General features: G+C 42.6%; 31 protein-coding genes, 3 tRNA genes and 1 pseudogene. 34 read left to right on the top strand and 1 reads right to left on the bottom strand.

What is annotated here, in order from left to right:
* Position 1: 1 nt before the first annotated feature.
* The 20 genes from P7J58_RS06985 (at position 2) to P7J58_RS06890 (ending at position 25425) form a co-directional block, all read left to right on the top strand.
* A tRNA-Phe gene (locus tag P7J58_RS06985) sits at positions 2 to 68 on the top strand.
* Between the two features lie 31 nt (positions 69 to 99).
* Positions 100 to 173, top strand: a tRNA-Ile gene (locus P7J58_RS06980).
* Between the two features lie 12 nt (positions 174 to 185).
* Positions 186 to 273: transfer RNA gene (locus P7J58_RS06975), tRNA-Ser, on the top strand.
* A gap of 59 nt (positions 274 to 332) precedes the next feature.
* Positions 333 to 1169, top strand: a complete 837-nt coding sequence (mreC, locus tag P7J58_RS06970) for a rod shape-determining protein MreC (protein ID WP_408551801.1) — start codon at positions 333 to 335, stop codon at positions 1167 to 1169.
* Entirely contained in the window at positions 1159 to 1674 is a 516-nt protein-coding gene (gene mreD / locus P7J58_RS06965) for a rod shape-determining protein MreD (RefSeq protein WP_029186667.1), read from the top strand. The genes mreC and mreD overlap by 11 nt, the downstream gene beginning before the upstream one ends.
* An 84-nt stretch (positions 1675 to 1758) precedes the next feature.
* Positions 1759 to 3000: a peptidoglycan hydrolase PcsB gene (gene pcsB, locus P7J58_RS06960; RefSeq protein ID WP_408555976.1), complete on the top strand. Its 1242-nt coding sequence runs from the start codon at positions 1759 to 1761 to the stop codon at positions 2998 to 3000.
* Between the two features lie 102 nt (positions 3001 to 3102).
* Positions 3103 to 4071 (top strand): ribose-phosphate diphosphokinase, encoded by a 969-nt coding sequence (locus P7J58_RS06955; RefSeq protein WP_002935337.1) that lies wholly within the window; start codon positions 3103 to 3105, stop codon positions 4069 to 4071.
* An 86-nt stretch (positions 4072 to 4157) separates the two neighbouring features.
* A complete protein-coding gene (locus tag P7J58_RS06950) occupies positions 4158 to 5336 on the top strand; it encodes a pyridoxal phosphate-dependent aminotransferase (protein WP_029943138.1) in 1179 nt (392 codons plus the stop codon).
* Positions 5323 to 6105 (top strand): DNA repair protein RecO, encoded by a 783-nt coding sequence (gene recO / locus P7J58_RS06945; protein WP_029943139.1) that lies wholly within the window; start codon positions 5323 to 5325, stop codon positions 6103 to 6105. Before P7J58_RS06950 ends, recO begins: the two co-directional genes overlap by 14 nt.
* Complete coding sequence (gene plsX, locus P7J58_RS06940; RefSeq protein WP_408555975.1) at positions 6102 to 7109, top strand: phosphate acyltransferase PlsX; 1008 nt, start codon at positions 6102 to 6104, stop codon at positions 7107 to 7109. Before recO ends, plsX begins: the two co-directional genes overlap by 4 nt.
* Positions 7102 to 7350: a phosphopantetheine-binding protein gene (locus P7J58_RS06935; protein ID WP_029186656.1), complete on the top strand. Its 249-nt coding sequence runs from the start codon at positions 7102 to 7104 to the stop codon at positions 7348 to 7350. The genes plsX and P7J58_RS06935 overlap by 8 nt, the downstream gene beginning before the upstream one ends.
* Positions 7351 to 7467: 117 nt before the next feature.
* Positions 7468 to 8175: a phosphoribosylaminoimidazolesuccinocarboxamide synthase gene (gene purC, locus P7J58_RS06930; protein WP_277942490.1), complete on the top strand. Its 708-nt coding sequence runs from the start codon at positions 7468 to 7470 to the stop codon at positions 8173 to 8175.
* Between the two features lie 11 nt (positions 8176 to 8186).
* Positions 8187 to 11906 (top strand): phosphoribosylformylglycinamidine synthase, encoded by a 3720-nt coding sequence (locus P7J58_RS06925; RefSeq protein WP_408555974.1) that lies wholly within the window; start codon positions 8187 to 8189, stop codon positions 11904 to 11906.
* Between the two features lie 2 nt (positions 11907 to 11908).
* Positions 11909 to 13363 carry an amidophosphoribosyltransferase gene (gene purF, locus P7J58_RS06920; RefSeq protein ID WP_408555973.1) on the top strand — a complete coding sequence of 485 codons (1455 nt, stop codon included), beginning with the start codon at positions 11909 to 11911 and terminating at the stop codon, positions 13361 to 13363.
* Between the two features lie 56 nt (positions 13364 to 13419).
* Positions 13420 to 14442 carry a phosphoribosylformylglycinamidine cyclo-ligase gene (gene purM, locus P7J58_RS06915; RefSeq protein WP_408555972.1) on the top strand — a complete coding sequence of 341 codons (1023 nt, stop codon included), beginning with the start codon at positions 13420 to 13422 and terminating at the stop codon, positions 14440 to 14442.
* Positions 14439 to 14990 (top strand): phosphoribosylglycinamide formyltransferase, encoded by a 552-nt coding sequence (gene purN, locus P7J58_RS06910; RefSeq protein WP_408555971.1) that lies wholly within the window; start codon positions 14439 to 14441, stop codon positions 14988 to 14990. Before purM ends, purN begins: the two co-directional genes overlap by 4 nt.
* 9 nt (positions 14991 to 14999) lie before the next feature.
* Entirely contained in the window at positions 15000 to 16547 is a 1548-nt protein-coding gene (purH, locus tag P7J58_RS06905) for a bifunctional phosphoribosylaminoimidazolecarboxamide formyltransferase/IMP cyclohydrolase (RefSeq protein ID WP_408555970.1), read from the top strand.
* Between the two features lie 337 nt (positions 16548 to 16884).
* Positions 16885 to 17661, top strand: a complete 777-nt coding sequence (locus tag P7J58_RS06900; protein WP_099833044.1) for an ABC-2 family transporter protein — start codon at positions 16885 to 16887, stop codon at positions 17659 to 17661.
* A gap of 35 nt (positions 17662 to 17696) precedes the next feature.
* Positions 17697 to 18449 carry an ABC transporter permease gene (locus tag P7J58_RS06895; RefSeq protein WP_206597754.1) on the top strand — a complete coding sequence of 251 codons (753 nt, stop codon included), beginning with the start codon at positions 17697 to 17699 and terminating at the stop codon, positions 18447 to 18449.
* 775 nt (positions 18450 to 19224) lie between these two features.
* The gene (locus tag P7J58_RS06890) at positions 19225 to 25425 is read left to right on the top strand and encodes a ZmpA/ZmpB/ZmpC family metallo-endopeptidase (RefSeq protein WP_408555969.1); all 6201 of its coding nucleotides are present in this window, start codon (positions 19225 to 19227) and stop codon (positions 25423 to 25425) included.
* A gap of 728 nt (positions 25426 to 26153) precedes the next feature.
* On the opposite strand, the pseudogene P7J58_RS06885 reads toward P7J58_RS06890, so the two are convergent.
* Positions 26154 to 26501 (bottom strand): annotated as a pseudogene (locus P7J58_RS06885) (IS110 family transposase); the annotation flags it as partial.
* A 310-nt stretch (positions 26502 to 26811) separates the two neighbouring features.
* Here P7J58_RS06885 and purD point away from each other — a divergent pair.
* The 14 genes from purD to P7J58_RS06815 all read left to right on the top strand — a co-directional run bounded on the left by purD (position 26812) and on the right by P7J58_RS06815 (position 41839).
* Entirely contained in the window at positions 26812 to 28074 is a 1263-nt protein-coding gene (purD, locus tag P7J58_RS06880; RefSeq protein WP_408555968.1) for a phosphoribosylamine--glycine ligase, read from the top strand.
* 25 nt (positions 28075 to 28099) lie between these two features.
* Positions 28100 to 28588, top strand: coding sequence for a 5-(carboxyamino)imidazole ribonucleotide mutase (gene purE, locus P7J58_RS06875; protein WP_029172079.1), 489 nt, complete (start codon positions 28100 to 28102; stop codon positions 28586 to 28588).
* Positions 28575 to 29648, top strand: coding sequence for a 5-(carboxyamino)imidazole ribonucleotide synthase (purK, locus tag P7J58_RS06870; RefSeq protein ID WP_408555967.1), 1074 nt, complete (start codon positions 28575 to 28577; stop codon positions 29646 to 29648). The genes purE and purK overlap by 14 nt, the downstream gene beginning before the upstream one ends.
* Positions 29649 to 29757: 109 nt before the next feature.
* Positions 29758 to 30621 carry a hypothetical protein gene (locus P7J58_RS06865; protein WP_125064870.1) on the top strand — a complete coding sequence of 288 codons (864 nt, stop codon included), beginning with the start codon at positions 29758 to 29760 and terminating at the stop codon, positions 30619 to 30621.
* Between the two features lie 279 nt (positions 30622 to 30900).
* Positions 30901 to 32193, top strand: coding sequence for an adenylosuccinate lyase (purB, locus tag P7J58_RS06860; RefSeq protein ID WP_024377044.1), 1293 nt, complete (start codon positions 30901 to 30903; stop codon positions 32191 to 32193).
* 1036 nt (positions 32194 to 33229) lie between these two features.
* Entirely contained in the window at positions 33230 to 33958 is a 729-nt protein-coding gene (locus P7J58_RS06855; RefSeq protein WP_408540516.1) for an amino acid transporter, read from the top strand.
* A gap of 9 nt (positions 33959 to 33967) precedes the next feature.
* Positions 33968 to 34546, top strand: a complete 579-nt coding sequence (locus tag P7J58_RS06850) for a CPBP family intramembrane glutamic endopeptidase (protein ID WP_330549162.1) — start codon at positions 33968 to 33970, stop codon at positions 34544 to 34546.
* A gap of 14 nt (positions 34547 to 34560) precedes the next feature.
* Positions 34561 to 34989, top strand: a complete 429-nt coding sequence (locus P7J58_RS06845; protein ID WP_408555977.1) for an Msa family membrane protein — start codon at positions 34561 to 34563, stop codon at positions 34987 to 34989.
* Positions 34982 to 35854 (top strand): ABC transporter ATP-binding protein, encoded by an 873-nt coding sequence (locus P7J58_RS06840; RefSeq protein ID WP_332439814.1) that lies wholly within the window; start codon positions 34982 to 34984, stop codon positions 35852 to 35854. The genes P7J58_RS06845 and P7J58_RS06840 overlap by 8 nt, the downstream gene beginning before the upstream one ends.
* 5 nt (positions 35855 to 35859) lie before the next feature.
* Positions 35860 to 36633, top strand: coding sequence for a hypothetical protein (locus P7J58_RS06835; protein WP_408540507.1), 774 nt, complete (start codon positions 35860 to 35862; stop codon positions 36631 to 36633).
* 2 nt (positions 36634 to 36635) lie between these two features.
* Positions 36636 to 38348, top strand: a complete 1713-nt coding sequence (locus tag P7J58_RS06830; RefSeq protein ID WP_099776353.1) for an ABC transporter ATP-binding protein — start codon at positions 36636 to 36638, stop codon at positions 38346 to 38348.
* Positions 38349 to 38675: 327 nt separating this feature from the next.
* Complete coding sequence (locus P7J58_RS06825) at positions 38676 to 39944, top strand: MerR family transcriptional regulator (RefSeq protein WP_408555966.1); 1269 nt, start codon at positions 38676 to 38678, stop codon at positions 39942 to 39944.
* Between the two features lie 193 nt (positions 39945 to 40137).
* Positions 40138 to 41136: a Holliday junction branch migration DNA helicase RuvB gene (ruvB, locus tag P7J58_RS06820; protein ID WP_024388009.1), complete on the top strand. Its 999-nt coding sequence runs from the start codon at positions 40138 to 40140 to the stop codon at positions 41134 to 41136.
* A 67-nt stretch (positions 41137 to 41203) separates the two neighbouring features.
* Positions 41204 to 41839, top strand: a complete 636-nt coding sequence (locus P7J58_RS06815) for an HAD-IA family hydrolase (protein ID WP_105146359.1) — start codon at positions 41204 to 41206, stop codon at positions 41837 to 41839.
* The last annotated feature ends 81 nt before the right edge of the window (positions 41840 to 41920 follow it).

Raw genomic sequence — 41920 nt, 5'->3', positions numbered from 1 at the left:
GGTAGCTCAGTTGGTAGAGCAATGGATTGAAGCTCCATGTGTCGGCGGTTCGATTCCGTCTCGCGCCATTAATTTAACTTTGTCCAAGTTTATTATCTTGGGCGCGTAGCTCAGATGGTTAGAGCGCACGCCTGATAAGCGTGAGGTCGGTGGTTCGATTCCACTCGTGCCCATATTATATTGATGGAGAATTACTCAAGAGGCTGAAGAGGACGGTTTGCTAAATCGTTAGGTCGGGTAACTGGCGCAAGGGTTCGAATCCCTTATTCTCCGTAGTGAACGAGATTATCGCTTGATATTCTCGTTTTATTGTATCTTGGTGAGGGTCTATTATGAATAAATTTTCAAAATTAGTAGTAGTTGTTTCTATCTTTTTATTACTGTCATTTTCTCTTTTGTTTGTGACTTTCTCTAAGGAGTTACAGGTACCATATTTAAATAATATCGTTAGTGTTGTTGTAACGCCAATTCAATCGGTTATTTCAGTACCTACTAGATTTTTTTCTGAGCATAAAGATGTCTTGACAGATTTGATGAACGCTTACGAGGAAAATAAACAGTTAAAGGAAGCTATTATGAGCCTTGAAGGGATGGCTGCTGAAAATACTAGCTTGAAAGAAGAGAATGCATCGCTTCGTAGCAGTTTAGGTATGGTGTCTGATTTTCCAGAAAAACAACTTATTCCAGGATCAGTTTTAGTGAGGACTCCTTCATCGTGGTCGGAGCATATTTCAATTAATATTGGTGAGACTAGTGGTGTGACATCTAATGCACTTGTGGTTGCTAATGGTGGATTAGTTGGTATCGTGAGTTCATTGAGTTCAGATTCGGCGGTTGTTACCTTATTTACGAATTCGGATGAATTCACGAAGTTGCCTGTGAAAATTTCTGTTGATTCTAAAGAAATTTATGGTATTTTATCGGGCTATGATGCAGATACAAATAGTTTTATCATTAATCAGTTGAACTCAGCTGATGAAATTGCAGTGGGTAGCAATGTTGTAACGAGTGATTTGGCTGGTGCGACTCCGGCAAATGTCCAAATTGGTAAAGTTTTATCGGTTAAATCAAATAGTAACAGTTTAAATAGAGAAGTATATGTTGAGCCGACAGCTAGTTTTTCAAACATTTATTCGGTTTTAGTGGTAGGTCAAACAAATGCGCAATAAAATGATAGAAATATTTATGTTTCCCATCTTGTTCTTTATTTTATTACTTGATGGACAGATTTCAACGTTGGTAACAAATTGGTTGGTTGGATTATTTACTATTTCAAGTCATTTGGTACTTATGTTAGCTATTTTTTATGCTAACTATGTGTCTCTTGGTTTTTCATTATTCATATTTACTTTGCTAGGTTTGGTATATGATATTAGTTATCTTAATCTGATTGGTATTGCTACTACAACCCTTCCTTTAGTTTTGTATTGCATTTATTTCTTCTTCCAAAGTGCAGTCAGCAAGCGAGGAATCAATATTCTGATTTTACTAGTAGCTATTTTTCAATTTGAATTTATTAGTTATTCATTTGCTCGTATTTTTCATATAACAAACTTGTCTGTGTTTATCTTTGTTTTTAATAAATTACTTCCAAGTTTACTATTCAATTTGGCCTTATTTTTCGTACTACAGCCGTTATTTGAGCGTTTATTTGGAATAACAAACAAGACATAGAAATGTAATAATCGCGTAATATACTTTCGCGATTTTTTTGATAAAATGGTATAGTCAGAAAGAATAGAGGAGTTAGTTTAGCTTATGAAGAAGAAAATCTTAGCTACATTGTTGTTAAGTACAGTCGCTTTATCAAATGTACAATATATGACTGTAATTAACGCGAATGATGTAGATAGTCAGATTGCAGCAAAAAATCAACAGATTAGTGAATTGACAGCACAACAAGCTGAAGCTCAACAACAAGTTGATGCTATTCAAGGACAAGTTGATGCAATTGTTAGTGAACAGGCGAAATTAACAGAAGAAAATACTCGTTTGGAAGCAGAATCGCAGACATTGGCGGCAGATATTGAGCGTTTGTCAGCTGATATTGTGTCACGTGATGGTGCTTTAAAGGAGCAGGCGCGTAGTGCTCAAGTTGATGGCTCTGCTTCAAGCTATATTAATACAATTTTAGATTCAAAATCAATCGTTGATGCTGTTTCTCGTGTTAATGCAATGCGTGAGATTGTTTCAGCTAATAACCGTATGTTGGAACAACAAAAAGCTGATAAGGAAGCAATTGCTGAAAAACAAAAGGCAAACCAAGAGGCAATCACTACTTTGGCAGCTAATCGCCAAAAATTGGAAGATGACGCCCAAGTATTGCAAGTGCGTCAGGCTGAATTGGAAGCTGCTAAGTTAAATTTGGCTGTGCAGAAAGCTACTGCTGAAGATGAGAAAAATTCATTGTTGGCGCAAAAGGCAGCTGCAGAAGAAGCAGCTCGTCAAGCGGCGGCTCGTCAAGCGGAGTATCAAGCACAACAGGCAGCTCTAGCACAGCAACAAGTAGCCTCAGTATCAGCACCAGTCGTGTCAACGCCAGTAGAAACTACAGTGACTGAAACGGTTGCGACAGTATCACAATCTACACCAACGGTAAGCACACCTACAACGTCTATATCATCAGGTTCAGGTAGTTCAGCGGCAGCAAATAATGCGCGTTATGACGCTTCATCTTACCCAATTGGTGAGTGTACTTGGGGAGTTAAATCTCAACTTTCATGGGTTGGTCCTTACTGGGGAGATGCTAAACAGTGGTTAGCATCAGCACGTGCTGAAGGTTTTAGTACAGGTTCTACTCCACAAGTAGGTGCGATTGCTGTTTGGACAGGTGGTTATTATGGGCACGTAGCGGTTGTTACGGCTGTTCAATCTTCAACAAGTATCCAAGTTGTTGAATCAAACTACATGGGTCGTCGTTATATTGGTAACCACCGTGGTTGGTTTAATCCTACAACTACATCTGAAGGTGCAGTTTACTACATTTACCCTCCATATTAAGAAATTTTCAAATAGAGCGTGTGGATTTGCGCTCTATTTTTGTTTGAAAAATGAAGGAAAAAGGGTTAAAATAGTAAAGGTAGAAATATATAGGAGGCTGTCATGGCGTTTACTGACTTAAAATTGTTCGCTCTTTCGTCAAATCAGAAGTTAGCTGAACAGGTGTCGAAAAAAATAGGAATTCCTCTAGGAAAATCAAGTGTTCGTCAATTTTCAGATGGTGAGATTCAGGTAAATATTGAGGAATCCATTCGTGGAACTCACGTGTATATTCTTCAATCCACTAGCTCACCAGTTAATGATAATTTAATGGAGATTTTGATTATGGTCGATGCTCTTAAACGTGCATCCGCTGAATCAGTAAACGTTGTAATGCCTTACTATGGCTATGCACGTCAGGATCGTAAAGCTCGTGCTCGTGAGCCAATCACTTCAAAATTAGTTGCCAATATGTTACAAACAGCGGGAGTCAATCGTTTGTTGACAATTGATTTGCATGCTGCGCAGATTCAGGGATTCTTCGATATTCCTGTTGATCATTTGATGGGTGCTCCATTGATTGCGGATTATTTTGAGCGTCGTGGTATGGTAGGTGATGGCTATGTTGTTGTATCACCTGACCATGGTGGTGTGACACGTGCCCGTAAGTTAGCACAGTTCTTGAAGACACCGATTGCTATTATTGATAAACGCCGTAGTGTTGATAAGATGAATACATCAGAAGTGATGAACATTATTGGCGATATTAAGGATAAAACTTGTATCTTGATTGATGATATGATTGATACTGCGGGTACCATCTGTCATGCAGCGGATGCTTTGGCAGATGCAGGGGCAACAGCTGTTTATGCTTCATGTACGCACCCAGTATTGTCAGGACCTGCTATGGATAACATTAGTAAGTCAGCAATTAAGAAATTGGTTGTTCTTGATACAATTGAAATTGCAGAAGATCGCTTAATCGATAAAATCGAACATATTTCAACGGCAGAATTATTAGCGGAAGCGATTATTCGTATTCATGAAAAACGTCCTTTGTCTCCTTTGTTTGAGGCGAGTCGTGTTAAATAGGTATGAGAAGAGTCAAATGACTCTTCTTTTTTACATTTATTTTCAAAATGTATTATAATAGTTTTATATGTTTTTGAGGTGGCAGAATGGATTTATTAAATCGTTTTAATAAGAATTTGAATCGGATTGAGGTTTCGATGATTCGTCAGTTTGATCAGTCTATTTCGGATGTTCCCGGGATTTTGAAACTAACATTGGGAGAGCCTGATTTTACAACGCCTGACCATGTTAAAGAAGCGGCTAAGGCTGCTATCGATGCTAACAAGAGTTATTATACTGGAATGGCTGGTCTTTTGGAGTTGCGTCAGGCAGCAGCTGAGTTTGTGGCTGAAAAATATAATTTACACTACAATCCAGAAAATGAAATCCTCTCTACAATCGGTGCGACAGAAGCTCTGTCAGCGAGTTTAGTTGCTATTTTGGAGGCTGGGGATACAGTTCTTCTGCCTGCCCCTGCCTATCCTGGTTATGAGCCTATTGTTAATATGGTAGGAGCTGATGTTGTTGAAATCGATACGACAGCCAATCATTTCGTCTTGACGCCAGAGATGTTGGAAGAGGCGATTATTGAGCAAGGTGATAAGCTAAAAGCTGTCATTCTCAACTATCCTGCCAATCCAACGGGTGTGACCTACTCTCGTGAGCAAATTCGGGCCTTTGCAGATGTCTTGCGTAAGTATCCTGTCTTTGTCCTATCAGACGAGGTCTATGCGGAGTTGACCTACACTGGTCAGCCCCATACTTCAATTGCAGAGTTTTTGCCAGAGCAGACCATTTTGATTCAGGGCTTGTCCAAGTCCCATGCTATGACAGGCTGGCGGATTGGCTTGATTATGAGTCAGGCTCCGATTATCGCTCAAATCATCAAGAGCCACCAGTATCTTGTGACAGCGGCGTCAACTGCTATGCAGTATGGTGCGGTTGAGGCCTTGAAAAACGGTAAGGATGACGCTCTTCCGATGCGGGCGGAGTATGTCAAGCGTAGGGATTACATCATCGAGAAAATGACAGACTTGGGCTTTGAGATTATTAAGCCTGACGGTGCATTCTATATCTTTGCAAAAATTCCTGCGGGTTACAACCAAGATTCCTTTAGTTTCTTGCAGGACTTTGCGAGGAAGAAAGCAGTGGCCTTTATTCCAGGTGTGGCCTTTGGTCAGTATGGTGAGGGCTATGTGCGGATTTCCTATGCAGCAAGTATGGAGAAGATTCAAACAGCTATGGCTCGTTTGAAGAAATACCTAGAAGAAAATGGAACGAATTAAAACCAGGGGATTAGTCCTTTACAATCGGAATTTTCGAGAAGATGACAAGTTGGTCAAGATTTTTACGGAGAAGGCTGGCAAGCGAATGTTTTTCGTGAAACATGCTTCTAAGTCCAAGCTGGTTGCTGCTATTCAGCCTTTGACCTATGCCGATTTTATCGTCAAAATCAATGATGATGGGCTGTCTTATATTGAGGATTTTCATCAAGTCCAGCCTTTTAAGGCGATCAATGCTGATATTTTCAAACTCAGCTATGCGACCTATATCTTGGCCTTGGCAGATGCGGCCTTGCAGGATAAGGTTTATGATCCAGCTCTCTTTGCTTTTTTGGTCAAGACCTTGGACTTGATGGAGTCGGGTTTGGATTATGAAGTCTTGACCAATATCTTTGAAATTCAGCTCTTGGGACGTTTTGGGGTCAGTCTGAATTTTCATGAGTGTGCTTTTTGTCATCGGGTTGGTCTACCTTTTGATTATTCCTACAAGTACAGCGGTGTCCTGTGTCCGCAACACTATCAGGAAGATGACAGGCGGGCCTATCTGGATCCCAATGTTCCTTATTTGCTTAATCAATTTCAGGCTATTTCCTTTGATGAGCTGGAAAACATCTCCATCAAGCCTGAGATGAAACGAAAATTACGTCTTTTTATTGACCAGCTGTACGAGGAATATGTGGGGATTCACTTGAAATCCAAGAAATTTATAGATGATTTGTCTTCTTGGGGGCAGATTATGAAACCAAGAACAGAAAATGAGGAAACAGAATGAAACGTATTGCAGTAGATGCTATGGGTGGGGACCATGCCCCTCAGGCAGTGGTAGAAGGTGTCAATCAAGCCTTGGCTGCCTTTCCAGATATTGAGATTCAACTTTATGGTGATGAGGCAAAAATCAAGCAGTATTTGACAGTGACAGAGCGTGTCAGCATTGTCCATACGACGGAGAAAATCAATTCAGATGATGAGCCTGTCAAGGCTATTCGTCGTAAGAAAGAGGCTTCTATGGTCCTAGCGACCAAGGCTGTCAAGGATGGTCAAGCAGATGCGGTCTTGTCGGCAGGAAATACAGGTGCTCTTTTGGCGGCAGGCGTCTTTGTCGTCGGTCGCATCAAGAACATCGACCGTCCTGGTTTGATGTCCACTTTACCGACTATGGACGGTAAGGGATTTGATATGATGGACCTGGGGGCAAATGCTGAAAATACAGCTCATCACCTCTATCAGTATGGTATTCTTGGCTCATTTTACGCGGAGCACGTGCGTGGTGTCAAACAACCTCGTGTGGGACTTTTGAACAACGGTACGGAAGATACCAAGGGTACGCCAGTTCACCAAGAAGCCTATAAACTCTTGGCGGAAGACAAGTCGATTAACTTTATCGGAAATGTGGAGGCGCGTGAGTTGCTCAACAGCGTGGCGGATGTGATCGTGACGGACGGTTTCACGGGAAACGCTGTGTTGAAAACAGTTGAAGGGACTGCAAAATCCATCGTCGGTCAGTTGACGGGCTCAATCAAGAATGGCGGTCTGCGTGCTAAATTGGGCGGTCTCTTGGTTAAACCAACCTTGAAAAAGGCGCTTGGTGCTATGGACTATAAGAAGGCTGGTGGTGCTGTCTTGCTCGGACTGAAGGCTCCTGTTATCAAGGCTCACGGGTCTAGCGATGCCCAGTCAATTTTCTATACCATCAAGCAGACGCGTTCCATTTTGGAGGCTGGCATTGTCGAAAAATCGGTTGCCAAATTTTCAGTAGTGGAGGAGAGTCATGACTAGAGAACAGGTCTATCAGCGGGTTGTTGAATTGATTCAGGATGAGAAGGGTGAAGACTTCCACGTTCAACCTGAGTCTACTTTGGCCGATAATATTGCAGCAGATTCGGTGGAAATCATGGAATTTGTCCTGACCTTAGAGGATGAGTTCGGAGTAGATGTGCCGGATGCGGCCATTGAACGCTTTGAAACCCTATCTGATATTGTGGATTTTATTTATGAAGAATTACAAAAACGTTCGTAGTTTACGGGCGTTTTTCTTTTTATTCGATATTATTTTAGATTTTTGTTTGTTAACACGAATATTGTGTGATAGAATAAACGAAAAGACTAGAATATTTTATGAAAGACGAACATTCTCATGAAAACAGACCTTCTTTATTCAGGAAAAGCCAAAGACATCTACGCTACGGCTGACAGTGACCAGATTGTTGCGGTTTACAAGGACCAGGCAACGGCTTTTAATGGTGGCAAGAAAGAACAGATTACTGGCAAGGGGCGACTCAATAATCTGATTTCATCTTTGATTTTTGAAAAGTTGAATGAAGCTGGAGTCAAGACGCATTTTATCAAGCGTTTGTCGGATACGGAGCAGTTGAATAAGAAGGTGGAGATTATTCCTCTTGAGGTTGTTTTGCGAAATGTGACAGCTGGGTCTTTCTCAAAACGCTTCGGTGTGGAGGAAGGGATAGTCTTACCTACTCCTATCGTGGAATTTTACTATAAAAAAGATGAGTTGGACGATCCTTTTATCAACGATGAACACATTACCTTTCTAGAACTGGCTAGTCAGGACCAAATCGCCTATATCAAGGAAGAAACACGTCGTATCAATGGGTTCTTGAAGGACTTGTTTGCTCAGATTGGGCTGACTTTGGTGGATTTCAAACTAGAATTTGGGGTCGACTCGTCTGGTCAGATTTTATTGGCGGATGAGTTTTCTCCTGATAATTGTCGTTTGTGGGATGCGGATGGCAACCATCTGGACAAGGATGTTTTCCGTCGGGGTCTCGGGGAGTTGACCGAGGTTTACGAGGTCGTATTGGCAAAGTTACAAGAAGTGAGATAAGGATTGGAAAAATGGCGAAGCGGATTTTTGTTGAGAAGAAGGCGGATTTTCAGATTAAGGCGGAGGCTCTTCGCAAGGAGTTGACTCATAATTTGCAGTTGACAAGTTTGACGAGTGTACGTCTGGTGCAGGTTTATGATGTCTTTCATTTGGAGGAGGACTTGCTGGAGCAAGCTATTAAGCATATCTTTACCGAGCAGGTGACGGACAAGGTCTTGTCGGAAGCGGAGCTGGGCTTGGAAGGGGCTGTTTATTTTGCGATTGAGGCCCTTCCTGGGCAGTTTGACCAGCGGGCTGCCAGCAGTCAGGAGGCCCTTCTCTTATTGGGCAGTCGTCAGGAGGTGCGTGTCAATACAGGTCAACTCTATATTTTGAACGGTGATGTGCAGGAAGAAGAATTAGTTGCCATCAAGAATTATTTGCTGAATCCTGTGGATTCGCGATTTAAGGATATGGATGCTCCTTTGGTGGCTCAGGAGTTTTCGGTGTCAGATACCGTCATTCCAAGCTTGGACTTTTTTGATAGCTACGGGGCAGAGGAATTTGCGTCTTACAAGCGTGAGGCTGGTTTGGCTATGGAAGTGGAAGACCTGCTCTTCATTCAGGATTATTTCAAGTCAATCGGTCGAGTGCCAACCGAAACAGAGCTCAAGGTTTTGGATACCTATTGGAGTGACCACTGCCGTCATACGACTTTTGAAACAGAACTGAGGTCTATTGACTTTTCAGCTTCAAAATTCCAAAAGCAACTGCAGGCGACTTATGACAAGTATCTGGCTATGCGAACAGAGTTAGGTCGGACAGACAAACCTCAGACGCTTATGGATATGGCGACCATTTTTGGTCGTTATGAGCGTGCAAATGGTCGTCTGGATGATATGGAAGTGTCGGATGAAATCAATGCCTGCTCGGTGGAGATTGAAGTGGATGTGGAAGGCGTGAAAGAGCCATGGCTCCTCATGTTCAAGAATGAAACCCACAATCACCCAACAGAAATCGAGCCTTTTGGTGGAGCCGCAACCTGTATCGGTGGAGCCATTCGTGATCCTTTGTCAGGTCGTTCTTATGTTTATCAAGCCATGCGGATTTCAGGTGCGGGCGATATTACCCAACCTCTGACAGCTACTCGCTCAGGGAAATTGCCACAGCAAATCATTTCTAAAACAGCGGCACATGGTTATTCTTCATACGGTAACCAAATCGGTCTTGCGACCACCTATGTACGTGAATACTTCCACCCAGGATTTGTCGCTAAACGCATGGAGTTGGGTGCCGTAGTCGGTGCAGCTCCAAAGGAAAATGTGGTCCGTGAAAAACCAGTCGCAGGCGATGTGGTCATCTTGTTAGGAGGCAAAACAGGTCGCGATGGTATTGGTGGGGCAACAGGCTCGTCCAAGGTACAGACAGTCGAGTCTGTGGAAACAGCTGGTGCGGAAGTCCAAAAAGGAAATGCTATTGAAGAACGCAAAATCCAACGCTTGTTCTGCAATGGTGACGTGACTCGCTTGATCAAAAAATCAAATGACTTTGGTGCAGGAGGTGTCTGCGTAGCTATTGGTGAGCTGGCAGATGGTCTTGAAATCGACTTGGATAAGGTTCCACTCAAGTACGCAGGCTTGAACGGAACAGAAATTGCTATTTCAGAGTCGCAGGAGCGGATGAGTGTCGTTGTCCGTCCAGAGGACGTAGACACCTTCATCGCAGCATGCCGTCAGGAAAATATCCATGCGGTTGTCGTGGCTAAAGTCACTGAAAAACCAAACCTAGTCATGACCTGGAATGGGCAAGCCATTGTTGATTTGGAGCGTTCCTTCCTAGATACCAATGGTGTGCGCGTAGTCGTCGATGCCAAGGTAGTTGACAGTGCTGTCAACTTGCCAGAAACACGTAGAACTTCCGCTGAAACGCTACAGGAGGACTTGAAAGACCTTCTTTCAGACCTCAACCATGCTAGTCAGAAAGGTTTGCAGACGATTTTTGACTCATCTGTTGGTCGTTCAACCGTCAACCACCCACTCGGAGGTCGCCAACAGCTGACACCGACAGAAAGTTCTGTACAGAAACTACCTGTCCAACATGGTGTTACGACGACGGCTTCTGTCATGGCTCAGGGCTATCATCCCTATCTGGCAGACTGGTCACCTTACCACGGGGCTGCCTATGCGGTCATCGAAGCGACAGCTCGCTTGGTGGCAACAGGCGCCAACTGGTCCAAGGCTCGCTTCTCCTATCAAGAATACTTCCAACGCATGGACAAGCAGGCAGAGCGTTTTGGTCAGCCGGTGGCAGCACTTCTAGGCTCTATCGAGGCTCAGATTCAGCTTGGTTTGCCGTCTATTGGTGGCAAGGACTCCATGTCTGGCACCTTTGAGGACTTGACAGTTCCGCCAACCCTGGTTGCCTTTGGTGTTACCACGGCTGATAGTCGCAAGGTCCTCTCGCCTGAGTTCAAGGCGGCTGGCGAGTACATTTACTACTTACCAGGTCAGATTTTGTCCGAAGATATTGATTTTGCCCTTATGAAGTCTAATTTTGAGGCTTTTGAAAAATGGCAGAGCGATTATGCGATTACGGCTGCTAGTGCAGTCAAGTACGGAGGTGTCTTAGAAAGTCTAGCCCTCATGTCCTTTGGAAACCAGATTGGAGCAAGAGCCGAGCTTGCAGACCTTGAAACTAGCTTGACAGGTCAGCTTGGCGGCTTTGTCTTCACATCGACAGAAGACATTCCAGATGCTGTGAAAATTGGGCAAACCACTGCTGACTTTACACTCCTTGTCAACGGTGTCAACCTAGCTGGACAGGACTTGCAAGCAGCCTTTGAAGGTAAGTTAGAAGAAGTTTACCCAACAGAATTTGAACAGGCTACAGACTTACAGGATGTTCCTGCAATTACCAGTTCAGCAGTTATACAAGCCAAGGAAAGAGTTGATGTTCCGCTTGTTTACATCCCAGTCTTTCCAGGAACCAACTCAGAATATGACTCAGCCAAGGCCTTTGAACAGGCTGGTGCAAAAGTCAATCTTGTTCCATTTGTGACCTTGGATGCAGAGAGCATTGAAAACTCGGTTGACACTATGGTTGACAATATTGCTAAGGCGAATATTCTATTCTTTGCAGGTGGGTTCTCCGCTGCGGATGAGCCAGACGGGTCTGCTAAGTTTATCGTGACTATCTTACGAAACGCCAAGGTCCGCTCTGCTATTGACAACTTTATCGAAAAAGGTGGCCTCATCATCGGTATCTGCAATGGCTTCCAGGCCCTTGTCAAATCGGGCTTGCTACCGTATGGAAACTTTGAGGAGGCGGGAGAAACCAGTCCAACCCTCTTCTATAACGATGCCAACCAGCACGTTGCCAAAATGGTGGAAACGCGGATTGCCAATGTCAACTCACCGTGGTTGGCGGGTGTTCAAGTCGGTGACATTCACGCTATCCCAGTTTCACACGGGGAAGGAAAATTCGTGGTGACGGATGAAGAATTCGCTGTCTTGCGAGATAATGGTCAGATTTTCAGCCAATACGTTGACTTTACTGGTCAGCCAAGCATGGATTCTAAGTACAATCCAAATGGTTCTAGCCATGCTATTGAAGGAATCACCAGTCGCAATGGTCAGATTATCGGGAAAATGGGGCATTCGGAGCGTTACGAGGACGGTCTTTTCCAAAACATTCCAGGTAAGAAAGACCAAGAACTCTTTGTTTCAGCGGTTCGCTATTTTACAGGAAAATAAATATGACATACGAAGTTAAATCACTCAATGAAGAATGCGGTGTTTTCGGTATTTGGGGACATCCGCAGGCTGCTCAGGTTACTTATTTTGGGCTCCATAGTTTGCAGCACCGTGGACAAGAAGGGGCAGGGATTTTAGCCAATGATGGTGGGCATTTACGTCGCCATCGCGGAACAGGCCTGATTGCAGAAGTCTTCAAAAATCCAGCAGATTTAGAAGCCTTGACTGGAAGGGCTGCCATTGGTCACGTCCGCTATGCAACTTCTGGCTCTGCTTCTATCAATAATATCCAGCCCTTCCTCTTTGATTTTGCAGATATGCAGGTGGGTTTGGCACACAATGGGAATTTGACCAATGCGGTCAGTTTGAAGGCTGAACTTGAAAAAAATGGTTCTATTTTCTCTTCTTCTTCTGACACTGAAATTCTCATGCACTTGATTCGCCGCAGTCACAATCCAGACTTCATGGGCAAAATCAAGGAAGCTCTCAATACTGTTAAAGGTGGATTTGCCTACCTGATTATGCTGGAAGACAAGCTGGTCGCAGCTCTGGATCCAAATGGCTTCCGACCACTTTCAATAGGCAAAATGAAAAATGGAGCCTGGGTTGTTGCTAGTGAAACCTGTTCTTTTGAAGTAGTGGGTGCTGACTGGGTGCGAGATGTGGAGCCAGGTGAGATTGTTATCATCGATGATAGTGGCGTTCACTATGACCGTTATACGACCGATACGCAACTGGCTGTTTGCTCCATGGAGTATGTCTATTTTGCTCGTCCAGATTCGGTAATTCACGGGGTCAATGTCCACACGGCTCGTAAAAATATGGGACGTCGTTTGGCCCAGGAATTTCAACAGGAAGCAGACATTGTCGTTGGTGTGCCCAACTCCTCCCTATCTGCTGCTATGGGATTTGCAGAAGAGTCTGGCTTGCCAAATGAAATGGGGCTGATCAAAAACCAGTATACTCAGCGGACCTTTATTCAACCAACCCAGGAATTGCGGGAGCAGGGTGTGCGCATGAAGTTGTCAGCCGTTTCAAGTGTTGTCAAAGGTAAGCGCGTGGTCATGATTGACGACTCTATTGTTCGCGGTACAACTAGCCGCCGCATTGTCCAACTTCTTCGTGATGCAGGGGCAAAAGAAGTCCATGTGGCTATCGGCAGCCCAGAACTCAAGTACCCGTGTTTCTATGGAATTGATATTCAGACCCGTCGGGAGCTGATTTCAGCCAACCACACTGCTGAGGAAGTTTGTGAGATTATCGGGGCAGACAGTCTGACCTATCTTTCTCTTGAGGGGATGATTGAAGCCATCGGCATCGAAACAGACGCGCCAAAAGGCGGGCTCTGTGTGGCCTACTTTGATGGAGAATTTCCAACGCCTCTCTATGACTATGAGGAAGAATACCTCCGTAGCCTAGAAGAGAGAACGAGTTTCTACATTGAAAATGTCAAGTAAGTGACAGAGGTATCAAGGTTACTTGACAGACCTGTAAACTGTTGAAAGGAATCAAAATGACAAATAAAAATGCCTACGCCCAATCGGGCGTTGACGTCGAAGCGGGATATGAAGTTGTCGAACGCATCAAGAAGCACGTAGCTCGGACAGAACGCTTGGGTGTGATGGGAGCTCTCGGTGGTTTTGGCGGGATGTTTGATCTAACTAAACTGGATGTCAAAGAGCCAGTCTTGGTATCAGGAACAGACGGCGTCGGCACCAAGCTCATGTTGGCTATTCAGTACGACAAGCACGACACGATTGGCCAGGATTGCGTGGCCATGTGTGTCAACGACATCATCGCAGCAGGTGCGGAGCCGCTTTACTTCCTCGATTACATCGCGACAGGAAAAAATGAACCAGCCAAGCTGGAGCAGGTAGTAGCCGGTGTGGCAGAAGGCTGTGTCCAAGCTGGTTGCGGCCTGATTGGCGGTGAAACGGCTGAAATGCCTGGTATGTACGGCGAGGATGACTATGACCTGGCTGGCTTTGCCGTCGGCATTGCGGAGAAGTCCCAGATTATCGACGGCAGTAAGGTCCAGGAGGGCGACATTCTCCTCGGCCTAGCTTCCAGCGGCATCCACTCCAATGGCTATTCCCTGGTCCGTCGTGTTTTTGCAGATGTTTCTGGCGACGCTCTGTTGCCAGAGCTCAATGGCAGAGCTCTAAAGGATGTTCTCTTAGAGCCGACCCGCATCTATGTCCAGCAGGTCTTGCCTCTGGTAAAAGCAGGGCTGATCAATGGTATTGCCCATATCACAGGCGGTGGTTTCATCGAAAATATTCCCCGTATGTTTGCTGATAATCTTGCAGCTGAGATTGAAGAAGACAAGATTCCAGTTCTCCCAATCTTTACGGCCCTTGAAAAATACGGCCACATCAAACATGAAGAAATGTTTGAAATTTTCAATATGGGAATCGGATTGGTCCTGGCTGTCAGTCCTGATAAGGTCGCTCAAGTGTGCGATTTGGTAGATGAAGAAGTCTATGAAATTGGCCGCATCATCGCTAAGAAAGACAAGAGTGTGGTCATCAAATGAAACGAATAGCAGTGTTTGCATCAGGCAAGGGATCCAATTTCCAAGTCATTGCAGAGCAGTTTGAAGTAGCCTTTGTGTTTTCAGACCGTAGAAATGCCTATGTCTTGGAACGAGCTGAAAAACTAGATGTACCAACCTTTGCTTTTGAATTAAAAGAGTTTGCAGATAAGCAGGCTTACGAAGAAGCTATTATCCAACTCTTAGACAAGCACCAGATTGACTTGGTGGTCTTGGCAGGCTATATGAAGATTGTGGGACCAACCCTGCTGGATCAGTATGAAGGTCGGATCATCAATATCCACCCCGCCTACTTGCCTGAATTTCCAGGAGCTCATGGAATTGAAGATGCCTGGCAGGCAGGAGTATCTGAAAGTGGCGTAACAGTCCACTGGGTTGACAGCGGCGTCGACACAGGACAAATTATCAAACAAGTCCGTGTGTCCCGACAGGCTGATGATACCCTGGAAACCTTTGAAGCAAGAATACATGAAGTAGAGTACCAACTCTATCCAGCAGTCTTGGAGGAGTTAGGGGCAGTGAGAAAATAAGGAGAAATCATGACAAAACGTGCGTTAATTAGCGTATCCGACAAGGCGGGCATTGTGGAGTTTGCCCAGGAATTGACCAAACTTGGTTGGGAAATCATCTCGACAGGAGGCACAAAGGTTGCCTTGGATCAGGCAGGCGTAACCACTATCGCCATTGACGATGTGACTGGTTTTCCAGAGATGATGGACGGTCGTGTTAAGACACTTCATCCGAAAATCCATGGTGGGCTTTTAGCGCGACGTGACACAGAAAGTCACTTGCAGGCTGCTAAAGACCATGAAATCGACTTGATTGACTTGGTGGTGGTCAACCTCTACCCCTTCAAAGAGACCATCTTGCGTCCAGACGTGACCTACGACTTGGCGGTGGAGAACATCGATATCGGCGGGCCGTCCATGCTCCGTTCAGCAGCCAAGAACCACGCCAGCGTGACAGTTGTAGTGGATCCGGCGGATTATCCGACTGTTTTAGGAGAAATAGCAGAGCAGGGGGAGACGACCTACTCAACGCGTCAACGATTGGCTGCCAAGGTCTTCCGACACACCGCAGCCTACGATGCCTTGATTGCAGATTACTTTACCAAGCAAGTAGGCGAAGATAAGCCTGAAAAATTAACGATTACTTATGATCTTAATCAGCCTATGCGTTACGGAGAAAATCCTCAGCAACATGCGGATTTTTACCAAAATGCCCTTCCGACAGCTTACTCGATTGCAGCTGCTAAACAACTAAACGGTAAGGAGTTGTCTTTCAACAACATTCGGGATGCGGATGCAGCTATCCGGATTATTCGTGATTTCAAGAACCGTCCAACTGTTGTGGCTCTCAAACACATGAACCCTTGTGGTATCGGGCAGGCAGAGACTATTGAGCAGGCTTGGGATTATGCCTATGAGGCTGACCCAGTATCGATTTTCGGAGGCATTGTCGTGCTGAACAGGGAAGTAGATGCTGCGACGGCTGAAAAGATGCACCCGATTTTCTTAGAAATTATCATCGCACCGAGTTACTCGGCAGAAGCGTTAGCTATTTTGACCAATAAAAAGAAAAATCTTCGGATCTTGGAGTTGGCCTTTGACGCACAGGATGCTAGCGAAGTGGAAAAAGAGTTCACAGGCGTTGTCGGCGGACTCTTGGTGCAGGATCAGGACGTGGTGGTGGAGAGCCCAGCGGACTGGCAGGTGGTGACCGAGCGTCAACCGTCCGAGCAAGAGTGGGCGGCTATGGAGTTCGCCTGGAAGTCCTCCAAGTATGTCAAGTCCAACGGCATCATCATCACCAATGACAAGATGACCTTGGGCGTGGGGCCGGGACAAACCAACCGTGTGGCGTCTGTCCGTATCGCCATCGAGCAAGCCAAGGACCGTTTGGATGGAGCCGTTTTGGCGTCAGATGCCTTCTTCCCATTTGCTGATAACGTGGAAGAAATTGCAGCCGCAGGTATCAAGGCTATCATCCAGCCAGGTGGCTCTGTCCGCGACCAAGACTCCATTGACATGGCCAATAAATACGGCTTGACCATGGTCTTTACAGGAGTCAGACATTTTAGACATTGAGAGACTATATCTAGAGACTGGGAAAAACTGAGATAGGATTCCTTCTAATGAGCATGAATCTTACGAAATTGGCTAAGAAATTAGTCCAAGAGAGTATAAACAGAAAGAAAAACACAGACAGTTTGGCTGAATTTCATCTGAAGCAGCTCAATTTGTCTGTGTATTTTTTAGTTATTGGCTAGTTTTTACCCAGCCTCGCTTCAATGACTGAAATGTTTATTGAAGAAGAGAAATTAGATTTACTTCAAGAGTTTGTCAAAGACCAAAAAATCAGAGATTATCATATTACAGATCCAAGTTTAGCGGATATATTATTATTGGATAAGGAGACATCAAGGTGAATGTATTAGCTTATACAATAGCAGAATTTAGGAGACGAAAATCATATAGGGTGAGTACTATTTTGACAATTCTTGGTGCCTTTTTGGTTGTAGCCATTCAGATTTCGGTTTGGACCAGTGTAGTCACTGAAAACACATCATCTCAACTCGTTCTATATGCAGTAATTTCTAGGATGATGTTCATTCTTTTTCCAGATCATCGTACCGCCTCCATTATTTCAGAGATGATTCAAAAAGGTGATACGGCAGTCTATTTTTTAAGACCCCATAGTTTTATGGGGATGCATTTTTTTAGACAAGTAGGTTCATTTGTTTATGATTTGATTTTTGTAGTCACTCCCTTGACGTTTGCTCTTGTCTTTTATTCATTCGTTACAGGAATATCTCTTGTTCCTGAAATGGTGCTATCATTTATCATGTCGGCTCTATTAGGTCTATTGATTTCGTTTTTATTTGGCTATCTCTTAGGGCTTTTATCTATCCGTTTTAATCAGATTTTAGGTGTTTTAGAATTTTACGATGCCTTGTTGATGCTTTTTGGTGGATCAGTATTACCTATTAGCTTTTTTCCAGAAATGTTGCAAAAACTTATTGTTTTAACTCCTTTCTATGCTATGTTATCAGTTCCTTCATCTATTTTATCGGCTTTATTACCAGCTCAATATGTTTTACAACAATTGTGCTTACAGATGTTTTGGGTTCTCCTTCTGGCTTTATTTATTTCTATGTATCAGAAGAAGCTATTTAAAGTGATGAACTATTATGGAGGTTAGTGATGACAAGATATTTTTACTTGTATATTCATTTTATGAAACTTCAATGGAAGAGGTATATCCAATATAGAGAAGATGCCGTCATTGGAATAATAGGCTATAGCGTGAACACTGTTATCTCAATCTATGTTTTAAAAGTATTTTTAGATAATCTATCAAATTTTCCTGGATGGTCTACAAATGAGTTAGTACTCTTGTTTGGATTTGTAACAATGGCCAGAGCTGGCTGGAATTTCATTTTCATCAACACCTTATTTATTGGAGATTATGTCAGAGAAGGAACATTTGATGTCTTATTACTTAGGCCAGTAAACACCCTATTACTCATCATTTTTTCAAAGATAGATTTTGAAAGTATTGGCGAATTTTGTATTGGTCTGATAATATTTTGGATGGCACTGCTTACAGAATTTGAAACGTTATCGGCTTGGTTTATACTGAAAATCATCCTTTTACTAATAGGTAGTATTTTATGTTACGCAGCAATCCACCTCTTCGTTAACTCATTAACATTTTTTATCAAAGATGTGTATTCCATTAACTTTATTGTTTGGAGACTGGATGAAACAACTCGCTATCCAAATAGTATTTATCCTAGCTGGTTATCAATATTATTATGGTTCATTCCATATGCATTTATTGGATATTTCCCACTGATGTCAATAACAAAATCATTACCTCTCTTAGCAGATTTAGGGACTATTTCTGCTGGCTATATCATCTTTTTACTTGTTTATAAGATTATTTGGAAATTTAGTATTAGTCGTTATCATAGTTATAGGCAGTAAATTTAGGGATTTATTTTGGAATCGGAGAAAATAAGAATAACATAATGATTTATGACTATCTGTGTTGCAACATTCCTCAGATTCTAGTATAATGGTGCGTGAAACCAGAAGTCGACAGATAGCTATTCAGTCGGTCTTTTATTGCTTTGATGCATGAAGATTTCCAGCGGAGTTTTCAGTTTACCAGCTATCAAGCTAAAAGACTAGGAACAGTTAGCTACGACTCTAGCCAGTGAGATAGGTTTTGTTTATTTTTGCTGTGCTTGCAAGAGGATTCTATATCATATCCCATGTGTAGCGAGATCAACAAGATTTTTGAAACTGTGGAAGGGGGAATGTACCATCTAACAAAAAGGTGTGTGAATTGTCAGTCAGTAGTTGGTATTATTGCGATACAATCGCTATACTGAGATTTGGCATAGATTTTGAGAATAGGTACTGGGAGCTACATCTGGTCTTGAAATAGGAACTGATGGTATAAAGGTAAATTGGAACTCTGTAATCTTTTAATATTGGATTAGAGAGATTTTTTAATATGCGTATTATAGTCCTTCAGTTTTACTTTAATAGTTTAGCCAAGTGCTAGCTCAACTGCCAACCATCTTTCGTCCAAGGTGGACTACTGAAACAAACTGACCACTTAATCAAAATCAGACTAGCTTTCACAGAGGAAATTTGGGATGGCTTGCACGCAATTCCTTTCTTTTTTCTAAATGCACGTGAGGTCGAAAATGTTTGCTTTTGATTTTTCTATAAAATATTAAGGAAGTATTATATGAAACAAAATTCTGGACAGACCGTCCATCGCTTTTCTTTGAGAAAAACATCGTTTGGACTAGTATCTGCTACCATTGCTAGTCTTTTCATGCTGTTTTCATTTTCTTCAGAAAGACAGGTATTTGCTGAAGATAGTGCCAAAACAGTGCATTATCGCTATGTTGCAGAAGATGAATTAACAGCTTCAGAAAAGCAATTAATCGTAAATGAATTACCGAAATTAGTAGAAGAAAGTGACAATACCTATTACTTGATTTATAAGCCCAAGCAGTCAGTATCGGGAGAAATATTGCCCGCTACTGGAGATGAATGGTTGGGGCAAGTAACAGGAGCACTTGTTGGAGCAGGGGTGCTGATTTTGGCTATCCGTAAAGGTCGTAAGGGGAAAAAAGAGTTTGCGGGATTGTTCATTTTAGGGGCGACAGGCTCATTGTTATTAGCACCTCCCGCCTTTTCTTTAACCAATCAAGCCTTGGCTCGCTTTAATCAGGAATTATCTATCAGTGTAGGTGAACAATTGCCAGAACCGATGGCTATTGAGGGCTATAGATATATTGGTTACATAAAGGAAGGTAAGAGTGATGAAATAGCAAAACCGATTCATCCTAACTCTGAGTTACCTAGTACAGACAATGTTATCAATCCGACTAAACCAAGTTTGGCCGTTGAGCATGTAGATAGTGTTCAAACTGAACCCGTCGCCTATGAGATCCAAGAGGTTCCTAATAACGAACTCCTAGCAGGTGAGACCGTTGTCAGCCAAGAAGGCGTAGAGGGTGTACGTACCATTGTCACCCGTAGCTATACTGTCGACGGTCAGGTTGTTAAGACTGAGGAAATTTCGAATACGATAACGACCCCAGCTACTCCAAAAATCGTTCAAGTCGGTACTAAGGTTGTAGAGGAGGTTCCCAAGGATGCTCCAAGCCATGAACTGCCAAGCCTAGATATTGTGGAAAGTGATACAAGCTATACTGAACCCGTCGCTTATGAAACCCAAGAAGTTCCGAATAGCGAACTCCTAGCCGGTGAGATGGTTGTCAGCCAAGAAGGCGTTGACGGCGAGCGTACCATTGTCACCCGTAGCTATACTGTTGATGGTCAGGTTGTTAAGACCGAGGAAATTTCGAACACGATAACGACCCCAGCTACTCCAAGAATCGTTCAAGTCGGTACTAAGGTCGTAGAGGAAGTTCCAAAGGATGCCCCAAGCCATGAACTGCCAAGCCTAGATATTGTGGAAAGTGATACAAGCTATACTGAAGCCGTCGCTTATGATACCCTTGAGATCCCTAATAGCGAACTCCTAGCCGGTGAGACAGTTGTCAGCCAAGAAGGCGTTGACGGCGAGCGTACCATTGTCACCCGTAGCTATACTGTTGATGGTCAGGTTGTTAAGACCGAGGAAATTTCGAATACGATAACGACCCCAGCTACTCCAAGAATCGTTCAAGTCGGTACTAAGGTCGTAGAGGAGGTTCCGAAGGATGCTCCAAGCCATGAACTGCCAAGCCTAGATATTGTGGAAAGTGATACGACCCGTACCGAATCCGTCGCCTATGAGATCCAAGAGGTTCCCAATAATGAACTCCTAGCAGGTGAGACGGTTGTCAGCCAAGAAGGCGTAGATGGCGTACGTACCATTGTCACCCGCAGCTATATTGTTGATGGTCAGGTTGTTAAGACTGAGGAAGTTTCGAATACGATAACGACCCCAGCCACTCCAAAAATCGTTCAAGTCGGTACTAAGGTCGTAGAGGAAGTTCCAAAGGATGCTCCAAGCTATGAACTGCCAAGCCTAGATATTGTAGAACGTGACACGACCCGTACCGAACCCGTCGCCTATGAAACCCAGGAAGTTCCGAATAGCGAACTCCTAGCAGGTGAGACGGTTGTCAGCCAAGAAGGCGTAGATGGCGTACGTACCATTGTCACCCGCAGCTATATTATTGATGGTAAGGTTGTTAAGACCAAAGAAATTTCGAATGAAATTACTACAGATCCAAGACCAAAGATTGTCCAAGTCGGTACTAAGGTAAAAGAAATACCAACAATTACAATCACTTCTATCGCAAAAGATGAAAATGCAAAATCGGCAGAGGCTAGTTTTGAATTATCAGATAGAACTCAATCATACATTTCAGCGGTTGCTCAGCTCTATCAGGGAGACCAGCTTGTAAGAGAAATTCCAATTGCAGATGTGACTGCACCTCTCGCATTGACAGGTTTGGATTACTATACAGACTATACTCTAAAAACAATTGTTACCTATAACGTAGGCAAGGGTCCAGAGACAAAACTGCAAGAAAGTACACAAGATTTCCGCTTGGATTATAAGAAGATTGAAATTAAGGATATCGACCAAGTGGAGTTATATGGTCTTGACAATGGTCATTATCGCCGTCAATTGTCATTAACTAGCGAATCGGTCAATTTGGACAACTACTTTGTAAAAATTAAATCAGATCGTTTCAAAGAATTACTTCTTCCAATCTCTAAAATTGAAGAAGTAGAGATAGATGGTCAAACCAAGTATAAATTGACTGTTGAAACTGATGAACTGGTTCAGGATACAGGAAAACAATACGATAAAAATTATAGTTTTTATGTGGACCAGCGAGTAGAAAGCCAGAACGGTGTATACACTTCTTTCAAAGAATTGTTAACAGCAATAGAAGCCAACCCAGCAGGAACCTACACACTTGGTGCAGATATGACTGCTGACGAAGTTGACTTGGCTACAGATGCACTCTCTTATGTCACATCTACCTTTACAGGTCGTTTGAATGGTACTCATAATGGCAAATCGTACGCTATCTATAACCTTATTCAGCCACTATTTAATGTCATCAATAATGCAACTATTGAGAATGTAGACTTGATTGATGTTGCGATTACTTCTAAGACAGAAAAAGTCGGTGCACTTGCTAAAACAGCAACTGGAAGTCAGATAAGGAACGTTTCGGTAGAAGGTAGTCTTTCAGCTCCTACAAGTATCGGAGGGCTTGTCTATCTCGCAAATGGTGCAACTAAGATTACGAATAGTTCCTTTAAAGGTCAGCTTGTAGCAATAGGAACCAATTCAGGTGGTTCAAATATCGGAGGAATTGCAGGCTGGGCACAGGACAACCATACTACGCTCAGTCAAGTACAAGCTGATGTAGCCATAACTCTCTCTGCTAAGAATAATAACTACCGAGCAGGAGCTTTAGTAGGACATGTTCAAAATAGTGCTCGTTTACAAGACGGAGTAGCCAAGGGAACACTTGTCAATTTGACAACAGCTGGTCAGGTCGGCGGAGTAGTTGGTTCAACCTGGAGTTCTGGAGTTGTAAATAATGTTGTCAGCACTGTGCAGGTAACCAATGGTGATCAAGTTCATGGAGATACCGCCTATGGTTCGGCCCCTATTACCAATACATTTGTTACTGGTTCGGCTAGCGGAGCTGCAGATAAGTGGAGTACTCAAATTTCTGAAACTGAAGCGGCAAGTAAAATTGCAGCCATGGGAATTACTGCTACGGTAGCAGATAGTCTGAACAACCAAGCTAAGAATTTGTATAGTGTGGATTATAGCTTGCTAGATAAAGCAACTCCTGAACGTGCTATAGCCTATGCTAACATGGAAAAACTGTTACCATTCTATAATAAAGAATATATTGTTTACCTTGCAAATAAGATTGCTTTGACAGATAAATTAGCTCAAACGAGATTGTTAGATGTTGTTCCAATGGTTGGCAATCAAATTGTAACAGATCCAAATAGTCAGAAACGCGCTATTAATCGTATCATGCTTCACTACGCTGACAATACGGTTGCTTATTTGGATGTTGCTTTCAAGGAAGATTTTGTAAATAACCATGTATCTGATTACACAATTGTAGGAACGGATTTACTCTATACTCCAGAAACATTTTTATCAAACTACGACGGAATGGTTTATCGCCTTACAAATGATATTTCAAGTTTGGTATTTAACTCAGATAAAGTGAAAGCGGTGTTGGGAATTGTAGAGCCTACGACACCACCAACAGAAAACGAGTTGAAGAACTGGGCATCGGATTTGGGAGTTCCATCAACTACTGAACAAAAACCATTGTGGGCACTGTATTTGGAAGATAGTTTCAATAGTGTGCGGGATCATCTTGCGGAAGATTTACGGAAAGTGTTGGCTTCTGATAAAGCTATCAATAGCCTAGGTGCATCGGTTGAGAATTATCTAGTTCAGAAGATTTCTCAAAATAAAGAAGCATTGGTGCTGGGTCTTGCATATCTGAAACGTTGGTATAATATTGATTTCGGCGATTTAAATACTCGAGATTTGACAGTCTTTAAACAAGACTTCTTTGGTAATCAGGCAACTTCTACACTGGATGTTATTATTGCTTTAGGGAATTCAGGTTATGACAATCTTCGTCCAAAGAATAACGTTCAGACCTATGCTAATTCTTTACAGTTGGCCAAAGGAAAAGCTACTCTATTTGATTATCTTTCAAGTTATCGCCAATTGTTTGTACCAAACAAAACAAATAATGAATGGTTGAAAGATACAAGTAAGGCCTATATTGTAGAAATGGCTTCAAATGTTGAAGAGGCTGCTAAGAAGCAAGCACAAGCAACACCGGATAGTCGCTACGCACTAGGAGTCTACGACCGCATCACCAAGGCGAGCTGGGGACATCAAAACATGCTCTTACCTCTTCTGACTCTCCCAGATGAAAGTATGTATATCATTTCTACCATGTCAACACTATCGTTTGGGGCTTACGATCGTTACTTGTATGATTCCGCTTCAAATGGTATGAAATTTGAAGAGTATATGCATCAGATTGTTGATAGAGCAGCTGTTTGGCAACGAGATCATTTTGATTATTGGTATAGCATTTTGACAGAGGAATCACGTGAAAAACTATTCCAGTCAGTCTTGAACTATGATGGATTTAATTTCCGTGACTCAGCAAGCCAGGCTACTTGGAAGAGTCTTCAAAATACGGAGCGTTCTTCTATTGCTAATTTCTTTGGTCCAGTAGGTAAATGGTATGCAGCGAATGGATCAGGTGCGTATGCAACAGGCTCATTGACGCATTTTGTTGTTGATAGAATGCTCGATCAATATGGCACTTCCGTCTTCACTCACGAAATGGTTCATAACTTTGATGGAGGAATTTATTTCGAAGGAAATGGTCGTCGTCAAGGTTTAGGTGCGGAACTATTTGCTCTTGGTCTTTTACAAGCTCCAAATGGTAATCAGGCACGTTCATTAGGAATTAATACTGTTTACTCTGGAAATGAAGACTCTATAACCCGCTATCATGCTGCTAACCCTGCACAGCGTTATAAAAATGTAGCAGATTTAAATACCTACGTTCACAATATGTTTGATGTCATCTATTTGCTAGACTATTTAGAAGCGAAGTCTGTTTTGAAGCAAAGCGATACTGTCAAGCAGAAATGGTATAGGGTCATTGATAATTATTATATCAAGGATAAAGAAAAGGATACGCATGCTGGAAATACAATCCGTCAGCTGACAATTGAGGAAGCTGCAAAACTGAATACCATCAATGATTTGGTTGACAACAGCATTATCAACCGTCGTGAATATTGGGACACGCATGCTGGCTTAACTCGTAATGGTTATTATACCGTAAGTCTCTTTTCTCCAGTTTATTCCGCTTTATCTAATCCAAATGGTTCTCCGGGAGATTTCATGTTCCGTCGTATGGCCTATGAATTGATGGCAGAAAAAGGTTACGTAGAAGGCTTCATTCCTTATGTATCTAACCAACTTGGTAAAGAAGCGGAAGCGGCTGGGGAACTTGTGTATGATGGTTGGTTTAGACGAAATGTTGGTCTCATCACTGACAACAGAGTCTTCAAGCACATTTTTAAAGATGAGTATGCTGATTGGGCAACATTTAAGAAAGCTATGTACCAAAATCGTATTAATCAACTTGACAACTTGGTTGACTTCACAATGACCTACGAATTGGATAAGCCAAACTCAACAAAACAAGTTATGATTAGCTCCTTTGCAGATTTAGAAAAGCTTATGGATGAAGCTGTGGCTCAAGATATGAAGAGCATTGATATTGTACTTGCACACAATGAGTCAAGTTGGGTCAATGTCCTCAAACAACGGATTTATAATGCTCTTTTGAGAAATACGGATGATTTCAGAACTTCTATTTTTAAATAGTATGAGAAGAAGGAGCGAACTGGTTATATGGTAAATGGTTCCGCCCCTATCGTTCTAGGACTGTAAAGTTATCTGTAAGTCGTTGCTTGCAAACCAAAACTCTAGATAACAGCATGCTGTCAAGTGGATATATCGTCATTTAGTTTTTCTTTTATTACTTCGACGACTGAAAAGCTCCATTGGAGGTTTTCAGCCTACCACCTGTCATTAAAAGAGTGGTAGTTTGAAACGTCGTTTCCTTATTTCCAAGTTCAAACACTCCATTGGAGTGTTTGAACTCGTCTTGCCGGATTTTGTAAAAGTGCCTTGCTTTGCAAGTATTATCTCCCACCTTGCACAGTCCATTGACTGTGCAAGCAATCTGGGGGATACGAATAGTCCAGTGGACTATTCGTACCTGAGCCTGAAAACAAAAAAGCGAAGTACATCAGCTGGCCACCTAGAAATAAAAAAGCATTGAGTTATGCCTGCGACTGTTGAAGCGAACTTGGTTCGCACTATCTCCAGCCTTCAAAGGTTCCCCCAAACCTTTGAAGCGAGTACTAAAAGTAAACTAAAAGACTATAAACATGACAAAAGCGGCTGTTCCAGTCACGACCTTGTCCCTACTTGTTTAGGAGGGATAAGGTCGTTTTTTAGAAAAAGGTTCCAGAGTCGACAGGACTTTGGAGCCTTTTTCAATACACCTTGTTATTGGGCGGTTACTCTCGATACACTGCGAATACCTAAAGCAGACCAATCCGTGTTAATTTGGCAATCCAGTGAGCATCCTTCTTGTCGGTTTTCTGACCTGGAATAGCCTTCATGTGGGCTGGTTGAGCGAGTATCAACTTGAAGTTATCACATAGAGCGTGCCAGACAGGTCGCCAATAAACACCTGTGCTTTCCATACCAACAGCTTCCACACGAAATTGACCGAGAAAATTGTGGCAAGCACGTAGGACTTTAGTCGTTGTATCAAATGTAGCCATCTCACGCTTTGGACGAGTTGAGGTGAGTGGTCCATGTAGGATACAGACGACAATATTGGCTTGATGGACATCAATACCTGCACAAGATTGATAGAGAACATCCATGACAATTCCCTCCTTCTAAAAATTAGAGAGCTTATCTACCGAATTTTAGTCGTATTTTTATACTCATGCCTATCGCATATTTTGGGGTGCTCGTCAGTAGAGTGGATCAGTTTTTCCCTCGATGACTAACATCATTAACTCGTCAACCACAAAAATTATAAGAAATATGTACCGCCTAACGAAGGTGAAGCCATCATGGCTGTCTTGCCCAGCCTCTTTTCCATTCCCGAACATTACTCGGCTTTTTCTATCAAAATCCGTCTGTTTTTGCTATACTGTTTATAGAAAATCCGTTTTTGAGGTGTAAATAATGAAACTTTTGGTTGTCGGGTCTGGTGGTCGTGAACACGCTATAGCAAAGAAATTGTTAGAGTCTGAGCGGGTAGAACAGGTCTTTGTTGCTCCTGGAAATGATGGAATGACCTTGGACGGTATCGAGTTAGTCAATGTCGGAATTTCCGAACATTTCGTTCTCATCAACTTTGCTAAGGAAAATGACATTGCCTGGACTTTTGTTGGTCCAGATGATGCTCTGGCAGCAGGTATCGTTGATGATTTTGAACAGGCGGGACTTAAGGCTTTTGGCCCGAGTCGTCTGGCCGCGGAGCTGGAGTGGTCAAAAGACTTTGCTAAGCAAATCATGGTCAAATACGGCATTCCGACAGCAGCCTTTGGCACATTTTCCAACTTTGAAGAAGCAAAAGCCTACATCGAAGAGCAGGGGGCTCCAATCGTGGTCAAGGCGGATGGTTTGGCACTGGGCAAGGGTGTGGTCGTGGCGGAAACCGTCGAGCAGGCGGTCGAAGCGGCACGGGAGATGCTCTTGGACAACAAGTTCGGCGACTCAGGTGCCCGCGTGGTCATCGAGGAGTTTTTGGAGGGTGAGGAGTTCTCGCTCTTTGCCTTGGTCAACGGCGACCAGTTCTATATCCTGCCGACAGCCCAGGACCACAAGCGTGCCTTTGACGGCGACCAGGGGCCTAACACAGGCGGTATGGGGGCTTACGCTCCTGTTCACCACCTGCCTCAAAGCGTGGTAGATACAGCGGTTGACACCATTGTCAAGCCTATTCTGGACGGCATGATTGCGGAAGGGCGGTCTTATATGGGCGTGCTCTATGCTGGTTTGATTCTGACCGACCAAGGTCCCAAGGTCATCGAGTTTAACGCCCGTTTTGGCGACCCAGAAACTCAGATTATCCTACCTCGCTTGACCTCTGACTTTGCTCAGAACATCGACGACATCCTCCACAAACGTCCGACTGAGCTGACTTGGCTGGAAAGCGGCGTGACGCTGGGCGTTGTCGTGGCTTCAAACGGTTACCCTCTGGACTACGAAAAAGGCGTAACCTTGCCAGCGAAGACTGAAGGCGATATCACGACCTACTATGCAGGGGCTCGTTTTGCGGAAAATAGCAGAGCACTGCTATCAAACGGCGGTCGGGTCTATATGTTAGTCACCACAGCAGACACCGTCCAAGAAGCTCAGGAAAAAATTTACTCGGAGCTGAAAAATCAAGATACGACAGGCCTCTTTTATCGGACAGATATCGGAAGTAAGGCCGTGAAATAAGGGGCAAAGAAAAGGAAGTACAAGCATGAATATTCCAATTTCCATCATCATGGGTTCTAGTTCCGACTGGAAAACCATGAAAAAAGCAGCCGATGTGCTGGACAAATTTGGCGTAGCCTATGAAAAGAAAGTAGTCTCTGCCCACCGCACCCCAGACCTCATGTTCCGTCACGCCGAGGAAGCTCGCGGCCGTGGCATCAAGGTTATTATCGCAGGAGCGGGCGGTGCGGCTCATTTGCCGGGTATGGTGGCAGCTAAGACCACCCTACCTGTCATCGGAGTCCCTGTCCAATCTCGTGCCCTAAGTGGTGTGGATTCGCTCTATTCTATCGTGCAGATGCCCGGCGGTGTACCTGTTGCAACCATGGCGATTGGTGAAGCAGGTGCCACCAATGCAGCCCTGACGGCTCTCCGCATTCTCTCCATTGAAGACCAAACCATTGCAACTCAGCTGGCAGACTTTGCTAAGGAGCAGGAAAAAATTGCGGAGGCGATGACAGATGACCTCATCTAGGACAATTGGAATTATCGGTGGCGGTCAGCTAGGGCAGATGATGGCTATTTCCGCCATTTACATGGGTCACAAGGTCATCACGCTGGATCCCGCGGCGGACTGCCCAGCCTCCAAGGTCAGCGAGGTCATCGTCGCTCCCTATCACGATGTGGCGGCCCTCAAACAGTTGGCGGAGCGGTGCGATGTCCTGACCTACGAGTTTGAAAATGTCGATGCCGACGGACTGGACGCGGTCATCAAGGACGGCCAGCTCCCTCAAGGGACAGACCTCCTCCGCATTTCCCAGAACCGCATTTTTGAGAAGGATTTTTTGGCAAAAAAAGCTGGCGTGCAAGTCGCCCCCTACAAAGTTGTCACCTCTAGCCTAGACCTAGAAGGTCTGGACCTCAGCAAAAACTACGTTTTGAAAACAGCTACTGGGGGCTATGATGGACATGGTCAGAAGGTTATTCGAGAAGCGGCGGACTTGGTAGAAGCCAGTCGACTAGCCAACTCTGCCGAGTGTGTCTTGGAAGAGTTTGTGCATTTCGACATGGAAATCTCCGTCCTTGTGTCTGGCAATGGCTCCGACTACACCGTCTTTCCTGTACAGGAAAATATCCACCGCAATAATATCCTTTATAAAACCATCGTGCCTGCCCGTATTTCAGATGACCTAGCTGAAAAAGCCAAAACCATGGCCCTGCAAATCGCAGACAAGCTCCATTTAGCAGGCACCCTCTGTGTTGAAATGTTTGTGGCAGGGCAAGAAATTCTTGTGAATGAAATCGCTCCTCGCCCGCACAATTCAGGACATTATTCGATTGAAGCCTGTGATTTTTCACAGTTTGACACCCATATCCGAGGCATTTTAGGGGATCCCCTGCCCCCTATCCGCCTGCTTTCACCAGCCGTTATGATTAACGTTTTGGGACAAGACATGGAAGCAGCTCAAACCTTTCTTCAAGAAAACCCTAGCGCCCACCTGCACCTCTATGGTAAAATAGAAGCAAAGCACAACCGCAAAATGGGACACGTGACGGTGTTGACGGAAGATGTTGATGGTGTGGAGGAGTTTTAGGAAGGAGTAGAACTTAGTAATTAAGTGCGACCGTGCACTAATTGATAATGGGGAAGAAAAGCACTTGCTTTTAAATATTATATAGATTATTTATAAAGGATGAAAATAAATGGAAATGGATTTTTTTAATACTAACAACAACACTTTAAAAACGGATAGTTTAGAAATAAACAACAATATTCTGGCAATGAGAAATAACACTATTCAAATAAATAACATTTCTATGATGAGTAATTCGGAATTGAAGTTTCAAGTTACAATTAGAGAAATAGTGGCTATTTTATTCTTCTTCTCTCTTCTGTTTATAGATTTCATACCAAAGATTATACCAATGATTGTTTTAGCTGTGTTAGGATATAACATTTATCAGAGATATCAAAAGCATTTAAAAGATAAGTATTTCATTGAATTTAATCTTGGGTCAAGTAAGAATTATTATTTATTTTTTGAAGACAAAAATTTTAGGGATGAAGTTTCGGATGTAATAAAGAAGTCGTTTAATCTTAAGGGGCAGACGACTTATATTGACATAAAAAACCAAAATATCAACAGCGGTTCGGGTACTCAAGAAGTAATAGAAGATAAAACGGTACATGAAACTAATATTGCTGGAAACGATAACATTGTTGGTACTAATTTTGGACAAGGGAATACGATCTCAATCAAGGGTGATGCAGTATCTAATTCCAACATTACTGAGAATGCAAAGATATCCAATTCTAATTTAGAAACTAACAAAAGTTTGCCCTGGGAAGCAGTAACAGCTGATTTAAATCGTCTAATCAATGAAAAGGCTTTTTCAGATGAACTAAGAAATGTTTTTTCAGAATTGCTAGACGCTAGTAAAGAAAAGAACTTTGATAACTTTAATTCAGTTGTCAAAGAAAATGAAAAATGGTTTGATAACTCTTTTGTAAAGGATGTCATGTCAGCTACTTTATCTAATATAATTTCAGGAATACTTTTGATGTAAATCAAAAGGGTAAAAACTTAAAAGATGTTATAAATATAAAGAAATTTTTGCTAGTCTTTTCATAAGTATTAAACGAAAATTATGAGGAGCTTGTCTTTATAACGGCTTGGCAAAGTTGAATAATAAAAAAGAATCTAGAGTTATTTATATATAGACAACGACCTAGATTTTGATAACAACAATCATTACGGTTATTTCATTAATCGGACTATAGAAAAAGTTGTTGTCTTGAAAAGGTGTTTAAGAATCATAAGTAAGATAAGAGGTAGAGAACTAAGTATGATCAATCGTTATTCCCGCCCTGAGATGGCGGCTATTTGGAGTGAAGAGAACAAGTACAAGGCTTGGCTGGAGGTGGAAATCCTCGCTGATGAGGCTTGGGCTGAGTTGGGTGAGATTCCCAAGGAAGATGTGGCCTTGATTCGTGAGAAGGCGACTTTTGATATCGACCGCATTTTAGAGATTGAAGAGGAAACCCGTCACGATGTGGTGGCCTTCACGCGTGCGGTTTCGGAAAGTCTTGGTGAGGAACGCAAGTGGGTCCACTATGGTCTGACATCAACCGACGTGGTGGATACGGCTTACGGCTATCTCTACAAGCAGGCTAACGACATCATCCGTCGTGACCTTGAAAACTTCACCAATATCATCGCTGACAAGGCACGTGAGCACAAGTACACCATCATGATGGGGCGGACTCACGGTGTCCATGCGGAGCCAACGACCTTCGGTCTTAAATTAGCGACTTGGTATAGCGAAATGAAACGCAACATGGAGCGTTTTGATGTGGCGGCCAAGGGTGTCGAAGCTGGTAAAATTTCAGGTGCGGTTGGAAACTTTGCTAACATTCCTCCATTTGTGGAAGAGTATGTTTGTGGTAAATTGGGCATTCGTCCGCAGGAAATTTCGACTCAGGTCCTTCCTCGTGACCTTCACGCAGAATATTTCTCAGCCCTAGCCTTGATTGCAACGTCTATCGAGCGTATGGCGACAGAGATCCGTGGGCTACAAAAATCTGAACAACGTGAAGTTGAAGAGTATTTCGCCAAAGGCCAAAAGGGCAGCTCTGCTATGCCCCATAAACGCAACCCTATCGGCTCTGAAAATATGACCGGTCTGGCTCGCGTGGTGCGTGGTCACTTGGTGACGGCTTTTGAGAATGTGGCTCTCTGGCACGAACGCGATATTTCCCACTCGTCAGCGGAGCGGATTATTACGCCGGATACGACCATTCTTATCAACTATATGCTCAACCGTTTTGGCAATATCGTCAAGAACTTGACGGTCTTCCCTGAAAATATGAAACGCAATATGGAGTCGACTTTTGGCTTGATTTACAGCCAGCGTGTCATGCTTAGCTTGATTGAAAAAGGTATGACCCGTGAGGAAGCCTATGATTTGGTGCAACCAAAAACTGCGCAGTCATGGGATAATCAAGTGGACTTCAAGCCTCTTCTTGAAGCGGATGAGCGCGTGACAGCTAAACTTAGCCAGGAAGAAATCGATGAACTCTTCAACCCAGACTACTATGCTAAGCGGGTGGATGACATCTTTGAACGACTTGGGTTATAAAAAAATCAAAATTCTTTGGATTTTCCAGAGAATTTTTTTATTTATTTGCGAATAAATAGTTGAAGGGGAAAACAAGCTCACAACTTATTCAAAAAAAGTATCGTCATTTAGTTTTTCTTTTATTACTTCGTTAACTCGCCTTGCCTAACTCTAGTTATACCTGTGGCTCGTTGCCTAGTACTAAAAGTAAACTAAAAGATTATAAAAAATTTTTTCAAAAAATGAAAACGATTTGCGAATAAGTAAGTGAGAGGGGAAAACACCCCTCAAGGAGATACACACTTGAAAAAAATAAATTATTTTCCAAATGATTTACGAATAAACAAGTGTAGGAAAAATGAAAGGAGAAGAAAGATGAAAAAGAAGTTCAAGATTGTAAACAAACGTACAACGATTGACCTCGGGATTATTAAGTATAGCTACCGTCGTGGTCGCCATACTTTGTAAACAGGGTAATAAATTATATTTTTTGTAAATTTTTAAAGTAAAAGGAGTAAAAAATGAAAAAAACATTCAAAAAATCAAGTAAACGTGCAACAATTCGTCTAGGAAACCTTACTATCAGCTACCGTTACCCACGCTTTACTTTGTAAGAGGAGGAGATAAAAATGGGAAAATTCTTTAAGAAAAATAAACGTATCACTATTGATCTAGGTATTATTAAATATACTTATCGTCGCGGTCGTCACACTTTGTAAACAGAGTAATAAATTATATTTTTGTAAATTTTTAAAGTAAAAGGAGTAAAAAATGAAAAAAACATTCAAAAAATCAAGCAAACGTGCAACAATTCGTCTAGGAAACCTTACTATCAGCTACCGTTACCCACGCTTTACTTTGTAAGAGGAGGAGATAGAAATGGGAAAATTCTTTAAGAAAAATCAGCGCATCACTATTGATTTAGGTATTATTAAATATACTTATCGTCGCGGTCGTCACACTTTGTAAAGAAACTTATTGATAGCTAATATTGTTTAGCTATCAATAAGATGGGTATTATGGGTTAATGCCTATCTTATTGATAAAAAGGGGAAATATGAATATGTTTAGGTCAATTTTTAAATCAGTTATTTATAGAAGAGATGTTATTTTATTCTATGCCTTCACTGCTTTACCAATCTTAGTTCCGATATTATCCAAATTTTTGGTAGGCGTAAAGGCTGAATATACGGATAATTTTTTAGATTTTCTAGGAGCAGCATTGTCAACACAGGATGGGATAGTGTTACCAACATTGCTGTTATCCTTGATAATTTCCGCAGTTTTTAGGGATGAGATTGATAGTGGCATTCTATTTTTATACAAAGATTTGAATAGAACCCGACTTTTTAATGCAAAAATTATTAGTTTAGTGGTGATGTATGCCTCTTATGTTCTTCTAACAGTGCTGACAAGTGCAATTGCCTATTTTGGTTTCTTGAATACTTTTGGAAAAGTAGTATCGAATGATTGGAGTAATGTACAGTCCACTTTGCTATCTATTTTTGCAACTATCTCCATCAATATTATCTGTATTTTATTGGTTGCCATGGTTTCTATTAAAGCCAAATCCTTACAGGCAGTTCTAGCAGGAGTTTTTTGGTCGCTATTTACAACAACTGCACCATTTCTGATTGGAGTTCGTTATGTCGTACCAAATGGCTATGCTCAGATGAGTTTTAATCAGCCACTGCTTGCATGGTCCTTGGTAGTAGCTATAACGACATTTTATATTGTTGCTACCTATCTTAAAGGCCGTTCGAACTTTGAAAAGTTGGAATTTTAGAGGTATGTTATGGTAATTCGTTATATGAGGCCAGTTGCCTTATCCATTGCTTTGATTATTTTAGCATCAATTTCTTATCTTCTGGCAACATCTTTGGTTTTATTTAGCTCCAGTCAATTTTTACAGCTAGCCTACCTATTTTCTATTATGGTTGGAATGCCAGTAGGGTTTATTCTACTTCCATCCTGGCTTACAAAACGCTATCAGTTCTATAAAGAAACGGCGGATATAAAGTTTAGTTGGAAAGAATTTCTTCTTGTTGCCATTGCTATCTTTTTCATCAATTCTTTGCTTATTCAAAGTGAAGAATATGTGAATCAATTTATTATTGCGACTTGTGAAGAATTCTTGTTCCGTTATCTTATCTATCGTATTCTAAAAAGTGAATATCCTACTTGGCTAGCTATGTTGGTCACTTCTCTCTTGTTTGGAGTTCTGCTACACATGAATTATCCCTTGCTGGATAATCTAATCATCCGAACTCCACTAGGTTTATTGTTTTCTCTGTTAGCTACTCGTTTTGGCTTGCAGTATGCTATCGGAGGACATTGGATCTACAATCTGTTGGTTTCGAGATTTCCATTTTAATTGTGAGGGTTATGATGATATTTATTCTATTATTGAGTCTATTTTATATTTGTTTGACAGTTGCTAGCTCGCAACTATTGCTAAGTCTCTCTGTTCCTGTTTTATTGTTGTTGACTTATTTGCTACCGCCCATCGTCAATTCAATCTGTATGGGATTACAAAAAGATAAGTCTTGGAAAGCATGGTCAGTGGGCATTTTCCCAACGATGTCAATGATATTTTATGCTGCTTTTGCCTACATTACGAGTAGCAATGGTCAGTGGGCTCAATTTGCTCAACTGCATACAGTTTCAGATGATGTCATGAGTGTCGAGCTGGCCGGCGAATTACTGGTTCCATCACAAATGTTATTTATTGCTGTAGTGTATTATGGTGTAGCTATTGCTACATACTTTATCCAACAAACAAGTCGTCAGAAAGAAAAAGGAGTTACTTATGCTTAAAATCAATCATTTATCAAAACAGTTTGCAGGAAACGAATTTTACTCACTAAAAGATGTGAGTTTGGAGATCAATAAGGGCGAGATAGTTGGTCTGATTGGGAAAAACGGAGCTGGAAAATCCACGCTCATGAAACTAATGGCTAAGTCCCTAAAACCAAGTTCGGGAACCATTACTTATAAGGGTACGGATATTTTTAGCCAGGATAATTTGTTAGCAGACTTTGGAATTATGATTGATCCCGTCTTCTATCCAGAAATGACTGTTATGGACAACCTCAAGTTTTATTTGGACCTGCATGGAAAAAAAGACCTCTATCCAAATATTGAGAAGACTTTGAAATTGGTAGAATTATGGGAAGCTCGCAATCGGAAACCCAAGGGATTCTCGTTCGGTATGAAACAACGGACTGCTTTGGCGATTGCCTTGGTTGCGGAGCCCGATTTCCTGATCTTAGATGAGCCTTTTGTGGGCTTGGACCCGATTGGTGTTCAGAAATTGATTGATATCTTGAAGCAGTGGTCTAGTGAGCGACAAATTTCCATGCTGATTTCGAGTCACCAACTAGGTGAGTTGGAGGCCTTGTGCAGCCGCTATGTCTATATCGAATCGGGAGAATTGGCAGAGGCTTTTGAAGGCAAATCTCATCCAAGTGTGCTCGTGCAGTTGGACACAACTAAAAACCTAGATTCTGTAGAGGCTTTGCTCAATGACCATGTGGTGCTAGAGGGGGAAGTGCTAGAGATTTCCACTGCCACGCCTACAAGTGAGCTAAATCAGATTTTTGGTGTGTTGGCTCATCAAGAATTGATTGTGAAATTAGAAGTGAAAGAGAATCACTTGAAAGAAATCTTTACGAAAGGGTAGTGAGTATGAAACAGATTTTTCCAGCTGTCTTTAGAACGATTTGGAAGCGAAAGGAGACGCAGATTTATCTCCTGTTCACTTTGTTTCCTTTTATCTATCTAGTCACTTCATTTATTGAAGGGTCGAATTTTATGCAAATTCATGCCGGAGAAGGCTACAAAGTTGTTCTAGTTGCCTTCACGAATATGATGGTAAGCTCGCTAGATAGTTTCATTCTTCCTAGTTTGACCCTGTATTTTTTGGCTATATCTGTCTTTAGGAAAGAAGTAGATGAACATACCATGTTTTTGTATCGGGATCTTGGGCGGAAGCAGATTTTCTGGTCTAAATATCTTGGTCTACTAGCAACAATCGTCATTTTCTATGGTTTCTTCTTTGTAACCTCTGCATTTGTACATTATGTTCGGGTAATCCATCTGCCTTTTGGTAGTCCAGCTGTTTTTGATGTTAGCTTAGCAGAGAGCCTGGGTAATGTATTTGGTATTGTTGCCTATCTATTGAAAGATATTCTCTCAGTTAGTTTGGCAACTGCTCTTTGCCTATATTTGAAAAACATTACCACAATGATTATAGGATTTTTGGTAACGATTACGATGATGATTTTAGCAGTTATTGGCGGTCCAATCGCTATGCTTTTTCCAACTAGTTATGTAGCTTTGGCCAACGAAGGTCTTACAGGAGCGGGGCTGGCTTACTTGGGCGCTATTGGTGTAACGCTTGTTTACGTACTCGTATTTACTAAAATTGCTGCGAAAAAATTCAAGAATTTGGAGTTCTAGTTATGAATAAAAGACTCGTCGGAGTGTTGTTGAAGTCGCTCAATAAAACGATGTTCTTGTTTGGGATAGTTCTGAGTGCACTTGGGGTTGGAATGGGTTTGTTCCTGCCCCAGTTTATTGGTAGGTTGCTAGATCAAACCTATTTGAGCAATCTATTAACACGGCCAGAATTGCTGGCAGGTTTCATCCTTTTCTTTGTATCGGTCTATGCAGTACAGGCTCTATCTAATTATTTCATAGGGCGTAGTGGTAGTAATGCACTCAAACGGTTGCAACAATATATTTATGAATCCTTGTTGACTACATCTGTAAAGGACTTGGATCAGTACCAATCAGGCGATCTTGCTAGTCGTTTGACCAATGATATGTCGGTTGTTCTGAACTTCATCACCGTTATTCTTCCAAATTTCTTGATGAATGGTTTGATGGTTATGGGGTCAATTTATTTTCTGTGGACCATCAGTCCGTGGCTCACGGGTCTTAGTCTCTTCTTGCTTCCTATGTTGTCAATGGTTATGATTCCAATGAATCAGCGGTTGGAGGGTTACTACTCTGCTTATCAAGAGGGATTGGGGCAGGTTTCTAGTAGAATTAGTCATAAATTTACAACGATTCGTTTGATGAAGGCATTTCAGGGAGAAAAGCATGAACAGCGAGAGATGGGCAAGTCTTTTCAGTATCTGTCACAAACCTTTGAGAAAATGATTAGACTGTCAGCGGTCCAACATACCTTGGTTAGTAGCTTGATGACGGGATTTATTATCCTGATGTTGCTTATAGCGGGGATAGAAGTAACCAAGGGAGTGATGACCATGGCTACCTTGACCACCTTTGTATTGTACATGATGCAATTGATTGATCCAGTAACAGATATTGCTGCTTCCCTAAATGAACTGACGGAGTTTCATGCAGTGTCTAAACGTTTGGTAGAATTGCTGGAACTGAATAAGGAAGAACAGGAAGATACAGAGTTGGTTGATGATGCTAGTATCCAGTTGGAAAATGTTCGTTTTTCCTATCATACAGATCCGGTTTTGAATGGAGTATCGGTTAGAATTCCTGAAGGAGCTCACGTGGCGATTGTTGGGCCAAGCGGAGCCGGAAAGTCAACGATTTTTTCTTTGCTGATGAAATATTATCAAGACTATCAAGGAGAGATTCGGATTGGTCAACAATGCTTAAGTGATATTTCAACCAAGGAGATGAGAAGGTTGATTTCCTTCATACCACAAGACAATACGCTCTTCCATGGAACGATTAGAGAAAATCTATTGTATGGAAAGAACGAGTCTGTGTCTGAAGAGCGTATTGCTTATATTCTCAAGGAGTTGGGATTGTCTTCTTTAGTAGCTGAGTTGGAAGATGGTTTAGATACTCGGATTTCAGAAAATGGGACAGGTTTGTCGGAAGGCCAAAAACAACGGTTTAGCATTGCGAGAGCCTTGCTGCTAGAACATCCGATTTATTTGTTAGATGAGGCGACAGCAAGTTTAGATACTGTCACAGAACGTGTCATTAGTAAAGCGATTGACCGGTTAACAGCTGGCAAAACAAGGCTAACCATTGCTCACCGTTTGCATACGGTGCGTGAAGCAGATGCTATTCTGGTCTTAGATAAAAACGGACAAGTGGCTGACTACGGTCATCACCAGCAGTTAGTGGAGAGAAATCATCTCTATCAAGATTTCTTAAGGGGCTTACCGCAAGCCAGTTAGTAAGGCAGGGGTCGATAGCTCCTGTTCTTATTTTTTTATACTCTTCGAAAATCAAACTCAGCCGTTGTTGACTTGATTTGATGACTGAAAAGCTCCTGAGGAGGTTTTCAGCCTGTTCCCTTGAAATATAAAAGGAACAGAGTTCTATCTGCATAAGTAGAAACGAACTACGTTCGCTCTATCTCCAACCTCCAAAGGTTTCCCAAACCTTTGGAGCTAGCCTGATTTTGATTTTCATTGAGTATTATTTAATTTTTCAAAAAATCCTTGACTCATCCCTAGGGGAATAGTGTATGCTAGGACTATCAAAACAGATGGAGGTTGCTTATGCAGGTCAAAGATGTGGAGAAGTTGACAGGCTTGTCAACTAAGGCGATACGGCTGTATGAAGAAAAGGGCTTGATTGAAGTGGCGAGAAATCCGCTCAACGATTACCGTGATTATTCAGAGGAAAATGTGCGACAGCTTCGCTTGATTAAGTTGCTCCGCTATCTTGAGTTTTCCCTAGCAGAGATTACGGCCCTCCTAGCCTTGCCAGAGGAGGACTTGCAGTCAGCCTTGCGTGAGAAAAAGCGGGGAATCAACCAGCAAGCAGAAGAGTTGACAGACAAGGTTGATTTGCTGGACCAGGTGGTCAAGGAAATGGGCAAGAAAGAGGATTGGTTGGAAGAAGCACAGGACTCCATTGCCTTTGTGGAAAGTGGTGAATTTCAAGACTTCAAACAAGATTTAGAAGATGCCTTGTTGCCAAGTATTTGGATGACTTTCTTACAGACCTTGATGGCATCAGGTCCCATCCTCTGGCTATTTACCCGCATCCAACAAGGTCGGCAGGAAAACCTTTTCTTATTAGCAGTGGTTTCCCTATTGGCAACCGCTTGGATAACGCTTATCTGGCGAGACTACCTCGTAACCTGGTGGAAATATCGAGACAAGGTTCGTCAGAAGAATCGTAGTCAGGCCTGGTGGATTCCGATTGGTCTTATCTCCCTCGTAGGTGGGATTGCCTACTTTGTCCTTGTCGGCTGGTTGACCGAAAGATTTTTCCTACCAAGCGATTGGCTCTTCTATGAGTATTCGACTGGTCTGGGCAAGGTTGCTATATTTTTTATCATGGTTTTTCTCGTTTTTCTTTTGGGAAAACTGGCGAGGCTGGTGAAGTTATCGTGGAAATACGGCTTGGGACTGGCAGGCGGTTGTATCCTATTGACCGCTCTGATGATTTCTACCACAACAGCAGTGACCAAAGACCAGATTATTGACATCAATCTGCTGGCTCCGTCTAAGGAATATCTTTACAACGATGTCAAGTCTGTCTGGACAGGCTTTGGCACCAAGGTGTTTACTGTTAATGAATTCGAGAAGCAGGGACAGTTTAGCTACCGTATTCAGCTTGACGGAAAGGAAATTGTGTTTATGCAACCAGCTGTTAATCAGAACTTGGTACCTGACGATACCTACATCGAACTAGAGGAGTTTGATGGGCAGTTGATGAATCTGAAAATTCCCAAAGAAAGTTCGACAGGGGGCAGTCAGTATAATGAGTTAGATTCGCACTATCTAGAGCGATTTTTGCGAATAGTGGAAAATAAATAAAATGAATTCTGTTTTAGTTTCCCTTAAGCTTGGCGAGTTATACTATATCCAAGCTAGAAATAGCGAAATTTCTTTTCACCTAAAGGTGTCCCTAGCTCTAAGTCGCAAGCGACAAGAGCTAGGTATCATATAATCTCCTGAGAATACTGGACTCTCTGAGTCTGGTATTTTCTTTTTATGCTATAATGGTTTCATGACTAGAATTTTAGATATGGAACAAATGCAGGATGAGGAGTACGTAGAACGCACTTTGCGTCCGCAGAAATTAAATGAATACATCGGCCAGGACAAGGTCAAGGACCAGCTCAAAATCTTTATCGAGGCAGCCAAGCTCCGTGACGAAGCCTTGGACCATACCCTTCTGTTTGGACCTCCAGGTTTAGGTAAAACCACCATGGCCTTTGTCATTGCCAATGAGCTAGGCGTTAACATCAAGCAGACCAGTGGTCCTGTTATTGAAAAAGCAGGTGACTTGGTGGCCCTTCTCAACGACTTGGAGCCTGGCGACGTCCTCTTTATCGATGAAATCCACCGTATGCCTATGGCGGTCGAGGAAATTCTCTACTCTGCTATGGAGGATTTCTACATCGACATTATGATTGGAGCAGGGGAGGCTAGTCGCTCCGTGCATTTGGAGTTGCCACCTTTTACCCTGATTGGAGCAACCACTCGTGCGGGTATGCTGTCCAATCCTCTGCGGGCCCGTTTTGGTATCACCGGTCACATGGAATACTACGAACTGGCTGATTTGACGGAGATTGTCGAGCGGACAGCGGATATCTTTGATATGGAGATTACTCATGAAGCCGCTATCGAGCTGGCTCGTCGGTCTCGTGGAACTCCCCGTATCGCCAACCGTCTGCTCAAGCGGGTGCGGGATTTCGCACAGATTATGGGTGACGGCCTGATTGACGACACCATTACAGACAAGGCCTTGACTATGCTGGATGTGGACCGCGAGGGGCTGGACTATGTGGACCAGAAGATTCTCCGTACCATGATTGAGATGTATGGCGGTGGTCCTGTCGGCCTCAACACCCTGTCGGTCAATATTGCCGAGGAGCGTGAGACGGTGGAGGACATGTACGAGCCTTACCTGATTCAGCAGGGCTTCCTCATGCGGACACGGACGGGGCGGGTTGCTACAGCCAAGGCCTACGAGCACTTGGGTTATCCCTATACGGAAAAATAATGGCAGAGCAGATGAGATGAGTAACAAACTTATTGCGATTACAAATCAATTTAGGAATGGAGATAAGATGACACCGACATTTATTTGGGATTTGGATGGAACACTCTTGGATTCCTATGAAGCGATTTTGGCTGGTATACAGGAAACCTATGAGCAGTTTGGCCTTCCTTTTGACCGTGAAGAAGTAAGAAATTTCATTCTTCGTTATTCTGTCAAGGATTTGCTGGTGCGTGATGCGGACAAGTACGGTCTAGATAGCGATGAACTTAATCGTGTGCGTGCGACTTCCTTGAAGGAGAAAAATACGCAGATTCCCTTGATGGCTGGTGCGCGTGAAATTCTGGACTGGACAGCAGAGAAAGGAATTCAAAATTTCGTTTATACACACAAGAGTGACAATGCTTTTCAGGTTTTGGAGGATTTGGGTGTCCGTCAACATTTCACAGAAATCTTGACAAGCGATTCTGGTTTTGCCCGCAAACCAAGTCCAGAAGCTCTGCTATTTCTCATCGAAAAATACGGACTGGACAAGGAAAATACCTACTATATCGGTGATCGTATGCTCGATGTGGAAACGGCTGTCAACGCAGGAATTCACAGTATCAATTTGCAAATTGATGGTGTGGAGAAGAATTGGAAGATTGTTTCTCTTTTGGGCATAAAACAAATATTAACTGATAAATATAAAGAAAAACAGGCGTAAAACCCAATGTCATTAAGTTAACTAACCTATCACGTTTTGTGGTGGGTTAGTTTTTATGTTACACTAAAAATAAAAGGGGAA

The sequence above is a fragment of the Streptococcus suis genome (assembly GCF_046032535.1).
In the GTDB taxonomy this organism is placed as follows: Bacteria; Bacillota; Bacilli; order Lactobacillales; family Streptococcaceae; genus Streptococcus; species Streptococcus suis_AK.
Note: the sequence above shows the minus strand (reverse complement) of the source record. Positions and strands in the feature narration are given on the sequence as shown.

Coding starts and splice junctions, on each gene's coding strand:
- mreC (WP_408551801.1), top strand. CDS start 333: ATGAATAAATTTTCAAAATTAGTAGTAGTTGTTTCTATCTTTTTATTA.
- mreD (WP_029186667.1), top strand. CDS start 1,159: ATGCGCAATAAAATGATAGAAATATTTATGTTTCCCATCTTGTTCTTT.
- pcsB (WP_408555976.1), top strand. CDS start 1,759: ATGAAGAAGAAAATCTTAGCTACATTGTTGTTAAGTACAGTCGCTTTA.
- P7J58_RS06955 (WP_002935337.1), top strand. CDS start 3,103: ATGGCGTTTACTGACTTAAAATTGTTCGCTCTTTCGTCAAATCAGAAG.
- P7J58_RS06950 (WP_029943138.1), top strand. CDS start 4,158: ATGGATTTATTAAATCGTTTTAATAAGAATTTGAATCGGATTGAGGTT.
- recO (WP_029943139.1), top strand. CDS start 5,323: ATGGAACGAATTAAAACCAGGGGATTAGTCCTTTACAATCGGAATTTT.
- plsX (WP_408555975.1), top strand. CDS start 6,102: ATGAAACGTATTGCAGTAGATGCTATGGGTGGGGACCATGCCCCTCAG.
- P7J58_RS06935 (WP_029186656.1), top strand. CDS start 7,102: ATGACTAGAGAACAGGTCTATCAGCGGGTTGTTGAATTGATTCAGGAT.
- purC (WP_277942490.1), top strand. CDS start 7,468: ATGAAAACAGACCTTCTTTATTCAGGAAAAGCCAAAGACATCTACGCT.
- P7J58_RS06925 (WP_408555974.1), top strand. CDS start 8,187: ATGGCGAAGCGGATTTTTGTTGAGAAGAAGGCGGATTTTCAGATTAAG.
- purF (WP_408555973.1), top strand. CDS start 11,909: ATGACATACGAAGTTAAATCACTCAATGAAGAATGCGGTGTTTTCGGT.
- purM (WP_408555972.1), top strand. CDS start 13,420: ATGACAAATAAAAATGCCTACGCCCAATCGGGCGTTGACGTCGAAGCG.
- purN (WP_408555971.1), top strand. CDS start 14,439: ATGAAACGAATAGCAGTGTTTGCATCAGGCAAGGGATCCAATTTCCAA.
- purH (WP_408555970.1), top strand. CDS start 15,000: ATGACAAAACGTGCGTTAATTAGCGTATCCGACAAGGCGGGCATTGTG.
- P7J58_RS06895 (WP_206597754.1), top strand. CDS start 17,697: ATGAAACTTCAATGGAAGAGGTATATCCAATATAGAGAAGATGCCGTC.
- P7J58_RS06890 (WP_408555969.1), top strand. CDS start 19,225: ATGAAACAAAATTCTGGACAGACCGTCCATCGCTTTTCTTTGAGAAAA.
- purD (WP_408555968.1), top strand. CDS start 26,812: ATGAAACTTTTGGTTGTCGGGTCTGGTGGTCGTGAACACGCTATAGCA.
- purE (WP_029172079.1), top strand. CDS start 28,100: ATGAATATTCCAATTTCCATCATCATGGGTTCTAGTTCCGACTGGAAA.
- purK (WP_408555967.1), top strand. CDS start 28,575: ATGACCTCATCTAGGACAATTGGAATTATCGGTGGCGGTCAGCTAGGG.
- P7J58_RS06865 (WP_125064870.1), top strand. CDS start 29,758: ATGGAAATGGATTTTTTTAATACTAACAACAACACTTTAAAAACGGAT.
- purB (WP_024377044.1), top strand. CDS start 30,901: ATGATCAATCGTTATTCCCGCCCTGAGATGGCGGCTATTTGGAGTGAA.
- P7J58_RS06855 (WP_408540516.1), top strand. CDS start 33,230: ATGAATATGTTTAGGTCAATTTTTAAATCAGTTATTTATAGAAGAGAT.
- P7J58_RS06850 (WP_330549162.1), top strand. CDS start 33,968: ATGGTAATTCGTTATATGAGGCCAGTTGCCTTATCCATTGCTTTGATT.
- P7J58_RS06845 (WP_408555977.1), top strand. CDS start 34,561: ATGATATTTATTCTATTATTGAGTCTATTTTATATTTGTTTGACAGTT.
- P7J58_RS06840 (WP_332439814.1), top strand. CDS start 34,982: ATGCTTAAAATCAATCATTTATCAAAACAGTTTGCAGGAAACGAATTT.
- P7J58_RS06835 (WP_408540507.1), top strand. CDS start 35,860: ATGAAACAGATTTTTCCAGCTGTCTTTAGAACGATTTGGAAGCGAAAG.
- P7J58_RS06830 (WP_099776353.1), top strand. CDS start 36,636: ATGAATAAAAGACTCGTCGGAGTGTTGTTGAAGTCGCTCAATAAAACG.
- P7J58_RS06825 (WP_408555966.1), top strand. CDS start 38,676: ATGCAGGTCAAAGATGTGGAGAAGTTGACAGGCTTGTCAACTAAGGCG.
- ruvB (WP_024388009.1), top strand. CDS start 40,138: ATGACTAGAATTTTAGATATGGAACAAATGCAGGATGAGGAGTACGTA.
- P7J58_RS06815 (WP_105146359.1), top strand. CDS start 41,204: ATGACACCGACATTTATTTGGGATTTGGATGGAACACTCTTGGATTCC.